This is a genomic window from Streptomyces sp. NPDC059010, from assembly GCF_042740355.1.
Lineage (GTDB): Bacteria > Actinomycetota > Actinomycetes > Streptomycetales > Streptomycetaceae > Streptomyces.
The window spans coordinates 14,604-72,274 of record NZ_JBHYJA010000048.1; the positions used below are offsets into that span (position 1 = coordinate 14,604).

Annotated in this window: 48 protein-coding genes (1 of these 48 only partly in view); 20 read left to right on the forward strand and 28 right to left on the reverse strand. The window is 70.6% G+C overall.

Annotated features, from left to right (window positions below):
* Positions 1–161: 161 nt before the first annotated feature.
* From ACFWYS_RS37390 to ACFWYS_RS37405, 4 genes are read right to left on the reverse strand one after another with little or no spacing between them, the layout of a single operon-like run.
* Complete coding sequence (locus ACFWYS_RS37390; RefSeq protein ID WP_384778995.1) at positions 162–1,139, reverse strand: ABC transporter substrate-binding protein; 978 nt, start codon at positions 1,137–1,139, stop codon at positions 162–164.
* Between the two features lie 13 nt (positions 1,140–1,152).
* The gene (locus ACFWYS_RS37395) at positions 1,153–3,153 is read right to left on the reverse strand and encodes an ABC transporter permease (RefSeq protein ID WP_384778998.1); all 2,001 of its coding nucleotides are present in this window, start codon (positions 3,151–3,153) and stop codon (positions 1,153–1,155) included.
* Positions 3,153–4,238 carry a glycine betaine/L-proline ABC transporter ATP-binding protein gene (locus ACFWYS_RS37400; protein ID WP_384779001.1) on the reverse strand — a complete coding sequence of 362 codons (1,086 nt, stop codon included), beginning with the start codon at positions 4,236–4,238 and terminating at the stop codon, positions 3,153–3,155. The genes ACFWYS_RS37395 and ACFWYS_RS37400 overlap by 1 nt, the downstream gene beginning before the upstream one ends.
* 20 nt (positions 4,239–4,258) lie before the next feature.
* A complete protein-coding gene (locus ACFWYS_RS37405; RefSeq protein ID WP_384779004.1) occupies positions 4,259–5,728 on the reverse strand; it encodes an aldehyde dehydrogenase family protein in 1,470 nt (489 codons plus the stop codon).
* A 217-nt stretch (positions 5,729–5,945) separates the two neighbouring features.
* Between ACFWYS_RS37405 and purU the strand changes: the two genes are divergently transcribed.
* Positions 5,946–6,818: a formyltetrahydrofolate deformylase gene (purU, locus tag ACFWYS_RS37410; RefSeq protein WP_384779007.1), complete on the forward strand. Its 873-nt coding sequence runs from the start codon at positions 5,946–5,948 to the stop codon at positions 6,816–6,818.
* A 63-nt stretch (positions 6,819–6,881) separates the two neighbouring features.
* Here the strand turns inward: purU and ACFWYS_RS37415 are convergent, their stop codons facing one another.
* Positions 6,882–7,718 carry a 5,10-methylenetetrahydrofolate reductase gene (locus ACFWYS_RS37415; protein WP_384779010.1) on the reverse strand — a complete coding sequence of 279 codons (837 nt, stop codon included), beginning with the start codon at positions 7,716–7,718 and terminating at the stop codon, positions 6,882–6,884.
* Positions 7,719–7,721: 3 nt separating this feature from the next.
* The gene (gene betA / locus ACFWYS_RS37420; RefSeq protein WP_384779012.1) at positions 7,722–9,392 is read right to left on the reverse strand and encodes a choline dehydrogenase; all 1,671 of its coding nucleotides are present in this window, start codon (positions 9,390–9,392) and stop codon (positions 7,722–7,724) included.
* Positions 9,393–9,542: 150 nt separating this feature from the next.
* Here betA and ACFWYS_RS37425 point away from each other — a divergent pair, with 150 nt between their 5' ends.
* A complete protein-coding gene (locus ACFWYS_RS37425) occupies positions 9,543–10,340 on the forward strand; it encodes an IclR family transcriptional regulator (RefSeq protein ID WP_384779015.1) in 798 nt (265 codons plus the stop codon).
* A 1-nt stretch (position 10,341) separates the two neighbouring features.
* On the opposite strand, the gene ACFWYS_RS37430 is transcribed toward ACFWYS_RS37425, so the two are convergent.
* The 12 genes from ACFWYS_RS37430 to ACFWYS_RS37485 form a co-directional block, all read right to left on the reverse strand.
* The gene (locus ACFWYS_RS37430) at positions 10,342–11,472 is read right to left on the reverse strand and encodes an aromatic ring-hydroxylating dioxygenase subunit alpha (protein ID WP_384779018.1); all 1,131 of its coding nucleotides are present in this window, start codon (positions 11,470–11,472) and stop codon (positions 10,342–10,344) included.
* A gap of 165 nt (positions 11,473–11,637) precedes the next feature.
* Positions 11,638–12,798 carry an NAD(P)/FAD-dependent oxidoreductase gene (locus tag ACFWYS_RS37435; protein WP_384779021.1) on the reverse strand — a complete coding sequence of 387 codons (1,161 nt, stop codon included), beginning with the start codon at positions 12,796–12,798 and terminating at the stop codon, positions 11,638–11,640.
* The gene (locus ACFWYS_RS37440) at positions 12,795–13,157 is read right to left on the reverse strand and encodes a bifunctional 3-phenylpropionate/cinnamic acid dioxygenase ferredoxin subunit (RefSeq protein ID WP_384779024.1); all 363 of its coding nucleotides are present in this window, start codon (positions 13,155–13,157) and stop codon (positions 12,795–12,797) included. Before ACFWYS_RS37440 ends, ACFWYS_RS37435 begins: the two co-directional genes overlap by 4 nt.
* Before the next feature lie 196 nt (positions 13,158–13,353).
* Positions 13,354–13,983 carry an MBL fold metallo-hydrolase gene (locus tag ACFWYS_RS37445; RefSeq protein ID WP_384779027.1) on the reverse strand — a complete coding sequence of 210 codons (630 nt, stop codon included), beginning with the start codon at positions 13,981–13,983 and terminating at the stop codon, positions 13,354–13,356.
* Positions 13,983–15,068: an S-(hydroxymethyl)mycothiol dehydrogenase gene (locus ACFWYS_RS37450; protein WP_384779029.1), complete on the reverse strand. Its 1,086-nt coding sequence runs from the start codon at positions 15,066–15,068 to the stop codon at positions 13,983–13,985. Before ACFWYS_RS37450 ends, ACFWYS_RS37445 begins: the two co-directional genes overlap by 1 nt.
* Positions 15,069–15,304: 236 nt before the next feature.
* Positions 15,305–17,077 (reverse strand): BCCT family transporter, encoded by a 1,773-nt coding sequence (locus ACFWYS_RS37455; RefSeq protein WP_384779033.1) that lies wholly within the window; start codon positions 17,075–17,077, stop codon positions 15,305–15,307.
* A 147-nt stretch (positions 17,078–17,224) separates the two neighbouring features.
* Positions 17,225–19,516, reverse strand: coding sequence for an FdhF/YdeP family oxidoreductase (locus tag ACFWYS_RS37460; protein ID WP_384779036.1), 2,292 nt, complete (start codon positions 19,514–19,516; stop codon positions 17,225–17,227).
* 116 nt (positions 19,517–19,632) lie between these two features.
* Positions 19,633–21,369: an amylo-alpha-1,6-glucosidase gene (locus ACFWYS_RS37465; RefSeq protein ID WP_384779039.1), complete on the reverse strand. Its 1,737-nt coding sequence runs from the start codon at positions 21,367–21,369 to the stop codon at positions 19,633–19,635.
* Positions 21,370–21,451: 82 nt separating this feature from the next.
* On the reverse strand, positions 21,452–22,276 hold the full coding sequence (locus ACFWYS_RS37470) for a carbohydrate ABC transporter permease (RefSeq protein ID WP_384779045.1): 825 nt from the start codon (positions 22,274–22,276) through the stop codon (positions 21,452–21,454).
* Positions 22,273–23,193: a carbohydrate ABC transporter permease gene (locus ACFWYS_RS37475; protein WP_384779163.1), complete on the reverse strand. Its 921-nt coding sequence runs from the start codon at positions 23,191–23,193 to the stop codon at positions 22,273–22,275. Before ACFWYS_RS37475 ends, ACFWYS_RS37470 begins: the two co-directional genes overlap by 4 nt.
* Positions 23,194–23,195: 2 nt before the next feature.
* Positions 23,196–24,443, reverse strand: coding sequence for an extracellular solute-binding protein (locus ACFWYS_RS37480; protein WP_384779048.1), 1,248 nt, complete (start codon positions 24,441–24,443; stop codon positions 23,196–23,198).
* Between the two features lie 166 nt (positions 24,444–24,609).
* Positions 24,610–25,632: a LacI family DNA-binding transcriptional regulator gene (locus tag ACFWYS_RS37485; protein WP_384779051.1), complete on the reverse strand. Its 1,023-nt coding sequence runs from the start codon at positions 25,630–25,632 to the stop codon at positions 24,610–24,612.
* A 378-nt stretch (positions 25,633–26,010) separates the two neighbouring features.
* Between ACFWYS_RS37485 and ACFWYS_RS37490 the strand changes: the two genes are divergently transcribed.
* The 7 genes from ACFWYS_RS37490 (at position 26,011) to ACFWYS_RS37520 (ending at position 34,145) form a co-directional block, all read left to right on the forward strand.
* Positions 26,011–29,664: a LamG-like jellyroll fold domain-containing protein gene (locus tag ACFWYS_RS37490; RefSeq protein WP_384779054.1), complete on the forward strand. Its 3,654-nt coding sequence runs from the start codon at positions 26,011–26,013 to the stop codon at positions 29,662–29,664.
* A 91-nt stretch (positions 29,665–29,755) separates the two neighbouring features.
* The gene (locus ACFWYS_RS37495) at positions 29,756–30,250 is read left to right on the forward strand and encodes a MarR family winged helix-turn-helix transcriptional regulator (RefSeq protein ID WP_384779166.1); all 495 of its coding nucleotides are present in this window, start codon (positions 29,756–29,758) and stop codon (positions 30,248–30,250) included.
* A gap of 122 nt (positions 30,251–30,372) precedes the next feature.
* Entirely contained in the window at positions 30,373–30,990 is a 618-nt protein-coding gene (locus tag ACFWYS_RS37500) for a DsbA family protein (protein ID WP_384779169.1), read from the forward strand.
* A gap of 45 nt (positions 30,991–31,035) precedes the next feature.
* Positions 31,036–31,842, forward strand: coding sequence for an MBL fold metallo-hydrolase (locus ACFWYS_RS37505; RefSeq protein WP_384779057.1), 807 nt, complete (start codon positions 31,036–31,038; stop codon positions 31,840–31,842).
* Between the two features lie 5 nt (positions 31,843–31,847).
* Positions 31,848–32,270, forward strand: a complete 423-nt coding sequence (locus ACFWYS_RS37510; RefSeq protein WP_384779060.1) for a nuclear transport factor 2 family protein — start codon at positions 31,848–31,850, stop codon at positions 32,268–32,270.
* A gap of 182 nt (positions 32,271–32,452) precedes the next feature.
* Positions 32,453–32,860, forward strand: a complete 408-nt coding sequence (locus ACFWYS_RS37515; RefSeq protein WP_384779063.1) for a CoA-binding protein — start codon at positions 32,453–32,455, stop codon at positions 32,858–32,860.
* 61 nt (positions 32,861–32,921) lie between these two features.
* The gene (locus ACFWYS_RS37520) at positions 32,922–34,145 is read left to right on the forward strand and encodes a 4-hydroxybenzoate 3-monooxygenase (RefSeq protein WP_384779066.1); all 1,224 of its coding nucleotides are present in this window, start codon (positions 32,922–32,924) and stop codon (positions 34,143–34,145) included.
* Position 34,146: 1 nt separating this feature from the next.
* Here ACFWYS_RS37520 and ACFWYS_RS37525 read toward each other — a convergent pair whose 3' ends face one another.
* The gene (locus ACFWYS_RS37525) at positions 34,147–34,506 is read right to left on the reverse strand and encodes an ArsR/SmtB family transcription factor (RefSeq protein WP_384779069.1); all 360 of its coding nucleotides are present in this window, start codon (positions 34,504–34,506) and stop codon (positions 34,147–34,149) included.
* Between the two features lie 61 nt (positions 34,507–34,567).
* Between ACFWYS_RS37525 and ACFWYS_RS37530 the strand changes: the two genes are divergently transcribed.
* A complete protein-coding gene (locus tag ACFWYS_RS37530) occupies positions 34,568–35,689 on the forward strand; it encodes a cation diffusion facilitator family transporter (RefSeq protein WP_384779072.1) in 1,122 nt (373 codons plus the stop codon).
* Positions 35,690–35,696: 7 nt separating this feature from the next.
* Here ACFWYS_RS37530 and ACFWYS_RS37535 read toward each other — a convergent pair whose 3' ends face one another.
* The gene (locus ACFWYS_RS37535) at positions 35,697–36,254 is read right to left on the reverse strand and encodes a YbaK/EbsC family protein (RefSeq protein WP_384779075.1); all 558 of its coding nucleotides are present in this window, start codon (positions 36,252–36,254) and stop codon (positions 35,697–35,699) included.
* 44 nt (positions 36,255–36,298) lie between these two features.
* Positions 36,299–36,871 carry a helix-turn-helix domain-containing protein gene (locus tag ACFWYS_RS37540; protein ID WP_384779078.1) on the reverse strand — a complete coding sequence of 191 codons (573 nt, stop codon included), beginning with the start codon at positions 36,869–36,871 and terminating at the stop codon, positions 36,299–36,301.
* 141 nt (positions 36,872–37,012) lie between these two features.
* Between ACFWYS_RS37540 and ACFWYS_RS37545 the strand changes: the two genes are divergently transcribed.
* A complete protein-coding gene (locus ACFWYS_RS37545) occupies positions 37,013–37,870 on the forward strand; it encodes an EamA family transporter (RefSeq protein ID WP_384779081.1) in 858 nt (285 codons plus the stop codon).
* A gap of 28 nt (positions 37,871–37,898) precedes the next feature.
* Here the strand turns inward: ACFWYS_RS37545 and ACFWYS_RS37550 are convergent, their stop codons facing one another.
* On the reverse strand, positions 37,899–38,696 hold the full coding sequence (locus ACFWYS_RS37550; RefSeq protein ID WP_384779084.1) for an acyltransferase: 798 nt from the start codon (positions 38,694–38,696) through the stop codon (positions 37,899–37,901).
* Between the two features lie 139 nt (positions 38,697–38,835).
* Here ACFWYS_RS37550 and ACFWYS_RS37555 point away from each other — a divergent pair, with 139 nt between their 5' ends.
* Positions 38,836–39,462, forward strand: a complete 627-nt coding sequence (locus tag ACFWYS_RS37555) for a hypothetical protein (RefSeq protein ID WP_384779087.1) — start codon at positions 38,836–38,838, stop codon at positions 39,460–39,462.
* Between the two features lie 4 nt (positions 39,463–39,466).
* Positions 39,467–39,916, forward strand: coding sequence for an RDD family protein (locus ACFWYS_RS37560; protein WP_384779090.1), 450 nt, complete (start codon positions 39,467–39,469; stop codon positions 39,914–39,916).
* Between the two features lie 20 nt (positions 39,917–39,936).
* On the opposite strand, the gene ACFWYS_RS37565 is transcribed toward ACFWYS_RS37560, so the two are convergent.
* Positions 39,937–41,355 (reverse strand): MFS transporter, encoded by a 1,419-nt coding sequence (locus ACFWYS_RS37565; RefSeq protein ID WP_384779093.1) that lies wholly within the window; start codon positions 41,353–41,355, stop codon positions 39,937–39,939.
* A 192-nt stretch (positions 41,356–41,547) separates the two neighbouring features.
* Between ACFWYS_RS37565 and ACFWYS_RS37570 the strand changes: the two genes are divergently transcribed.
* The 4 genes from ACFWYS_RS37570 to ACFWYS_RS37585 are packed head-to-tail and all read left to right on the forward strand — an operon-like array spanning position 41,548 to position 47,421.
* Complete coding sequence (locus tag ACFWYS_RS37570) at positions 41,548–41,967, forward strand: hypothetical protein (protein ID WP_384779096.1); 420 nt, start codon at positions 41,548–41,550, stop codon at positions 41,965–41,967.
* Positions 41,968–41,985: 18 nt separating this feature from the next.
* A complete protein-coding gene (locus tag ACFWYS_RS37575) occupies positions 41,986–42,954 on the forward strand; it encodes a polyphosphate kinase 2 family protein (RefSeq protein WP_384779099.1) in 969 nt (322 codons plus the stop codon).
* The gene (locus tag ACFWYS_RS37580) at positions 42,951–45,662 is read left to right on the forward strand and encodes a cation-translocating P-type ATPase (protein WP_384779104.1); all 2,712 of its coding nucleotides are present in this window, start codon (positions 42,951–42,953) and stop codon (positions 45,660–45,662) included. The genes ACFWYS_RS37575 and ACFWYS_RS37580 overlap by 4 nt, the downstream gene beginning before the upstream one ends.
* Before the next feature lie 46 nt (positions 45,663–45,708).
* Entirely contained in the window at positions 45,709–47,421 is a 1,713-nt protein-coding gene (locus ACFWYS_RS37585; protein WP_384779107.1) for a SulP family inorganic anion transporter, read from the forward strand.
* A 22-nt stretch (positions 47,422–47,443) separates the two neighbouring features.
* On the opposite strand, the gene ACFWYS_RS37590 is transcribed toward ACFWYS_RS37585, so the two are convergent.
* The 3 genes from ACFWYS_RS37590 to ACFWYS_RS37600 are packed head-to-tail and all read right to left on the reverse strand — an operon-like array spanning position 47,444 to position 53,094.
* Positions 47,444–48,934 carry an alpha-amylase gene (locus ACFWYS_RS37590; protein WP_384779110.1) on the reverse strand — a complete coding sequence of 497 codons (1,491 nt, stop codon included), beginning with the start codon at positions 48,932–48,934 and terminating at the stop codon, positions 47,444–47,446.
* The gene (locus tag ACFWYS_RS37595) at positions 48,931–51,630 is read right to left on the reverse strand and encodes a glucosidase (protein WP_384779113.1); all 2,700 of its coding nucleotides are present in this window, start codon (positions 51,628–51,630) and stop codon (positions 48,931–48,933) included. The genes ACFWYS_RS37590 and ACFWYS_RS37595 overlap by 4 nt, the downstream gene beginning before the upstream one ends.
* A gap of 21 nt (positions 51,631–51,651) precedes the next feature.
* Positions 51,652–53,094, reverse strand: coding sequence for a hypothetical protein (locus tag ACFWYS_RS37600; protein WP_384779116.1), 1,443 nt, complete (start codon positions 53,092–53,094; stop codon positions 51,652–51,654).
* Positions 53,095–53,226: 132 nt separating this feature from the next.
* Between ACFWYS_RS37600 and ACFWYS_RS37605 the strand changes: the two genes are divergently transcribed.
* From ACFWYS_RS37605 to ACFWYS_RS37615, 3 genes are all read left to right on the forward strand, one after another.
* Complete coding sequence (locus ACFWYS_RS37605) at positions 53,227–53,784, forward strand: DUF1269 domain-containing protein (RefSeq protein WP_384779119.1); 558 nt, start codon at positions 53,227–53,229, stop codon at positions 53,782–53,784.
* Complete coding sequence (locus ACFWYS_RS37610) at positions 53,781–54,263, forward strand: DUF1269 domain-containing protein (RefSeq protein WP_384779122.1); 483 nt, start codon at positions 53,781–53,783, stop codon at positions 54,261–54,263. The genes ACFWYS_RS37605 and ACFWYS_RS37610 overlap by 4 nt, the downstream gene beginning before the upstream one ends.
* A gap of 152 nt (positions 54,264–54,415) precedes the next feature.
* Positions 54,416–56,842 carry a LuxR C-terminal-related transcriptional regulator gene (locus ACFWYS_RS37615; RefSeq protein ID WP_384779125.1) on the forward strand — a complete coding sequence of 809 codons (2,427 nt, stop codon included), beginning with the start codon at positions 54,416–54,418 and terminating at the stop codon, positions 56,840–56,842.
* A 28-nt stretch (positions 56,843–56,870) separates the two neighbouring features.
* Here the strand turns inward: ACFWYS_RS37615 and ACFWYS_RS37620 are convergent, their stop codons facing one another.
* Entirely contained in the window at positions 56,871–57,353 is a 483-nt protein-coding gene (locus tag ACFWYS_RS37620; protein WP_384779128.1) for a LuxR C-terminal-related transcriptional regulator, read from the reverse strand.
* A 127-nt stretch (positions 57,354–57,480) separates the two neighbouring features.
* Positions 57,481–57,671, reverse strand: partial view of a hypothetical protein gene (locus ACFWYS_RS37625; RefSeq protein ID WP_384779131.1) — the 3' portion only. 97 nt of this gene lie beyond the right edge of the window; the window shows 191 of its 288 coding nt (coding positions 98–288); its start codon lies off the right edge, out of view; the stop codon is at positions 57,481–57,483.

The window sequence follows — 57,671 nt, forward strand, 5'->3', positions numbered from 1 at the left end:
GAGCAGGACCGGCGGCCTCCCCGTCGTAACCGAAAGGGGCCCCCGGGGTGTGATGTGAGACGGGGGCCCGGCCGGCCCGGTGGGCGCGGGGGGGGGTCGGCGCGCGGGGGGTGGGGGGGTGGGGGGGCGCGCGCACCGTCCACCGGGCATCGGCGAGGGGCCTACTTGATCCAGGCCTCCACCTTGTCGCGGTTGGCCTCGACCCACTTCTTGGCCGCGGCCTCGGGGGTCATCTTGTCCACCGCGATGTACTTGGCCACGGCGTTCTGGTCGTCGTTGGTCCAGGTGAAGTTCTTCACCAGGTCATAGGCGGGGCTGCCCGACTTGGCGAACTTCGCGCTGACGATCTTGTCCAGCTCGTACACGGGGTAGTCGCAGTTGACCTTCTCCGTGTCGGCGTCACAGCCGTCCTTGTACTCGGGCAGCTTGACCTTGACGAGCGGCACCTCGGACATGAACCACTGCGGCTCGTAGAAGTAGCCGATCACCCATTCCTTGTCCTTCTCCGCCTTGCGGAAGGCCTGGATGAGCGCGGTCTCACTGCCCGCGTACACCACCTTGTAGTCCAGCTTCAGGTTCTTCACCAGCGCCTCGTCGTTGGTGACGAACGACGGGTCGCCGTCGAGGAGCTGGCCCTTGCCTCCGGACTCGGACGTCTTGAACTCGGCCGCGTACTTGTCGAGGTTGTTCCAGTCGGTGATCTCCGGGTGCGCCTTGGCCAGCCACGGCGGCACATACCAGCCGATGAGGCCCTTGTTGCCGGTCGGACCGGCGTCGACGGCGGTCTTCTGGCCGGTGATGTACTTCTTCTTCAGGTCGTCGTGACCCCAGTTCTCCACGACGGCGTCGACCTCGCCCGTCCCGAAGCCCTGCCAGGCGATCTCCTCCTTCAGGTCCTTCTTGGTGACCTTGCAGCCGAGGTCCTGCTCCGCGACGTACGCGATGACGGCCGCGTTGGCCTCGTAGCCCACCCACGGGTTGACCGCGAGGTTGAAGGTGCCGCACTTGCCGGAGCCGCCCGAGCCGCCGGCGTCCGAGGAGCTGTCACCGACCTTCGCACCGCCGCAGGCGGTGAGGGTGAGGCCGAGGACCGCTATGCCGGCCGCGCCGACTCTCCAGTGTCTTGCTTGCCTTGCCATGGTCAGTTGCTCCTTACGCGCTGGTACGCCGCGCCGCTGCCTGAGTGATCCGGTCGAACATGACTCCGAGAAGGACGATGGCGAGCCCTGCGGCGAGCCCCTTCCCGAACAGTTGTCCCTGCGAGAAGCCGGCCACGACGTCGTAGCCGAGGGCGCCCGCTCCCACGAGGCCGCCCACCACAACCATCGACAGCACATAGATCAGGCCCTGGTTGGTCGCGAGAGTCAGGGCGCCGCGTGCCATCGGCAGCTGAACCTTGGTGATGATCTGCCAGGTGTTGCACCCGGCGGAGGTGGCCGCCTCCACGGTCGTCGCGGGCACGTTCCGCACCCCGTCCGCGATGATCTTCATGGCGACGGGGGCCGCGTAGACGATGGCCGCGACGATCGCCGTGAACCGGGTCGCGCCGAACAGCGCGAGGAACGGCACCAGATAGACGAACGGCGGCATGACCTGGGCCGCGTCCAGAGTGGGCCGGATCAGCCGGTCGACCATCATGCTGCGCCCCATCCACACCCCGAAGACGATGCCGAGCAGCATCACCAGCACCGTGGCGACGAGCGTCGAGGCCAGCGTCGTCATGGCGTCCGACCAGACGCCGGTGCCGACCAGCAGACCCACGCAGACAGTCGTGGTGACACCGGCGCGCCAGCCGCCGAGGACGACGGCGAGCGCGATCAGTGCCGCACCGACGAGCCACCACGGGGAGTCCGTGAGCAGCGCCTGGAACGGGTTGAGCAGACTGTTGGTGATGGCGTCCCGGAAGGCGTTGGTGACGCCCGAGAGGTTGTCCTGCACCCAGGTGGTCACGCTGTCCGCCGTGCTCCTGATGGTGCTGCCGGTGCTCCCCTCGCCGGGGAACTCCGCGGCCCACTGATAGGTGTGGGACAGATAGACCAGAACCGCCGTGACCGCCCCACCGGCCGCCAGCAGCGGGCGTCGCCAGGTGATGAAGCGGTTCTTCGAAAGGCGGGCGGCCTCCTCGCGTGCGCTCGCCGCGGTGGTGACCCGGTCCAGCACGATGGCCATGACGACGATGGCCAGGCCCGCGTTGAAGGCCGTGCCGACATCGAGCGTCTGCAGGGCCTGGACGACGGTCTTGCCGAGGCCGGGCGCGTCGATCAGGGCGGCGATGGTCACCATGGCCAGGGCGGCCATGATGGTCTGGTTGACGCCCATCACCACGGTCCGCTTGGACATCGGCAGCAGGACCTTCATGAGGGACTGCCGTCGCGTGGCACCCAGCGAGTCCGCCGCCTCCACCGTCGTCTCCGGCACGGAGCGGATGGCGTGCGCGGTGATGCGGATCGTCGGCGGCGCCGCGTAGATCAGCGTGGCGATCGTGGCGGAGGCCGGGCCGATCTGGAAGAACAGCGTCAGCGGGGCCAGGTAGACGAAGGTCGGCATGGTCTGCATGAGGTCCAGGAAGGGCGTCACGAACCCGTTGAACCGGTCGGACAGCCCCGCCCACACACCCAGCGGGATCGCGAACACCAGTGCCACGAAGACGGCGGAGACGGTGAGCGCCAGGGTGTCCATGCTCTCCTGCCACAGGCCCTGCAGGCCCATGAAGGTGAAACCGGCCACGGCCAGCAGCGCGACCCGCCAGTTGCCCACGGCCCAGGAGATGTACCCGGCGATTCCGACGACACCCAGCCAGCCGATCTCCGGGACCGGGCGGACGCCGGACGGCTGGGAGACGAGCTGCTGGATGAAGGTCACCAGGTTGTCGATGACCAGCCGGATCTCGTTGAAGAAGTACAGGAAGAGCGGGTTGGAGTTGCGGTTGGCCCCGATGGAGTCGTTGAGGTCGTTGATCCACCGGTGCAGATCGGTGAGGTCGGCCGCCGCCAGGGAGAGCGTGTGCTTTCCGCGCAGTACGGCGAAGAGCACCAGCCAGACGACCAGGATGGCGCCGACCACCATGGACCGGCTGACCTTGCGCGCCTCCTTGGCGGGGGCGGCCGGTTCGGCCGTCCCGGTCTTCTCGGGTTTCTCGATGGCGACGGTCATCACGCGCCGCCTTCCTGCCCGGCGACCACCGCGAGGATCTCCTCGTCGCCGACGATGCCGAGCAGCTTGCCGTTCTCGACGACCTTGACCGGCTTGTCGGCGGCGAGCACCGCCCGGGTGGCCTCCTTCACCACGACGTCCGGGCCCAGCTCGGGACCGTCCAGGGCGTCGCCGTCCTCCGGTGCCCGCATGATCCAGCGCAGGGTGAGCACATCGCCGCGGGGCACGTCCTTGACGAACTCGCGGACGTAGTCGTCCGCCGGGGCTCCCACGAGTTCGTCGCCGGTGCCGCACTGGACCATCTTGCCGTCGCGCATGATCAGGATGCGGTCGCCCAGCTTGAGGGCCTCGGAGAGGTCGTGGGTGATGAACACCATGGTCTTGCCGACCTCGTGGTGCAGCCGGATGACCTCGTTCTGCATGTCGCGGCGGATCAGCGGGTCGAGCGCGGAGAACGGCTCGTCGAAGAAGAGCACGTCGGGGTCGCCGGCCAGCGCACGGGCGAGGCCGACGCGCTGCTGCATACCGCCGGACAGCTGGTCGGGGTAGGAGTTCTCGTAGCCCGCGAGGCCGACCAGCTCGACGACCTCCTGGGCCCGCTTGACGCGCGCGGAGCGGCCCATGCCGCGGATCTCCAGCCCGAACGCCACGTTGTCGACGACGCGACGGTGGGGCAGCAGACCGAAGTGCTGGAAGACCATGGAGAACTTGCGGCGCCGCAGATCGCGCAACCGCTTGTCGTCGGCCTGGCGGATGTCCTCGCCCTCGAAGACGATCTCACCGGCGGTCGGTTCGATCAGCCGGGTCAGACATCGCACCAGCGTGGACTTGCCGGAACCGGACAGGCCCATGACGACGAAGACCTCGCCGGGCGAGACGTCGAAGTGGACATCGCGTACGGCGGCGGTGCATCCGGTGCGGTCCATGAGCTCGCGGCGGGTGAGCCCGCACAGCTCCTCGGAGTCCGGCACCTGGTCGGCCTTCGGCCCGAACACCTTCCACAGCCTGCGCACGGAGATGACCGGGGTGGAGCCCGAGTCCTGGGGCGTGCCGCGCCGCTGCGGCACCTCGGTCTGTGTGGTCACGTTCGACCTTCTTTCGGCGTTCAGCCGCTGAACCAGCGCTGCGGCCGGGGTTGGATGTTCTGCCAGATGTGTTTGGGCTCTCGGTACTCGTTCAGACCAGTCGGTCCCAGCTCCCGGCCCACGCCCGAGTGCCCGAAGCCACCCCATTCCGCTTGCGGCACATAGGGGTGGTAGTCGTTGATCCACACCGTGCCGTGCCGCAGCCGCCGGGCGACCCGCTGGGCCTTGCCGCCGTCCTGCGTCCAGACGGCTCCGGCGAGTCCGTACTCGGTGTCGTTGGCGATGCGTACGGCGTCGTCCTCGTCGGTGAAGCGCTCCACGGTGAGCACGGGCCCGAAGGACTCCTCGTGCACCACGCGCATGGCCTGTGTGCACTCGTCGAGCACGGTCGGCGGGTAGTAGTGGCCGTCGGCGAGCGCGGGGTCGTCGGGCCGCTGCCCGCCGCAGCGCAGTACGGCGCCCTCGTCCAGCCCCGCCGCGACGTAGGCCTCGACCTTCGCCAGGTGCTGGGCGGAGATCAGCGCGCCGGTCTCGGCATCGGCGTCGAAGGGGCCGCCGAGGCGGATCTGCCGGGCGCGGCGGACGACCTCGTCCACGAAGCGGTCGTGCAAGGAGTCCTCGACGATCAGCCGGGCGCCGGCCGAGCAGACCTGTCCTGAGTGCAGGAAGACGGCGGTCAGGGCGAAGTCGACGGCGGCCTCGAAGTCGGCGTCGGCGAAGACGACGTTGGGGTTCTTGCCGCCGAGCTCCAGCGCGACCTTCTTCACGGTCGCGGCGGCGGTGGCCATGATCCGCTTGCCGGTCTCCAGGCCGCCGGTGAAGGAGACCATGTCGACGGCCGGGTCCTCGGAGAGCGGTGCGCCGACCTCGGGCCCGGTGCCCAGGACCAGGTTGGCGACGCCGGGCGGGAGCCCCGCCTCCTCCAGCGCCTTCATCAGCAGGATCGAGCTGGAGGGGGTGAGCTCGCTGGGCTTGAGGACGATCGTGTTGCCGGCGAGGAGCGCCGGGGCGACCTTCCAACTGGCTTGCAGCAGCGGGTAGTTCCAGGGGGTGATGAGCCCGCAGACACCGACCGGCTCGTACACGACCCGGCTCACGGCGTCGTCGCGGCCGGTGTCGATCACGCGGCCGGCGTCGGTGCCCGCGAGGCCGCCGTAGTAGCGGAAACAAGCCACGACATCGGCGATGTCGTACTCGCTCTCCACCAGCCGCTTGCCGGTGTCCAGGGACTCGGCACGGGCGAACGCCTTGGCGTCGCGTTCCATGATGTCGGCGGTGCGCAGCAGCAGCGCGCCGCGCTCCCGCTCGGGGGTGTTCGGCCAGTGCCCCGCGTCGAAGGCCCGGCGGGCCGCCGCGATCGCGGCCTCGGTGTCGGGGCGCGTCCCTTCCGATACGGTCGCCGTGAGCGTGCCGTCAGCGGGACATCGGATGTCCCGGTGCCCGCCGGCGACGGGATCCCGCCATTCGCCATCCACGTACAGGTCTGCCACGCGCCGAGCCTTTCCATGGAATTCGTTGCGCATCGTGCACCCGATTGCTTGTGGTGGAACACAGTGGCGAATGGGCAGACGGGCGTCAAGGGGTTGGCAGATGACGATTTCGCCATGCGGCCGATTACCCACCCACCCTTGACCACGGGCGACGCCGGGCCGACCATGTTGCGTATCGCTCACCATGTTGTGCAATACGCACCGACGGAGGCCGCACATGTCCCCTCGCCCACAACCTGGCCGTGAGTACGTCCTGACCCTCTCCTGTCCGGACAGCGCCGGGCTGGTCCACGCCGTGAGCGGCTTTCTCGTCAGGAACTCCGGCAACATCCTGGAAAGCCAGCAGTTCGACGACCGACTCAAGAACCGCTTCTTCATGCGGGTCCACTTCGACGTCGCCGATCCGGAGGTCCGGCTGGAGACCCTGCGCTACCGGTTCGGCCCCGTGGCCGAGGCCCACGGCATCTCCTGGGCCCTGACGGAGGCGGCCACGCCCACCCGGACGCTGATCATGGTGTCGAAGTTCGGCCACTGCCTGAACGACCTGCTGTTCCGCCGGCGCACCGGCGCCCTGAACATCGAGATCCCGGCGATCGTCTCCAACCACCGGGACTTCGAGGGGCTCGCCGAGACGTACGGCATCCCCTTCCACCATGTCCCGGTGACCAAGGACACCAAGCCCGAGGCCGAGGCACGGCTGCTGGAGCTGATGCGCGATCTGGACATCGACCTGGTGGTGCTGGCCCGCTACATGCAGATCCTCTCCGACGACCTGTGCAAGGAGCTGGAGGGCCGCGCCATCAACATCCACCACTCCTTCCTCCCGAGCTTCAAGGGCGCCCGGCCCTACGACCAGGCCTACCAGCGCGGGGTGAAGCTGGTCGGCGCGACGGCGCACTACGTCACGTCCGACCTGGACGAGGGGCAGATCATCGAGCAGGACGTGGTCCGCGTGGACCACTCGCTCGACCCCGGCGACCTGGTCACGGTCGGGCGGGACGTGGAGGCGCAGGTGCTCGCGCACGCGGTGAAGTGGCACAGCGAGAGCCGCGTCATGGTGGACGGCAACCGCACGGTCGTCTTCCGCTGAGCCGCACCGACAAGGGCGGGACCGGGTTCCGGTCCCGCCCTTGTCGTATACGGCCCCGTGCGGTCAGCCGCCCAGCCGGTCCAGCAGGGCGCGGCGCCACCGCTCCGTCTCGGCGATCTGGTTGAACGTGAACAGGTGCAGACCGGCCACGCCCGCCGAGGGTGCGGTGAGTGCCTCCTGTGCGCGGGTCAGCAGCCGCTCGGGGGCGTAGCCGCCGGGGGCCGCGAAACGCACGAACCACGAGGCGTGTTTCGTCAGGAAGCGCGTCGACTCCCCCACGCCTATCTTCGTGGCCATGGCCAGCAGCTTCGCCCGCTGCACGGGGCCCGCGACACCCACCTGGACCGGCAGGGTGACGCCCCGGCGCCGTATACGAGCGACCCACTCCCCCAGCACCCGCGGGTCGAAGCACAGGTTGCTCACGATGTACGTGGCGTGCTCGCGCTTGTCCCACATCGCCTGGATGGTGACGTCGTCGTGGATGAGGGGATGGCTCTCGGGGTAGCCGGTGACGCCGACGTGGGCGAAGGGGCCGCCCAGCTCGTCGAGCCTGCGCAGCACCGGCAGGGCGCCGTCGTAGACCCCGGCCGGCGGGTCGGAGTCGCCGGCCGGGACGAAGACGTCGTCCACGCCCGCCTCGCCGAGCCGGTCCGTGACCTCCTTCAGATGCAGGTCGTCCCGCAGCAGCCGGGCCGGCACATGCGGGACGACCCGGTAGCCGTGTGCCGCGAGCCGTTCGGTGAGGCCGAGGGTCGGTTCCAGGCCCTTGACCGGCGACGCCGTCACGGTGACGACGACGTCGTGCGGGACATGGGCGAGGACCTTGTCCTCGGTCGCCTTCGCGGGCAGCACCTCGTAGCGGACGCTGTTCAGCAGTGCCCTGAGTCCTGTGGCGGCCAACCCCTACTCCGCCTGCTTCTGGGCGTCACGGTGCCGGTAGTACGCGGCCTTCGACGGGGCCTGCGGTTCCTTGCCGAGGATCAGGTCGGCGGCCTTTTCGGCGATCATCATCACGGGAGCATAGATGTTGCCGTTGGTGACGTAGGGCATCACCGACGCGTCCACCACCCGCAGGCCCTCCACGCCGTGCACCCGCATGCTGCCGGGGTCGACGACCGCCATCTCGTCGGTGCCCATCTTGCAGGTGCAGGACGGGTGCAGTGCGGTCTCGCCGTCCTTGGCGACCCAGTCGAGGATCTCCTCGTCCGTCTCCACGGACGGGCCGGGCGAGACCTCACCGTTGTTGTAGGCGGCGAGCGCGGGCTGGTTGAGGAGCTTGCGCGCGACACGGATGGCCTCGACCCACTCACGGCGGTCCTGCTCGGTGGAGAGGTAGTTGAAGCGCAGCGCGGGGTGCTCGCGCGGGTCCTTGCTCTTGATCTTCACCGAGCCGATGGCATCGGAGTACATGGGCCCCACGTGCACCTGGTAGCCGTGGCCGCCGGCCGGGACGGACCCGTCGTAGCGGACCGCGATGGGCAGGAAGTGGAACATCAGGTTGGGGTAGTCGACGTCGTCGTTGCTGCGGGCGAAGCCGCCGGCCTCGAAGTGGTTGGTCGCGGCCGGACCCTTCCTGAACAGCCACTGGAGGCCGATGAAGGGGGCCCGCCACTTCGCCAGGTACGGCTGCATGGAGACGGGCTGCTTGCAGGCGTACTGGATGTACACCTCCAGGTGGTCCTGCATGTTCTCGCCGACGCCGGGGAGGTCGTGCACGACGTCGATGCCGAGCGCGCGCAGTTCCCCGGCGTTGCCGACGCCCGAGAGCTGAAGCAGCTGCGGTGAGTTGATGGCGCCGCCGCAGAGGATGACTTCCCTGGCGCGGACCTGCTGGAGGGCGCCTCTGCCGCGCTGGAACTCGACGCCGACGGCGCGCTTGCCCTCGAAGAGGACGCGGGTGACGAGGGCACGGGTCTTCACGGTGAGGTTCGGGCGCTTCATCGCGGGCTTGAGGTACGCCTTCGAGGCCGACAGCCGGCGGCCGCGGTGGACGTTGCGGTCGAACTGGGCGAAGCCTTCCTGCCGGTAGCCGTTGACGTCGTCGGTGGGTGCGTAACCCGCCTCCTCGGTGGCCTTGAGGAAGGCGCCGAAGAGTGGATTGGTCGCCGGACCGCGTTCCAGCACGAGGGGGCCGTCATGGCCGCGGAACTCGTCGTCCGGGTCGGCCGCCAGACAGTTCTCCATGCGCCGGAAGTACGGCAGACAGTGGGCGTAGTCCCAGGTCTCCATGCCCGGGTCGGCCGCCCAGCGCTCGTAGTCCATGGGGTTGCCGCGCTGGAAGATCATGCCGTTGATGCTGCTGGAGCCGCCGAGCACCTTGCCGCGGGCGTGGTAGACGCGCCGACCGCCCATGTGGGGCTCGGGCTCGGACTCGTACTTCCAGTCGTAGAACCGGCTGCCGATGGGGTAGGTCAGCGCCGCGGGCATGTGGATGAAGACATCCCACGGGTAGTCCGACCGTCCCGCCTCCAGGACCAGCACCCGGTTGGCCGGGTCCGCCGAGAGCCGGTTCGCCAGTGCACTGCCGGCCGAACCGCCGCCGACGATGACGAAGTCGTACTGCACAGGAGCCATGGTGCCTCGTCTCGCTCGCGCCGTAGATATGCGAGGCATGCTAGACCGGTCGCGCTATACGCACCAGGTTGCGAACAACGCAACTTAGGGATTCGTGATTTCGAACGCGTTACTTGCAGGGGCGTTGTTTACTACGCGTATAGTTTCACTGTGAGCAACTACAGCCCTGACTCAGAAGCGTCGAATTCGCACTCCGGCGGCGTACAGTCCGTGGACCGCGCCATCAGCGTCCTGGAGATCCTCGCTCAGCGTGGCGAAGCAGGCGTCAGCGAGGTGGCGGGCGAGATCGATGTCCACAAGTCCACCGCCTTCCGCCTGCTCGGCGCCCTGGAGGCGCGCGGCCTGGTGGAGCAGGCCGGGGAGCGCGGCAAGTACCGGCTCGGCTTCGGCATCGTGCGTCTGGCCGGCGCGGTCACGGGCCGTATCGACATCACCCAGCAGGGCCGTCCGGTCTGCGAACGGCTCGCCGAGGAACTCGGCGAGACCGTCAACATCGCGGTCATGCAGGAGCACTACGCGATCAACCTGTACCAGGTGCGCGGTCCGGGTGCCATCACCGCGCACAACTGGGTCGGCCAGCTGACCCCCCTGCACGCCACCTCCAGCGGCAAGATCCTGCTGGCGTACATGCCCTCCAAGGAGCGCACCACGCTGCTGTCCGAGGCCGGCATGAAGAAGGTCACCCCGCGCACCATCACCGCGAAGACCAAGCTGGAGAAGAACCTCGCCGAGGCACGGGAGCGGGGCTACTCCTTCACCCTGGAGGAGCTGGAGGTGGGTCTGCACGCGATGGCCGCCCCGGTGCGCAACCGGGACGGCGAGGTCATCGCGGCACTCAGCGCCTCCGGGCCCGGGTACCGCCTGACCGAGGAGCGCCTGCACGAGCTCTCCCCGGTGCTGCTCAAGGGCGCCCAGGAGATCAGCCACCGGATGGGCTACCTGGGCTGAGTCACGCCTGAGGGGTGCCCAGGCGCTCGTTCACCCAGTCGTGGAACGCGCCGATGTGGTGCTCGCTCGGCACCAGCACGCCTCCCTTGGCGTACATACGGGAGCTCATTCCGGGCTGCGTGCGTTCACAGGCGTCGAAGTCCTGCTGGTTGACGCGGTGGAAGAGTTCCACGGACCGGCTGACGTCCTTGCCGCTCTCGACGACGTGCGGGAGATAGAGCCAGTCGCATTCGACGATCGTGCGGTCCACGGACACCGGGTACATCCGGTGGAAGATCACATGGTCGGGCACGAGGTTGATGAAGACCTGCGGCCGGACGGTGATCGCGTAGTAGCGGCGGTCCTGGTCCTCCGCCACCCCCGGTATACGGTCCAGCCCCTCGGAGCCGTCCACCGTGAACCCCTCGACCTCCTCACCGAACTCGGCGCCGTGACCGACGTAGTACTGAGCCGCGTAGCCGTCCGCGAACTCCGGCAGCACCTCGGTGAGTTCGGGATGGATGGTGGCGCAGTGGTAGCACTCCATGAAGTTCTCGATGATGAGCTTCCAGTTGGCCCGCACGTCGTAGACGATCCGCTTGCCGACGGAGAGATCCTCGATGCCGTAGCGCTCGATCGACTCGACGTCGCCGAGGCGGTCGACGATCTCGCCCATGACCTGCTCCTCGAAGGAGGGCGGGTGCTCCGCGAGGCAGACCCAGACATAGCCGAGCCATTCCCGCACGGCCACGCTCACCAGGCCGTATTCGGTACGGCCCACGTCGGGCATCTTGGTGAGGTTGGGGGCGGCGACCAGCTTGCCGTCGAGGCCGTAGGTCCAGGCGTGGTACGGGCACTGGAAGGCCCGCTTGACCTCACCGGTCTCCTCCGTGCACAGCTTGGCGCCGCGATGCCGGCACACATTGAAGTACGCGCGGACGGAGTTGTCCCGGGCCCGGGTGACGAGGATGCTCTCGCGGCCCACGTCGACGGTGCGGAAGGCACCGGGCTTCGCCAGCTCGGAGGCGCGGGCGACGCAGAACCACATGGTCTCGAATATGCGCTCCTGCTCCTGGGCGAAGATCCCCGGGTCCGTGTAGGAGGAGCCGGGGAGAGTGGCGATCAGACTGTCCGGCAGGCTGGTCGAGGTCACGGTGCACTCCTCGGGAGAACGTCGTGGAGAGGGCATTCACGCGCCGGGAAGAGCGACTCCGGACGGCGTTGTGTATGGAGCAACGCTGCGTGCGATATGCAACCGCAGCATGGGATGCCGCTGGGGCGGTGTCAAGATGCGGGCGCCGCCGGGATGCGGGCGGCGTCAGGATGCGGATGCGGCGAGCTGCTTGCGCCAGCGCGTGAACAACCGCGGCTGGTTCATCCCCAGGACGGCGACCGGGTTCCCGGCCCGCCGGTAGACGGCTAGGACGTCGCGGTCGGCCGCGGCACCCGCCTCGATGGTGACGCTGTCCGCGCCGGCCGCATGACCGGCGAACTGGATCTTCACGCCGTACTGGTCTGACCAGAAGTACGGCGGCCGGGGTAGGCCCGGTTCCACCGCGCCGCCCGCCAGCAGGGTGGCGACCGCGGCGTCGGGGCGCTCGCGTGCCCCGGTCCAGTGCTCGACACGGCGGTGGAGACCCGCGCGCGGGTCGTACCAGTTGGCGCAGTCGCCGACCGCGACCACGCCGGCCAGGCTGGTGCGGCCGTCGGCGCCGCACTTGACGCCGTCGTCCAGGGCGATGCCGGAGCCTTCCAGCCACTCGACGCACGGGCGGGCGCCCACACCGACGACGACGATGTCGGCGGGGAGGGTCCGGCCGTCCTCCAGCAGGACGGCGTCGACGCGGGTCTCCCCGCTCAGGCCCTTGACGCCCACACCGCACTCCAGCCGTACGCCGTGGTCGGCGTGGAGGGCGGAGACGATGGCGCCCATGCTCTCGCCGAGTGGTCCGGCGAGCGGGGTCGGGGCCGCCTCCACGACGGTCACGTCGAGCCCGAGCGCGTACGCGGTGGAGGCGACCTCGGCTCCGATGAAGCCTCCGCCGATCACCACCAGCCGTCCACCGCGGGCCAGTTCGTCCCGTAGGGCACGGGCGTCGTCCAGGGTGCGCAGGGTATGCACTCCGGCGAGCCCTTCGGAGCCGGGGAGGGTACGTGCCACGGCGCCGGTCGCGATGACGACGCCGTCCGCCCGCACCTCGCCGTCGGCGAGCCGGACCACCCGCCTCGCGTGGTCGAGGCCGGTGGCCCGGACGCCGAGCAGCCACTCGGCCCCGAGGTCCTCGTCGTCGGCCTCCAGGGCGAGTTCGGCCTCGCCGAGCGTGCCGGCCAGGAACTCCTTGGACAGCGGGGGCCTGTCGTACGGGCGGTGGAGCTCGTCCCCGATGACGACCAGCCGGCCGTCGTAGCCCTGCTTGCGCAGTGAGCGCGCCGCCGACAGACCGGCCAGCGAGGCGCCGACGACGGCGACCGACCTCACGCGGGACCCCCGGCGAGCCGGGCTGCGATGCAGGGCGGCAGGTTGGGCGCGTCCGTGGACAGCCGGACGTAGATCATGTCGTCCTCGACGACGACCTCGTGCGTCCGGACCGGAAGCTTGGCCGGCGGGGCGTCGACCGCGCCGGTCCTCAGGTCGAACTTGGAAGCATGCAGCGGGCATTCCACCTCGCGACCCTCCAGCCAGCCGTCGGCGAGCGACGCGTCCTGGTGGGTGCAGGTGTCGTCGAGGGCGAAGAGCTCGCCGTCGTCTGTGTGGAACACCGAAACCGGCGGATCGACGTCGAGCCGGTGGGCCTCGCCTCGCGGAAGGTCCGAGAGACGGCACGCGGGAATCATCATGACACCTCGGTGCGTATAGCGAAACGGATTGCGGTAAGCGCAACGTCAGTTTGGGGGCCGCTCAGAAGCGTTGTCAAGCCGTCAAAAGGCCCCGTTCGGACACACCGCGCGCCCCTGCCTCCGGGCAGCCCGAAGCGCCCGAACCACCTGCGGAAACAGGCGGCGCGGGCGCCCCGGGAAGCTCTCGGGGGGAGCGTCAGAAGCCGCGGTCGAGCCACTCCTGGAGGTGCGGGGCCTCGGCGGCGACGGTGGTCGTGTCCCCGTGTCCGGTGTGCACGACGGTGTCTGCGGGCAGCGTCAGCAGCCGGTCCCGGATCGACTCGACGATGGTCGGGAAATGGCTGTACGACCGCCCTGTCGCCCCGGGTCCGCCCGCGAACAGGGTGTCGCCGCTGAAGAGGGCCGTCAGGGCCGGGGCGTACAGGCAGACCGCGCCCGGGGCGTGGCCGGGTGTGTGCAGCACGGTCAGCTCGACACCGGCCACCGAGAGGGCCTGGCCGTCGGTCAGTTCGGCGTCCGGGGCCCGGTCGGGGTGGGTCTGCTTCCACAGCGGCAGGTCGTCCGGGTGGAGAAGGACCGGGGCGCCGGTGCGCTCGGCGAGTTCGGGCGCGGCGTCGATGTGGTCGTTGTGCGCGTGGGTGCACACGATGGCCCGCAGGGTGCGTCCGCCGACGGCCGCGGCGATGGCGTCGGCGTCGTGCGCGGCGTCGATGACGATCGCCTCGGTGTCGTCGCCGACGATCCAGACGTTGTTGTCGACCTCCCAGGTGCCGCCGTCCAGCGAGAAGGTCCCCGAGGTGACGAGGTGTTCGATGCGGGCGGCCATCAGAGGACCACCACCGAGCGCAGCACGTCGCCGTGGTGCATCCGCTCGAAGGCCTTCTCGACCTGGTCCAGCGCGATGGTCTCGGTGACGAAGGCGTCCAGGTCCAGGCGGCCCTGGAGGTAGAGGTCGATGAGCATCGGGAAGTCGCGGCTCGGCAGGCAGTCGCCGTACCACGAGGACTTCAGGGCGCCGCCCCGGCCGAAGACGTCCAGCAGCGGCAGCTCCAGCTTCATCTCCGGGGTCGGCACGCCGACCAGGACGACCGTGCCGGCGAGGTCGCGGGCGTAGAAGGCCTGCTGGTACGTCTCCGGGCGGCCGACGGCCTCGATGACGACGTCGGCGCCGAAGCCACCGGTCAGCTCGCGGATCGCCTCGACCGCGTCGGCGTCCTTGGAGTTGACGGTGTGGGTCGCGCCCAGCTTCCTGGCCGTGTCCAGTTTGCGGTCGTCGATGTCGACCGCGATGACCTTCGCCGCGCCCGCCAGGTTCGCCCCGGCGATCGCCGCGGCCCCGACACCGCCGCAGCCGATGACGGCGACCGAGTCGCCGCGGCCGACGTTCCCGGTGTTGATGGCCGCGCCGATGCCCGCCATCACGCCGCAGCCCAGCAGACCGGCGGCCGCCGCCGACGCGGTCGGGTCGACCTTGGTGCACTGACCGGCCGCGACCAGCGTCTTCTCCGCGAACGCGCCGATGCCGAGCGCCGGCGAGAGTTCGGTGCCGTCGAGCAAGGTCATCTTCTGCTTGGCGTTGTGGGTGTTGAAGCAGTACCACGACTCACCGCGCTGACAGGCCCGGCACTGACCGCACACCGCACGCCAGTTGAGGATCACGAAGTCACCGGGGGCGACGTCGGTGACGCCCTCACCCACCGACTCCACGATGCCCGCGGCCTCGTGGCCCAGCAGGAACGGGAAGTCGTCGTTGATGCCGCCCTCGCGATAGTGCAGATCGGTGTGGCAGACCCCGCAGGCCTCGATCTTCACCAGCGCCTCACCCGGACCCGGGTCGGGCACGATGATCGTTTCCAGGCTGACGGGGGCGCCCTTGCCCCGCGCGACGACAGCACGGACCTGGTGCGTCATGGCCACTCCTCGGCTGGTTCGAGACTTTGATCAGATGTTGCTTATTACGGGACACATCTCATGTGTCGCAACACAGCATCCTTGAGCGCCGACCAGGGGTCAAGGAGCGCGACGAGGGTTCCCAGGGGCGGTCCCGGTCGGGGCGAGACCGGCGGCGTGGCAGCGCGAAACGCCCGGCGGGGCCGTGGCCGCACAGGGCGATGCCACGGGCCCGCCGGGCGCGGGTCCTGCCGTTCTCAGCGAGCGGACGGGGATGGTGACTGCGAGGACTGCGGGGACGGGGACTGCCGGGACGGGGACTGCGGGGGCTCCACATCGTCGGTGCACGCGGCGGGGCCGATGCGGAGTTCGAAGTCGCCGTCGTACATCTCGTGCCCGGCGATGACGGCCGTCTCGATGGCCTCCTTGCCCTTGCGGCCGCGGATGATGAGCGGGTCCTGGCTCAGATCGCGGGTGAGCGCGATGCACAGGCCGACCATCACCAGGGTGAAGGGGGCGGCGGCGAGAATGGTGAGGTTCTGCAGGCCGGTGAGCGCATCGCCCTTGCCGCCGCCGATGAGCAGCATGATCGCGGCGACCGCGCCGGTCAGCACGCCCCAGAACACCACGACGCCCCGGGTCGGTTCGAGGGATCCGCGCTGCGAGAGCGTGCCCATCACGATCGAGGCGGCGTCGGCGCCGGAGACGAAGAAGATCCCGACGAGGATCATCACGACGACGCTGGTCACCGTGGCGATCGGGTACTGCTGGAGCACGTCGAAGAGCTGCCCCTGGGCGGTGGCGGCGTCACTGAGACGCTTCTCGTCCTGCAGGTGCATCGCCGAGCCGCCGAAGATCGCGAACCACAGCAGGCTCACGCTGCTGGGGACCAGGATGACGCCGCCCACGAACTGCCGGATGGTCCGGCCCCGGCTGATGCGCGCGATGAACATGCCGACGAAGGGCGTCCAGGAGATCCACCAGGCCCAGTAGAAGACCGTCCAGCCGGCCAGCCAGTCGCCGACGCCCTCACCGCTGGACGCCTCGGTGCGTCCGGCCATCTGGGTCAGGTCACCGAGGAAGGCACCGATGGAGGTGGGCAGCAGGTCGAGGATGAAGATGCTCGGCCCGACGAGGAACACGAAGACCGCCAGGCTCACCGCCAGCACCATGTTGATGTTGGACAGCCACTGGATGCCCTTGGCGATGCCGGACACCGCCGAGGCGACGAACGCCACGGTCAGCACCGCGATCACGGCGACCAGCAGACCGGTGCCGACGGATCCCATCCAGCCAAGCCCGGTGAAGCCGCTGCCGATCTGCAGGGCGCCGAGCCCCAGGGAGGCGGCGGAGCCGAAGAGGGTGGCGAAGATGGCGAGGATGTCGATGACCCGGCCGCCCCAGCCGTTCGCCCGTTTCTCACCGATCAGCGGGGTGAACACGGCACTGATCAGCTGCCGGCGTCCGCGCCGGAAGGTGCTGTAGGCGATGGCCAGACCCACCACCGCGTACATCGCCCACGGGTGGAGCGTCCAGTGGAAGAGGGTGGTGGCCATGGCGGTCTCCATGGCCTCGTTGGCGTCGGCCGGGTCGGTGCCCGGCGGCGGCGTGACGAAGTGCGACAGCGGTTCGCTCACGCCGTAGAACATCAGGCCGATGCCCATGCCCGCGCTGAACATCATCGCGATCCATGAGACGGTACGGAACTCGGGCTGCTCGCCCTCCTCGCCCAGGGTGATCCGCCCGTAACGGCTCATCGCCAGCCACAGGGCGAAGACCACGAAGCCCGAGGCGGCGAGGACGAACGCCCAGCCGCCGTTGCGGATCGTCCCGTCAAGGAGCTTGCCGGACACGCTCTCCAGCGTGTCGGTCGCCGTCGCCCCCCACACGACGAAGGCGAGGGTGAGGGCCGCGGCGACGCCGAAGACGACGAGGTCGGTCCGGGGACCGACGCGGGCCGCCGGGCCTTCGGACCGATCGGTCCCGACGGGATGACTTCGACTCCCGTTCCTTTCGCGGGTTTGGTTCACACGCTTGTCCTTTCCGCAGGTGGGGAACTCGTCGGCGACTTCAACGCGGTTGCGGATAATGCACTCCCCTTCACCATGAGCAACAACCATGTGGAGCCCGGTAAGGGCTGTCAAGGGGGCGTGCAGGGGGAGTTGCCCGGGCCGGGGTCAGGCCTGTTCCAGCCGGACGACGACGGACTTCGACGTCGGTGTGTTGCTGACGGCGGCCGTGGAGTCCAGCGGCACGAGGACGTTGGTCTCGGGGAAGTAGGCGGCGCAGCAGCCCCTCGGCGTCGGATACGGCACGACCCGGAAGGCCGGTGCCCGGCGCTCCACGCCGTCCTCGTACTCGCTGACGATGTCGACCATGTCCCCGTCGGCGAGGCCGTGCTCGACCAGGTCGTCGGGGTGCAGGAAGAGGACCCGGCGGCCCTGGCGGATGCCGCGGTAGCGGTCGTCCAGGCCGTAGACGGTGGTGTTGTACTGGTCGTGGGAGCGCAGCGTCTGCAGCAGCAGCCGGCCCGGCGGGACCTTGGGGCTCTCCAGCGGGTTGGCGGTGAAGTTGGCCAGTCCGGTGGCGGTGGTGAACCGGCGTTCGTCGCGGGGCGGATGGAGCAGCGCGAAGCCGCCCGGCTGCCGTACGCGGGCGTTGAAGTCCTCGAAGCCGGGGATGACGCGTTCGATACGGTCGCGGACCCGGTCGTAGTCCGACTCGAACTCCTCCCACGGCACCCGGGGGCCCGTCTCCCCGAGGGTGGCCCGTGCCGTCCGGCAGATGATCGCGGGCTCGCTCAGCAGGTGCTCGGACGCGGGCGCGAGGCGCCCTCGCGAGAGGTGCACCATGCCCATGGAGTCCTCCACGGTGACCAGTTGGGGCCCGCTCGGCCGCAGGTCGGCCTCGGTGCGGCCGAGGCACGGGAGGATCAGGGCCTGCTCGCCGGCGATGACGTGCGAGCGGTTGAGCTTGGTCGAGATCTGCACGGTGAGCCGGCACCTGCGCAACGCCTGCTCGGTCAGCTCGGTGTCGGGGGCCGCGGCGACGAAGTTGCCGCCCAGCGCGACGAAGACCCGTACGTCGCCGTCGCGCATGGCGCGGATGCTGTCGACGGCGTCGTGGCCGTGGTGGCGCGGCGGTGTGAAGGCGAACTCGGCGCCGAGCCGGTCCAGGAACGCGTCGTCGGGCTTCTCGTAGATGCCCATCGTGCGGTCGCCCTGCACGTTGGAGTGACCGCGCACCGGGCAGAGACCGGCGCCGGGGCGGCCGATGTTGCCGCGCAGCAGAAGGAAGTTGACGACGTCCCGGATGGTGGGCACGGAGTGCTTGTGCTGGGTGAGTCCCATCGCCCAGCAGACGACGATCTTCTCGGCGCCCAGCACCTGGCCGAACGCTTCCCGGATCTCCCCCTCGGGCAGTCCGGTGGCCTGGAGGATCTCGTCCCACGACGCCTTGCGGGCGTGCTCGGCGAACTCCTCGAAGCCATGGGTGTACCGCTCGATGAAGGCGGTGTCCAGACAGGTTCCGGGAGCCTCGTCCTCCGCCTCCAGCAGCATCCGGTTGAAGGCCTGGAACAGCGCCTGGTCCCCGCCCAGCCTGATCTGCAGGAACTGGTCCGCCAGCCGGGTGCCGCCGCCGATGACCCCGGAGGGCTTCTGCGGGTTCTTGAACCGGAGCAGCCCCGCCTCGGGCAGCGGGTTGACCGCGATGACACGCGCCCCCCGCCGCTTGGCCGTCTCCAGCGCGGAGAGCATCCGGGGGTGGTTGGTGCCGGGGTTCTGGCCGACCACGAGGATGAGGTCGGCCTCGTGGAGGTCCTCCAGGCTGACGCTGCCCTTGCCGATCCCGATGGTCTCCACCAGGGCCGAGCCGCTGGACTCGTGGCACATGTTGGAGCAGTCGGGAAGGTTGTTGGTGCCGAAGGCGCGGACGAAGAGCTGGTAGAGGAACGCGGCCTCGTTGCTCGCCCGCCCGGAGGTGTAGAAGGCGGCCTGGTCCGGATGGTCCAGGGCGCCCAGCTCCCGGGCGATCACGGCGAACGCGTCGTCCCAGGAGATCGGCCGGTAGCGGTCGGCACCGGCCGGACGGTACATGGGGTGGGTGAGACGCCCCTGCTGCCCGAGCCAGTAGTCGCTGCGCGGGAGCAGATCCTCAAGGGAGTGCTCGGCGAAGAAGTCCGGGGTGACCCTTCGTACGGTGGCCTCCTCGGCCACGGCCTTGGCGCCGTTCTCGCAGAACTCCGCCTTGTGCCGGTGGTCGGGCTCGGGCCAGGCGCAGCCCGGACAGTCGAAGCCCTCCTTCTGATTGACCCGCAGCAGCGTGAGCAGGCTGCGGCGGGCCCCCATCTGTTCGCCGGCGTGGCGCAGCGAGGAGGTGACCGCGGGAAGGCCGGCGGCGTACTCCTTCGGCGGGCCGACCCGCAGCCGGGCGTCGCCGGGGTCTTCAGCAGGTGGCTTGCGAGTCATCGGTAGCGCTACTCCGCGATGTAGAGGAACCAGAGCCGTGCCATCATGGGTTGCGCATTAATAAACTGTACCGTGATGCGCAACGCGCTTAGGGAAGCTCGGCTACCGGCCCCCTGTCAAGACCCGCAGCGCCTCGCGTGTGCCTCGGCGAGCAGCAGGTAGCTCGCGGCGGTCCAGGTGTAGGCGCGGTCGCGCAGGCCTCTTCCGGTCAGGGCGTCGAAGTTCTCGGCGAAACCGTGGGTCTCGCACAGGCCGCGGAAGCGGGCGCTGATCTCGTCCGCCGACCGGTGGTGTCCGGCGCGGCGCAGACCGTCCTCGACGAGGACCGTGGCGGGTGCCCAGATGGGGCCGCGCCAGTAGCCGTCGGAGAGGTAGTGCGGCGAGGTGGTCCGTTCGGTGGCCAGTCCGTACGGGGTCAGATGGGCCTCGACGCGGGCGGCCAGCACGCCGCTGATCTCGTCCGGCAGCAGCTCGCCCAGCACGATGGGCATCAGGTCGAGGAGGCCGGCGCTGTGCCAGGTGTCGCCGCTGTCGACGCCGCGGGCGACGAACCGGTCGCCGGTCCAGAGCTCGTCGAGCATCGCCGCCTGGGTGTCCTCGGCGGCCCGCGTCCACCGGTCGGCGTCCTCCGGTCTGCCCAACCGCGTTGCCAGACCGGCGAGTTCATGGAGCTGGAGGACGAGGAAGGCGGCCAGGTCCGCGGTGACGACGACGCGTTCGGGGTCGAAGGTGGTGGCGTTGTCCCAGCCGCTGTCGTTGCCGTGCTGGTAGTGCGGCAGCGCGGCACCGGGGGCGCGCCGTGCGGTGAGCCAGAAGTCCGTCCAGCGCTCCAGCCTGTCGTAGCTCTCGGCCAGTTCCGCCCGGCCCGGCGGTGTGGCCAGGCGACGGCGCAGATGGCTGAACGCCCAGCCGTGGATGGGCGGTTTGACGAAGTTGCGCAGGACCTCGGAGTGGGTGACCGAGTCGGGCAGCGCCCCGGTCTCGTCCTGGTGGTCGAAGGGCAGATGGAACTGGTCCCAGGCCAGTTCGGGGCAGCCGGGGGCCAGGGCCAGGGCGTTGAAGCAGTGGTCCCAGCTCCACACCTTGTCCATCCAGTGCTTGGACATGAGGACGGCGGACCGGGTGACCAGCCCGGCGGGACGTACGGTCGCGGACCACACGACGTAGGCGGCGAGTTCGGCGGCCGGGGTGGCGGACGACCGCCAGGGGGCCACGGTGTCCACGAAGTCCGCGAAGGCGTGCCGCGCGACCTCGACGACCTTGCCGAAGACGGCCGCCGCCGCGTAGGGCGGGCGGGCGGTGTCGATCTCCTCGACCGCGATCTCCCAGGCACCGTCCGCGTCGCCGCCGAGGGTGAGGCCGCGGTCGGCGCCGCCGAGGGCCTGGCTGCCGAACACGCCGGTCACCGTGCCGGAGAGCACCGTGACGCGGTAGCGGCGTCCGGTCTCGTACGACGTGAACACGTACGCGTCGGCGGCCGCGTCGCGGAAGAAGTAGGTGCCGCTGAACGGGGTCAGTGTCCGCGCCGCCGCGCCGACTCGCATCGGCATGCCGGTGCCGTGCAGGCGTACGGTGTCCGGCGACTCGTAGGCGAGATCGATACGGCCGGCCGCGCCGATCCAGCTCAGCAGGCCCGGCGTCGCCGTCACACGGGTCTCGGCCCGCTCGCCCGTAGCGGCGTCGAGCGGCACCAGGCGCAGCACGGCGTGCATACCGTTCTGGTGCGAGACCAGGTGGAGGTCCTCGGCATGGGTCTGCTCCGCCACCACGGGGGAGATGTCGAACCAGGATCCGTACGCGCTGAACGGGATGTCGTGGACGGAGAAGGCCGGGCCGGGTCGGTCGGCGGTCATGAGGCGTCTCGTTTCTCGGGCAGGGGTGGCCGGCCGTCCGCCGGAGAACGGACGGTGGGGCGTGGCGAGGCGGAGGGGTCGGTCAGTCCTTGACCGCGCCGGCGGTCACACCGGCGGCGACATAGCGCTGGGCGAGGACCAGGATGATCGCGGCGGGCAGCGAGGCGACGACTGCGGTGGCCATGATCGCGTTCCACTCCTGGTTGTTGTTGCCGATGTAGTGGTAGATGCCGAGGGTGATCGGCTCATGGGCGCCGCCGTTGACCAGGGTCCCGGCGAAGACGAAGTCGGACCAGGACCACAGGAACGCGAACAGGGACACCGTGACGACGGCGTTCCGGCTCATCGGCAGGACGATCGACCAGAAGGTACGCAGCGGTCCGGCGCCGTCCGTCCGCGCCGCCTGGAGCAGTTCGCCGGGGATGCCGGACATGAACGCGGTGAAGATCAGGACCGCGAAGGGGACGGCCAGGGTGGAGTCGGCGACGATCAGGCCGGGGACGGACTGGAGCAGGCCGAACTGGAGGTAGATGGCGTAGAAGCCCATCGCCATGATGATGCCGGGGATCATCTGGGCCGCCAGCAGGACGAAGTGGAGCACACCGCCGCCGCGGGGGCGCAGCTTGGCCAGGGCGTAACCGGCCGGGGCGGACAGGGCCACGGTCAGTACGACCGTGCCCAGGCCGATGACGAGGCTGGTGCCGAGATAGGGCAACTGCTCGTCGAGGACGGTGCGGTAGCCGGCGAGGGTGCCGTGGACGGGGAACAGGTCGGGCGGGCTCTTGCGCATGTCCTGGTCGCGGGTGAAGGACACGTTCAGCATCCAGTAGACCGGGAAGAGCATGATCCCGGTGAGCAGCACACCGAGGGCCGTCTTGCCCCACGTCCGTTTGCCGCTTCGGCTCATGACAGGGCCTGCTTTCTCTGCACCCGGACGTACACCAGGCCGAAGACCAGGGCGGCGACCACGAGCAGGTTGCCGACGGCGGCACCCGGACCGAAGGCGGGCACGAGGTTGCCGAAGCCGAGTTGGTAGGACCAGGTGGCGAAGGTCGTGGACGAGTCCGCCGGGCCGCCCTTGGTCATGATCCAGATGATGTCGAAGACCTTGAGCGTGTAGACGAGGCCCAGCAGCAGGGTGATCGCGGACACCGGGCGCAGCAGCGGGAAGGTGATGCTCCAGAACCGCCGCCAGGCACCCGCCCCGTCGAGGGCGGCGGCCTCGTACAGACCGGCCGGGACGGACTGGAGGCCGCTGTAGAGCACGACCAGGTTGAAGGGGACGCCGATCCAGATGTTCGCGGTGATCACCGAGGTCAGCGACCAGGACGGCGAGGTCAGCCAGTTGACCTGGTCGACCCCGACGGCGCCCGACAGGGCGTTCACCACACCGGATTCGCTGTTGAACATCCACGACCAGGTGGAGGCCGACACGATCAACGGCAGCAGCCAGGGCACCAGGAACAGTGCGCGCAGGGTCACCGACAGCCGGAAGTGCTGGTTGAAGAAGACGGCCAGGGCCAGCCCGATGACGTACTGGAAGAGCAGGCACACGGCGGTGAACACCACGGTGTGCAGCAGGGCCGGGGCGAACGTCGGGTCGTCGAAGACGGTCCGGTAGTTGTCCGCGCCCGTGAACGGGGCGTCGCCCTGGACGAAGGAACGGACGGTGTAGTTGCGCAGGCTCAGGTCGATGTTGCGGTAGAGCGGATAGGCGTAGAAGAGGGCGAGGTAGAGGGTCACCGGGGCGAGGAAGGCCCAGGCGGCCCACTGCCCGCGGCGTGGCGCTTTGGTCGTGTGGCTCGTCGACGGGCCCTGGGACACGGTCACTTGACTGCGGACCGAGCGGCGGTCAGCGCGTCCTTCGGGGAGGTCGAGCCGCTGAGGGCGGACTGGACGGCCTTCCACATCTGCTCGGAGATCCTGGGGTACTCGGTGCCCAGGTCGTCGCTGGTGCGTCCCTTGGCCGCCTTGACCGCGTCGACCCACGCCTTCAGCCCGGCGTTCGCCGCGACCTGCTTGTCCTGGACCTCACCGGTGGGGGCCACGTAGGACAGGGTGGTGTCGGTGTCGTAGAGGTTCTCGGTGCTGGTCAGACAGGTGACCAGCTTCTGCGAGGTGGCGTAGCGGCCGGTGTCGCCCTGGGCGGGGAGGGTGACGAACTCGCCGCCGGTCGGAGCGGCGGCGTTGCCTCCGTCGGCGCCGGGGATGGGCAGGACGCCGTAGTCGAAGCCCGCCTTGGCGGCGTTCGCGAGCTGCCAGGTGCCGTTCTCGGCGAAGGCGTAGTCGCCGCTCGCGAACTCCTGCCAGCTGGTGGTCTGGGTGTTGTTGATGACCGAGTTGGGCGCGTAGCCCTGGTCGAGCCAGTCCTTCCACAGCGACAGCGCGGAGACGGCCTGGGGAGAGTCGAGTTCGGTGAGCTTCGCGCCGGATCCCCAGAACCACGGCAGGAACTGGAAGCTGCCCTCCTCGGTGCCGGTCGCGGAGAACGTGATGCCCTTCTTGCCGGCCTTCTTCACCTTCTCCAGCGCCGCCGTCAGCGACTTCCAGTCCTTGACGGACGCTATCTCCACGCCGGCTTCCTTCAGCACCTCCTTGTTGTAGTAGAGGGCGAGGGTGTTGGCGCCGATCGGCGTGCCGTAGGTCTTGCCGTCCGACTGGCCGGCCGCGAGCAGGTTGGGGTCCACCTTCGAGGTGTCCAGCTTGTTGTCGTCGGTCGTGGTGAGCACGCCCGCCTCGGCCAGCGTCGACACCACCGGGTTGTCGACGATGAGGACGTCCGCGGAGTTGTCCTGCTGCGCGGCAAGGAGCGCCTTGTTGGACAGGTCGCTGGTGTCGAAGGCGGTCCGCTTGATCTTGACACCGGCCTCGGTGCCACAGGCGTCCAGCAGCTTCGCCCAGGCCGAGCTCTTGTCGAACTGCGGGTACGGGTCCCAGACGGTGTACGTGCCGCTGTCCGCCGCGTTCGAGCCGGTGCCGCCCGAGCCGGAACCGCAGGCGGTGGCGCTCGCGGCGACGGCCAGGACGGTGAGGGCCGCGGCGGTCAGACGGCGCTGTCTGGAGGAACTGTTCATGGCGAGGGTTCCTTTGCTTCGGGCATGCGGGTGCCGAGGGCACGGGGTGGTGAGGGCATGGGGTGGTGAGGGAGGAAGGGCACGGCGAACGGCGCTCTTGAGCGCTTCGAACGTCCGGTGAAGTGAAGTGGACTGAACTGAGTCGAGGAGGACTACGCGGGTGCGGTCAGGGTGCGGTACCGGTCCCGGCGGGCCCGGTACTGGCCCGCAGGGAGATCGGCGGTGCGAGGAGATGGTGCCGGGGCGGTCCGGCGGGCTGGTCGAGCCGTTCCACCAGCAGGTCGACGGCGCGACGGCCCATCTCCTCGGCCGGTACGTCCGCCGCGGTGAGCCTCGGAGTCACGGTCTCCGCCCAGCGGCTCGCGACGACCCCGGTCACGGAGAAGTCGCGCGGTACATGGCGGTCCGCCTGGGCGAGCCCCCGGTAGAGGCCGCCGAGAGCGGCCTCGTTCAGCGTGACGAGGGCGGTGGTGGCCGGATCGTCGTGCAGGATCCGTTCGACGCAGGTCTGGCCCGAGGCGGCGTCGTCCCCGCAGCAGTACGTCCGCACCGTCAGCCCGCGCTCGGCCGCGGCCTTCGTGAAGCCGTCCAGGCCGCGGTGCGCCGACTCGTACCCGGCGCGCAGCAGCGGCTCGGGCCGGTTCACGAAGGCCACCCGGCTGTGGCCGAGGTCGGCCAGGTGGTGGACGCACGCCTCCACCAGCGCGGTGTGGTCCAGGCCGACCCACCACTCACCGTCGGGATGCCCGGTACGGCCGATGGCGACGAAGGGGAAGTCCAGAGCGGTCAGGTGTTCCGCCCTGTCGTCCTGAAGCCTGATCTCCATCAGGATGGCGCCGTCGACCCGCCGCTCCCCCAGCAGTCGCTGGAACGAGCGGTCGCTGTCCACGCCGCTGGGCGACAGCAGCACGTCGTAGTCGTGGGCCGCGGCGGCCTCCACGACGCTTCCGATGAAGTCCAGCTGCATCCCGGTGTAGTGGTTGCCGGCCGGTGGGAAGACCAGGCCGATGGTGCTGGTCCGGCCGTTGGCCAGGGCGCGTGCGCTCGCGTTCGGGCGGTAGCCCAGTTCGTCGATGACCTGCTGGATCTTCCTGCGGGTGTCGTCCGAGACCGGTCGCTTGCCGCTCAGCGCGTAGGACACGGTGCTGCGTGAGACACCGGCCCGCCGGGCGATCTCACCGATGTTCACGGCGACTCCTTGCTCGAACCGGTTCGACGCTGCGGACCGGTCATCGAACCGGTTCGCGTGAAGTGAAGGTAGAAACCGCCCGGGCACCTGTCAACACCCTTGACCCCACTTGCGGGACCGGGCGAGCGCGCCGCAGAAACCCTGTGCCGGAGGGATTGCTGGTCGGATGCACCGGTGCTAGCTTCGCGAACCGGTTCGATGAAGTGGTCCTTCCGACGACCGCGGTCCTGCTCCGCGCCCGCGCTGGGCTGCCCGGGCCGCCATCCCCGCCACCCGAAGTACTGCCATGCCGCCGCACCCCTCGACATCGAACCGGTTCGACACCCGCTCGACGATTTTCGACCCGTACTCGACGATTGACGATTGAGGACGCCATCCATGCCATCCGCTGACAGATCCGCCCGACGCCGGGCCCCGGCCGCCGTGGCCGTCGCTCTCGGCGCGGGCCTGCTGACCGCACCCGCAGTCCCGGCGCAGGCGGCCGACGCGCCCCGGCCGGCCGCGCGCTACACCTTCGACCAGGACGACCTCGCCTCCGGCAGGATCACCGACAGCTCCGGCAACGGTCTGACGGCGACCCTGGTGAACGGCTCCACCGCCCGGTTCGTGACGGGCACGGACGGCGGCAGGGCCCTGGCCCTGCCCGGCGGGGCGCCCACCTCGGACGGCGCGTACGTCCGTCTGCCCCGTGAAGTCGTCGGCGACTCGACCGACCTGACGGTCTCCGCCCGGGTGAAGTGGAGCGGCGACAAGGCGCCCTGGCAGCGGATCTTCGATCTGGGCACCAACACCACCAAGTACCTCTTCAGCACCCCGTACAGCGGCGGCGGCCTGTTCCAGACCTCCGTGACCACCGGCGGGGGCGGCGCGGAGGCCCAGGTCCGCGGCTATGCGGCGCTCCCCGCGAACGAGTGGCGGACGGTCACCGTCAGCCTCGACAGCACCGCGGGCAAGCTCACCACCTACCTCGACGGCGTGCCGGTCTCCTCCGCGGCGACCGGCATCAAGGCCGGGGAACTGCTGGAGGGTTCGGCCACGGCGGCCGGCTACATCGGCAAGTCCTTCTGGCCGGACCCGCTGCTCAAGGGCGCGATCGACGACTTCACCGTGTGGCACGCGGCGCTGAGCGCCGAGCAGGTGGCGGGCACGGTCGGCGCCGTGCCGACGGTCCAGGACCCCTCGAAGACGTCCTTCGAGGTGCGTACGACGACCGGGACCGCCCCGGCCCTCCCCGCCGCCGTCCGCTCCACGTTCTCCGACGGCTACGACCGCGACGTGCCGATCGGCTGGGACGCCGTACCGTCCGAGAAGTACGCCCGGCCGGGGACGTTCACGGTGGCGGGCACGGCGGCCGGACGTTCCGTGCGGGCGACGGTCACCGTGGTCCGCGAGGGCCAGCTCACCGTCGACCTCGGCTCGGACACCGGCGCCTTCCACGGCGGCGCCTCCGGCACGCTCTACGGCCTGTACGGACCGGACGTCCCCACCAACAGCCTCATCGAGGGCATGGGTCTGCGCACGGTCTCCACGAAGGCGCAGGACGGCCCGCAGCACCCCGGTGCCGACGCCCTTGAGGTGGTGAAGCCGCTGGCCGACTCCACCGACGGTGATGTGTACATCTACATGACCGACATCCACCGCGGCTTCCCGTACCAGTGGCCGGGCGACACACCCGACGAGAAGCTCAAGCTCTACAAGGAGAAGCTGGCCACGCAGGTCGACCAGGTCCTGCGCCTGCCGGAGCGGTACCAGGACAACATCGTCTTCGTGCCGTTCAACGAGCCCGAGGGCAACATGTTCGGCACCGGAGAGTGGAGCTACGACAAGGTCAGCTGGCTCGACGATCCCGACGCCTTCTTCGCCGCCTGGGACGACGCATACAAGCTCATCAAGGGCAGGATGCCGGACGCCCGTATCGCCGGCCCCAACACCAGCGTCCTCTACGACCAGGTGAAGGGCTTCCTCGCCCACACCCTGGCGGCCGGCACCGTCCCCCAGGTGATCACCTGGCACGAGCTGAGCCACCCGGAGGCGGTGCGCGAGAGCGTCGCCAAGTACCGGGGCTGGGAGAAGGAGCTGTTCAAGGGCACCGACCGTGAGGGCGCCCGACTCCCCGTCAACATCAACGAGTACGCCTTCAACTACCACACCTCCGTCCCCGGCCAGATGATCCAGTGGGTGTCCGCGATCGAGGAGTCCAAGGTGGACGCCGACATCGCCTACTGGAACATCGACGGCAACCTCTCCGACTCGGCGGTGCAGTCGGGCCGCGGCAACGGCCAGTGGTGGCTGCTCAACTCGTACGCCTCGATGAGCGGGCACACCGTGACGGTGACCCCGCCGTTCCCCGGCGAGAACTACACCATGCAGGGCGTCGGCACGCTGGACGAGAAGAAGCGGCAGGCGCGGCTGGTCTTCGGCGGGTCCGACGGCAAGGGACACATCACCTTCGCGGGCGTCCCGAAGGACGTCTTCGGCGACAGCGTGCACGCCTGGGTGCGTGAGATCGAGTGGAGCGGACAACTCGGCGACAGCTCCGGCCCGAAGCTGCTCACGGAGACGAACCTGGAGGTCGGGGACGACGGCACGGTCGTCGTCGACTTCGGTGACGGCGCGCTGCCGAAGCTGAAGGAGTCCTCGGCGTACGAGATCGTCCTCAGCCCGGCCGGAAAGGCGAAGGCCACCCAGTCCTCCCCCGTGCGCTGGCAGGGCTCGTACGAGGCGGAGGACGCCGCCCACACCGGGTCCGGCTACACGAGGAACGGCCCGGAGGGCTCGCCGCGTGACGTGTCGAAGTTCTACACCTCCGGCGGCCACGACGTCGGCGGCCTGCGCACCGGCTCGGACGTCACGCTCGACTTCACCGTCGACGTACCCGAGGACGGCACCTACGACCTGAGCGTCTTCGCCAACTCCCTCAACACCTTCGACAAGGTGAAGGAACAGGGCCCCACCAACGTCTTCCTGCGCGTGGACGGCAAGGCCGACAGCGAGCAGGAACTGCACCTGCCGCTCGGCTACAAGTGGGTGGTGTGGGACCACACCGACACCGAGGTCCGGCTGACCAAGGGCAGGCACACTCTGACGCTCGCCGCGCAGAGCCTCGACGGCAAGGGCGCCACCAAGGGCGACGCGATCGTCGACCGCCTCACCCTGTCCCTGCCGGAGGCTTCGGCCGGCACCCAGGTGTACGAGGGCGAGCTGGCCTGGCTGGGCGGCGGGGCACGGCCCGTCTACGAGGTGCCCGAGCGGCCGGCCACGGGGTCGGGCGCGGTCCGGCTCGCCAAGGGCCAGACGGCCACGTTCTGGGTCTACTCCCCCGCCGACCGCGAGGCCACCGTCAAGGTCGACACCCTCGGCGGCACGGGCGCCCGGCTCGCCGTCAACGGACACGACGTCCTGAGCCTGTCGCAGGGCAGGCGCAGTGTGGCCGTCTCCCTCTCCGGTGGCGTCAACAAGGTGACACTGACCGGGGGTTCGTCCGCGACCCTCGTCGACCGCCTCACGGTCACGCCGACCGAGAGCGCGCTGCCGACACGCACCTACGAGGCGCGGGACGCCGAGCTCGCGGGCTCGGCCACCCTCACCCCGCTGTCCCTGGCCACCGACGGCACGGCGATCACGGGCATCGGTGGCGTCCCGGGCAACGACAACACGGCGACGTTCACCGTCACCGCCGACCGCGCCGGCCTGTACGCGCTGCGCATCCGCTACTCCAACCCCGAGCAGTCCGAGGCCACCCACTACAACCCGGACCCGCTCGACCGGCACGCCGACATCACGGTCAACAGCGGTGAGGTCCGGCGGGTCGGCTTCCCGCACAGCTTCCACCAGAACAACTTCTGGGAGCTGACCGTCCCGGTCCGGCTGAAGAAGGGGCGCAACACGATCGCCTTCCGCTCCGAGGAACTGCCGAACTTCGACGGCACCACCTACGCCTCGGACACCTTCCCCGGCGTACTGCTCCGCTCCCGCTACGCACCGCTGATCGACCGGATCACCCTCGCGCCCTACGCGCGGGAGCTGCGATGACCTGACGTGAAGGGCAACCGCCTCGTCCGGTCCGGAAACGCGGCATGATCATGGGGCGATGACCGTGGTGGACCGGACAGGCGGTGGGGACGTGGACGAGCAAGCGGAGATCGGGTCGCCGATGGAGGCGGCGAACAACGAGCTGGTGCTGGCCTTCGGGCGGCTGCAGGGGGCCGCGAACCGACTGGAGTACATCCTGGGGCGGGCCCTGGAGCGGGAGTGCGGCATCAGCCATCTGATGTTCGAGGTGCTGCTGATCCTCGGGCGGACCGGTGAACCGGGGATGTCGATGCGGGCCATCGCCCAGGAGCAGGTGCTGACCACGGGCGGTGTGACACGTCTGGTGGACCGGATGGAGGCGGCCGGGCTGGTCGAGCGCACCGAGGACCCCGGCGACCGGCGCGGCCGGCTGGTGCGTCTGACCCCGTCGGGTGCGGAGACCACCGTGCGCGCGTCCCGGCTGCACGTGGAGAACATCCGCCGCTACTTCCTGGCGCCCCTGCCGCCCGAGGACCGCGAGCGGTTCGCCGAGAACCTGCGCCTGCTCAGCCACTCGGCCCGGGACGAACTGCCTCGCCTGCCCTGAGGCGTTCCTCGGGCCAGAGGTGTGTGGCCACCGTCACACGAGCGAGGAAATATCTGACTCCTCAGTTACTGTTCTGTCAGATGAACCGCTCGCATCCGGCGGGCGCCGTGCCGAGGATCTCCATGCAGCTCGTCTACGTCTTCGATGCCTACTGCGGCTGGTCGCACGGGTTCTCCGGCACCCTGCGCGAGGCCGCCTCCCGCCACCCGGAACTGCCGGTGGTGGTGGTCTCCGGCGGACTGTTCACCGGCCCGCGGCGAGTGCCGATCCGCGAGTTCGGCTACGTCCAGGGCGCCAACGCCAAGATCGCCGAGCAGACCGGCGCCGAGTTCAGCGACGCGTACGACCGGCTGATCGCCGACGGCTCGTTCGTCATGGACTCCGAGGCCGCCGCACGGGGAGTCGCCGCTCTGCGGCAGCTCGCCCCCGACCGCGCGGCAGAGCTGGCCACGGCCGTGCAGCGGGCCTTCTACGTCGACGGCCTGAGCCTCTCCGAGCCCGCGACCTACCGGAAGCTCGCCGAGGAGGCCGGGCTGGACGCCGACGCCGTGGTCGCCGCCTTCGAGGCCCCCGAGACGCGGGCCGCGGCCGAGGCCGACTTCCATCTCGCGGCCGAACTGGGCGTCACCGGCTTCCCCACCCTCCTCGCCGTCGACGGCGACCGGGTCATTCCGCTGGCCTACGGCCACGCCACCGCCGACGAGGTCGACACGCGGCTCGCCGCCGTGAGCACCCGCTGAACCCCTCCCCGTCCCCACCCACCACGCCCCGTCAAGGAGCCACCGATGAGCACCCTGTCCTTCAAGGTCCTGGACCTGGACTTCCCGGCCGGCAGCAAGAACAAGACCGCCACCCTCGTCACCGGCGAGAACGAGGCGCTGCTCGTGGACGCCGCCTTCACCCGCGCCGACGGCCACCGCCTGGCCGCCGAGGTCCTCGACTCCGGCAAGACGCTGACCACGGTCTTCATCAGCCACGGCGACCCCGACTTCTACTTCGGCGCCGAAGTCATCGCCGACGCCTTCCCCGACGCGCGCTTCGTCGCCACCCCGCAGACCATCGAGCACATCCAGCACTCCTACGAGGGCAAGCTCAAGGCATGGGCGGCCCTGGGCCCGAACCTGCCCACCCGGCTGGTCGACCTCCAGCCGCTGACCGGCGACCTCACTCTCGAAGGCCATGTCTTCGAGCTCCGGGGCGGTCCGGCCGCGCTGCCCGACCGCCACTACCTGTGGCAGGCCGAGGAGCGCGCGATCCTCGGTGGCGTCCTGCTCTTCCAGCAGGAGCACGTCTGGGTCGCCGACACCCCCACCCCGGGCGACCGCGCCGCCTGGATCGACCTGCTCGACGAGATGGCCGCGCTCCGGCCGGAACTGGTCGTCCCCGGCCACCGGCTGCCGGACACCGCCGCCGACGTCTCCGCCATCACCGCCACCCGCGACTACCTCGTCGCCTTCGAGGAGGAGCTCGGCAAGGCCGCCGACGGCGCCGCCCTGACGGAGGCCCTCGTCAAGCGCCACCCGGACAACGGCATGCTGATCGCCTCCCAGATCGGCGCGAAGGTCGCCAAGGGCGAGATGAAGTGGGGCTGACCTCGATGGCCCACGACAGCACCGGCTTCGCGACCTCCAGCGCACCCGCCGACGTCGTACGCCGCCAGTACCTGGCCTCGGCCAACCGCGATCTGGCGGCGCTGCGCGCCACTCTCGCCCCCGACGTGGAGTGGACCGAGATGGCCGGCTTCCCCCTCGCCGGCACTTACCGCACCCCTGACGGTGTCACCGGCAACGTCATGGAGAAGCTCGGCCAGGACTGGGACGACTGGACCGCCCACGACGACACCTATGTCATCGACGGCGAGAACGTCGTCGTCCTCGCCCGGTACACCGCGACCAACAAGGCCACCGGCAAAGCGATCAACGTCCGGGTCGCCCACCACTTCACGGTCCGTGGCGGACTGATCGTCCGCTTCGAGCAGTTCGTCGACACCGCCCTCGTCCGCGAGGCGATGACCGGCTGACTCAACTCCCGTCCGGTGAAAGGCAGTTCATCGCCGGACAGCTCGGCGCAGGGTGGTTGATCGCAGGTCCCGCCGGCCGGGAGGGCTCGTACGAACAGTCGGCAGGGGCGGCGGGAATCCCCGCGCCCTGCCCGCTGTTGTCGGGAGCGGCAGCCCCGGCACCAACCCCAAGGAGGCCGAGCGTGTACGGCGACCCGGCGACAGTCCGCAAGATCCTCACCGAGCTCGGCGACACCTGGGCGGTCGTGGGGCTCTCCACGAACCAGCGGCGAGCGGCCTACGGGGTCGCCGACGTCCTCCAGCGCTACGGCAAGCGGATCGTGCCGGTCCATCCGAAGGCCGAGACGGTCCACGGCGAGCCGGGCTATGCCTCCCTGGCGGACATCCCGTTCGACGTGGACGTGGTCGACGTGTTCGTGAACAGCGACCTCGCGGGGCCGGTCGCCGACGAGGCGGTGGCCAAGGGGGCCAAGGCGGTCTGGTTCCAGCTGGACGTCATCGACGAGGCCGCCTACGACCGCACCCGCGCCGCCGGCCTCGACATGGTCATGGACCGCTGCCCGGCGATCGAGATCCCGCGCCTGGGCTAGCCGCCCGCCGAGCCACCCCGGAGTCCTCCCCTCCCCCGTCGGCCGCCCCCATAATGCTCGGGTGACCTCCACCTCCCCGCACCCCAACTCCGGTGTCCCGCAACGTTTCCCGGTCGTGATCGTGGGTGCCGGACCGGCCGGCCTCACCGTCGGCAACATCCTGCGGGCCGCGTCCGTCGACTGTCTGGTCCTGGAGACCGAGACACGTCAGTTCATAGAGCAGCGGCCGCGGGCCGGGGTCATCGAGGAGTGGGCCGTACGCGGACTTGAACGGCGGGGCCTGGCGGACACGCTGCTGCGGCGGGCGCAGCGGCACGGCGAGTGCGAGTTCCGGTTCGCCGGGGAGCGCTACCGGTTCGAGTACGCGCAGCTGACGGGGGTTCACCACTGGATCTATCCCCAGCAGTTCCTGGTCACGGACCTGGTGCGCGAGTACGCGGACGTGCGCGGCGGGGCCATACGCTTCGGCGTGCGGGACGTGGAACTGCACGACCTCGACACCGATCACCCCTCGGTGTCCTACACCGACCCGGAGACCGGCCGGCGCGAGAGCGTGCGGTGCGACTTCGTCGCCGGCTGTGACGGGGCACGCGGGGTGACACGCGACGCCGTGCCGGCCGGCCGTGCCCACATCTCCCGCAGCGACTACGGCATCGGCTGGCTGGCGCTGCTCGCGGAGGCGCCGCCGTCCGCCGACTGCGTCGTGTTCGGCATGCATCCGCGCGGGTTCGCCGGGCACATGCAGCGCAGCCCCGAGGTGACCCGCTACTACCTTCAGTGCCCGCCCGGCGACGACCCAGGGAACTGGTCCCACGACAGGGTCTGGACCGAGCTTCGGCAACGGCTCGGTGCGAACGGCGCGCCGCCGCTCACCGAGGGACGGCTGATCGAGAAACGCGTCCTCGACATGCACAACTACGTGGTCGAACCCATGGTGTTCGGCCGCCTCTTCCTGGCCGGAGACGCCGCGCATCTCACCGCCCCCATCGCCGCCAAGGGCATGAACCTCGCCCTGCACGACGCGTTCCTGCTGGCCGACGCCCTCATCGCCCACCTCACGAAGGCCGACGCCACAGGCCTGGACGGCTATTCAGCGGCCTGCCTCGGCCGGGTCTGGGACTACCAGGAGTTCTCCCACTGGCTCTCCGAGGTCTACCACGGCACCTCCTCCGGCGACCCCTACCGAGCGGGCACCACCCTCGCCCGTCTCCGCCGCATCTTCGGCTCCCCGACGGCGGCACTGGCGTTCGCGGAGCAGTATCTGGGCAAGAACGCCGAGTACTGAGTCAGTCGTGCGGTGGCCGGTCGCTGAGCCGGTGGTCCGCCACGTTCAGCGCCTCGTCGACGAGGCGGCGCAGATGGCCGTCGCGCAGGGAGTAGATCACCCGGCGGCCCTCCTTGCGCGTGTCCACCAGGCCCGCGAGCCGCAAGCGGGCCAGGTGCTGGCTGACGGCGGGGCGGGCCGCGCCGCACGCCTCGGTGAGCGTGGTCACGTCGGCCTCCCCCGTCGTCAGGGCGTGCAGCAGCGTGAGGCGGGTGCGGTCGCCGAGCAGGGCCAGGAGTTCGGCGGCGAGCGTGAAGTGTTCCTCGCCCGGGGTGCGCGGATGCGCATCGTGTGCAGGTGATAGGTGCATGCGTGCGCTCATACGCACATAATGGCCTCGTGGGCTGCTTCGCGTCCACTCCCGCGCACCGGAAGGGGAAGCCGTGAGCGACCGGCACGACCACCAGCACCATGGGCACGAGCACGGGCACGCCCACGGACATGCCCACGGGCGCGGCGAGCAACGGCACGAGCACCCCCACCCGCATCCTCACCCCCACCCGCGCGCCCACTCCCCCACCGGTCTCCGCCATCGCCTCGCCCACCTCCTCACACCCCACTCCCACGAATCCGCCGACAAGATCGACTCCGCCCTGGAGTCCTCCGCGCGCGGCATGCGTGCGCTGTGGGTCTCGTTGGCCGTGCTCGGGGTGACGGCGCTGGCTCAGGCGGTCGTGGTGGTCGTGTCCGGGTCGGTGGCGTTGCTAGGGGACACGGTGCACAACACCGCGGACGCGCTGACGGCCGTACCGCTGGGGATCGCCTTCGTGCTGGGCCGGCGTGCGGCCACGCGGCGCTTCACCTACGGGTACGGGCGGGCCGAGGATCTCGCGGGCATGGTCATCGTGCTGACGATCGCGGCGTCCGCGGCGTTCGCGGCGTGGACGGCCGTCGACCGGCTTCTCGACCCGCGCCCGGTGGAGCAGATCCCGGCCGTCGCCGTGGCGGCGCTCGTCGGGTTCGCGGGCAATGAGTGGGTGGCCCGGTACCGGATCCGGGTCGGCCGGGACATCGGCTCGGCCGCGCTCGTCGCGGACGGGCTGCACGCCCGTACCGACGGATTCACCTCACTGGCCGTCCTGTTGAGTGCCGGGGGCGCGGCGCTGGGCTGGCAACTCGCCGACCCGATCGTGGGGTTGGCGATCACGGCCGCGATCACGCTGGTGCTGCGGGACGCCGCGCGCGAGGTGTTCCGGCGGGTGATGGACGCCGTGGACCCGGCCCTGGTGGACCGGGCGGAGCGGGCACTTCGGGAGGTGGCGGGCGTACGCGACGTCGGTGAGCTGCGGCTGCGCTGGATCGGGCACCGGCTGCGCGCCGAGGTGGCGGTCGTCGTGGACGGCGAGGTGTCGGTGCGTCAGGCGCACGCCATAGCCGTCGACGCCGAACACGCCCTGCTGCATGCCGTGCCCCGGCTCACCGCGGCCCTCGTGCACGCCGACCCGGCACCGGTGCCCGGTGAGGCGGACCCGCACCTGACCCTCGCCCACCACACGGCGGCCTGACCTCGGCTCAGGAGACGCCGAGCCCCTCCAGTACGACGGCCCCCGGCAGCTCCGCGAACGCCTTCCCCGGCACCAGCAGCTTGCCGCGCCGGCGCCCGCTGCCGACCAGCACGTACGGCAGGTCGACGACGGCCGAGTCCACCAGCACCGGCCAGCCCTCGGGCAGTCCGAGCGGGGTGATGCCGCCGTACTCCATGCCGGTCTCGCCGGTCGCCGTGTCCATCGAGGCGAACGACGCCTTGCGGGCGCCGAGTTGGCGGCGTACGACGCCGTTGACGTCGACCCGGGTGGTGGAGAGCACCACACACGCGGCCAGCGTGGTCTCACCGCCGCGCCTGCCCGCCACGACCACGCAGTTCGCCGACTGTTCGAGCAGTTCCCGGCCGTAGTGCTCCACGAAGACGGCGGTGTCGGCCCACTCCGGGTCGGTCTCGACGTAGACGATCTGGTCGGCGGGGACGCTGCCGTGCCAGTGGCGTACGGCGTCGGCGACCGGGACGGTGAGTTCGTCGAGGCAGTCGGGGGCGGGGGTGGCGCGGTCGAAGCGTCCGATGGGTGCGTCCATGGGCGCACGCTAACAGGCGTGCGGGGCGCCGTCGGAGCGGTGTCTCAGCGGGCGGGCGGGACCGAGACGGCCAGCATCCACTCGGTGGGGACGTCGCCCTGATTGCCGTAGGTGTGCGGGGCGTCGGCCTCGAAGGTGGCGCTCGCGCCGGCCGGGATCCGGTAGTCGGTACCGTCGACGGTGAGGGTCAGTTCGCCCGCGATGACATGGACGATCTCGACGGTGCCGACGGGGTGCGGGTCGGAGCTGCTGCTCTCGCCCGGCATCACCCGCCAGTGCCACATCTCCAGCGGGCCGGGCGCCTCGGTCCCGGCGAGAAGCCGGCTGTGGCTGCCCGCGTCGGTGTGCCACAGCCGCACGACCTGGTCGGCCGGGACGACCCGCACCTTCGGTCCCTGTTCGTAGTCGAGCAGGGTGGTGATGCTGACCCCGAGCGCGTCCCCGATCTTGACCACGGTGCCGAGACTGGGGTTGGTGCGCGCCTGCTCGATCTGGATGAGCATGCCGCGGCTGACGCCCGCCCGGGCGGCCAGCACGTCCAGCGTGAAGCCGCGCACCGCGCGCCAGTGCTTGACGTTGCGCGACAGGGACTGGGTCAGCAGGTCGAGGTCCGACACATTCCGTCCAATTCCATCCAGTTACATCCAATTGCACCCGACCCGAGTTCCGGAGTGCAATATTCTGAATGACAGAGTCCAGTGTGCTGCACTACGGTGGGGTGCACCCGATCGTGCACCGAACTGTACTGCGAGGCCCTCGTGACAGCACTCTTCGCCCTGGCCACCAGCCTGCTGTGGGGGCTGGCCGACTTCGGCGGCGGACTGCTCACCCGGCGCACCCCGGCGCTCACGGTGGTCGTCGTCTCGCAGGCGATCGCGGCCGCCGTGCTCGGTGTGATCGTGGTCGCCACCGGCGGCTGGAGCGAGGCCGGTCCCCAGCTGTGGTTCGCGGCCGCCGCGGGCCTGGTGGGCCCCGTCGCCCTGCTCTGCTTCTACAAGGCGCTCGCGCTGGGCCCGATGGGCGTGGTCTCCCCGCTCGGCACGGTGGGCGTGGCGGTCCCCGTCGGCGTGGGCCTCTTCCTCGGCGAGCGGCCGGGGCTGGTGCAGATCGCGGGGATCGCGGTCGCCGTGCTGGGCGTCGTCCTCGCGGGCGGTCCGCAACTGCGGGGCGCGGCCGTGCAGCGGCAGGCCATCCTGCTCACCCTGGTCGCGGCCTTCGGCTTCGGCACGGTGTTCGCGCTGATCGCGGAGGCGTCGAGCACCGTCACCGGTCTGTTCCTCGGGCTCTTCGTGCAGCGCGTGGTCAATGTCGTGGCGGGCGGCCTCGCGTTGTACGTCTCCGTGCGGCGAGGCGCGAGCGCCCTCCCGGAGGGCGGTATCCCGGTGCGCGCACTGCCCGCGTTCGCCTTCGTCGGCCTCGCCGATGTCGCGGCGAACGGCACCTATGTGATCGCCGCCCACCACGGCCCGGTCACCGTGGCGGCCGTACTGGCCTCGCTCTACCCGGTGGTGACGGCCCTGGCCGCGCGGGGCTTTCTGCGGGAGCGGTTGCTGGCGGTGCAGGCGGCCGGCGCGGGGCTCGCGCTGGTGGGCACGGTGCTGCTGGCGGCCGGCTGAGAGCCTTCACAGGCTCTGAGAGCCTGTGTCAGGACTCGGTGGCCGGTTCGGTGAGTTGGGCAGCCGTCCTCTCGTCCAGTTCCGCCAGCTTCGCCGCCGTCTCCTCGTCCAGCCCGGCCAGTGCCTGCAACTGCTCGGGCGTGATCCCGTCGGGTATCGGCACCGGCGCCGGGGTCCTGAGCGGCGGCTGCCAGCCCTCACCGGGCGTCCAGCGCCGTACGACACGGGCGGGCGCCCCCGCCACGACGGCGTGGTCGGGCACCGTGCCGCGGACCACCGCGCCGGCCGCCACCACGACGTTCCGCCCGATCCGGGCGCCCGGCAGGATCACCGCCCCGGTGCCGATCCAGCACCCGGGTCCGATCTCGACCGGCTCCATGCGCGGCCACTGCTTGCCGATGGGCTCGTGGGGATCGTCGTACGAGTGGTTCGTGGACGTGACGTAGACGTACGGCCCGAAGTAGCAGTCGCTGCCGATGGTGACCGTGGTGTCGGCGATGACATGGCTGCCGCGGCCCAGCACGACGCCGTCCCCGATGCGCAGGATGGGCTCCGGGCCGAGGTCGAGGTCGGGCATCAGACCGGCGGTCAGGGTGACCTGCTCGCCGACGATGCAGTGGGAGCCGAGGTGGATCCAGGGTTCGCCGAAGACCGTGCCCAGCGGGAAGGCCAGGCGGGTGGCTTCGCCGATCGAGCCGAAGCGGAAGCGGCCGGGGCTGTCGGCCGTCACCGAACCCGTGCGCTGCACCCAGGCCCAGCCCGCGTGGACCGCGCGCTGCGTCAGTCGGCGTCGCCAGGACGAGAACGTGTTCTTGCTCTTCGGCACCTGCTCACGGTACTCAGCGCGAGTGGCCCCATGAGGCCGTACGCCTGTGATCTTCGCCCCATGGAGGGGCCGGTCGGCGCCGGGTGGTTCACCCGCGGCGGGTGATCCGACCGGGTCGGCGCCGTGCTGCGCTGGTGAGATGACCTGGTCCGTCGTGAACCCCCTCGATGTCGCGGGGCGTGTGACGCGGTATGCGCTGGGAACCGCCGGCGCCGTCGCGGACCTGGTCATTCGCCGGCTTACGGCCGAGGTCGTGGACCGACTGGACCTGGACGGCCTGGCCGCCCGGATCGATGTCAACCAGATCGCCGACCGGGTCGACGTGATGCGCGTCGCCGGCCGTGTCGACGTCGACACGATCGCCGACCAGGTGGACGTGGACCGGATCGCCGACCGCGTGGACGTGGACCGCATCGCGGCCCGGGTGGACGTGGCCCAGGTCACGCAGCGCGTCGATGTGGACGCCGTCGCGGCACGCATCGACCTGGACGCGATCGCGGCGCGCATCGACGTCGACCGCATCGCCGCACGTCTGGACGTCGAGGCCGTGATCGCCCGGGTCGACCTGGTGACGCTCACCCGGGCCGTGCTGGAGGAGATCGACCTGGGCCGGATCGTGCGGGAGACGAGCGGCGGAATGGCCGAGGAGACGGTCGACGCGCTCCGGTCGCGGAGCATCCGGGCCGACCGGGTGGTGAACCGCGTCGCCGACCGGCTGCTGCACAGACCCGTCGCCGCCCCGGCGCGGACCGACGCCCCGGGCTGACGCCGTGCCACGCAAGGGCCGGGAACAGGACCCGGAGGGCGAAACCGCGGGAGTCGTGTCGCGGTGCCTCGCGGCGGTGATCGACGCCCTGGTGGTGTTCGGGATCGCGCTCGCCGTCCAGCTCACGATCAGCGGTCTGCGGCTGCTCATCGCCGGGCCGCCGTACCGGTTCCCCGATCCGCCCGGCTGGCTCGCGGGGGTCGGCGGCTGGGCCGTCGCCGTGCTGTATCTGGGCGTCTGCTGGACCGTGACCGGAGGCACCGTCGGCGACCGGCTGCTGGGCCTGCGGGTCACCCGGCTGGGCGGACGGCTCCTCGGCGTGCTGCGCGCGCTGCTGCGGGCCGTGCTGTGCGTGTCCTTTCCCGTCGGGCTGCTGTGGGTCCCGCTCAGCCGGCGCCGTGCCTCGCTGCAGGACCTGGTCGTCTCCAGCGCCGTCCGGTACCACCGGTTCTGACCTGCGGGCCGCCTCGGACGTCAGGGTTCGGTAGGGGCGGCCGACGCCGCCTTTCGCGGCAGCAGGGCCGCGGTGCCGAGGCCGCCGAGGCCGATGACGCCCAGCACGATCATCGCGGCGGCGTAGGCGCCGAAGGCGGGGTCGGCCACCAGGATCGTGCCGGCGACCGCCGTACCGACCGACGAGCCGAGGTTGGACACGCTGCGGGACAGCCCGGAGATCTCCCCCTGCTGCTCCTCCCCGAAGCTCGACTGCACGATGTTGACCGAGGGGGTGAGCATCACTCCGAGGCCGAGGCCGATCAACAGCAGCCCGGGTGTGTAGGCCCAGGCACTGGACGCGTCGCGGGACAGCACCACGAGTACGGCGATGCCGGCGACGGTCACGGCGAACCCGGTCATGACGAGGGTCCGTTGCTCCCGTCGGGCGGCGAAGCGTTCGGCGCCGAGCGAGGAGGCGAGCAGACCGAGCGTGGCCGCCGTGAAGATGAGCCCGGTGCGCACGGCGTCGTAGTCGCGCACCACCTGGAGGTAGGCGGCCACCACGAACGACACGCCCATCAGCAGCATCCACTGGAGGTGCTGGGTGACCAGGCCCAGGTTGGACGTGCGGTTGTGGAACAGGCCGAGGGACAGCAGCGGCTCGCGGCCGGTCCGCTCCATGACCTGGGACCGGCGGAAGAACCAGGCCAGGACGAGCGTGCCGAGCAGCAGCAGGCCGACCGCCAGCCAGCCGTTGTCGTCGGTGGCCAGGATCCCCGTCACCACCAGCAGCAGACCGGCCGCCGACAGGACCGCGCCGCCCGTGTCGAAGTCCCGCGTGGGATCCGCCGGCAGCGGGTCCTCGACCCGGCGGCTGAGTACGATGATCAGCGCGACCACCAGCGCCTGGAAGACGAAGGCCGCCCGCCAGCTCAGCGCCGAGGTGATCAGCCCGCCGATCAGCGGTCCGGCGGCGGCGCCGATGCCGCCGGCCGCCATGATGGCGCCGAACGCGCGGGCCCGGGAGGTCACTTCGGTGAACAGCAGCGTGGTGAGGATGTAGACGGGCGGGATGAGCAGGGCGGTGCCGACGCCTTCGAGGATCGAGTTGCCGAGGATGAGCACGCCCAGGCCCGGCGCCGCCGCGCTGAGCAGGGCGCCGGCGCCGTACACGACGAGGCCGGCCACCAGGCACCGCTTGCGGCCGTAGCGGTCGGTCAGCTTGCCGCCGGGGATCATCAGGGCCGCCATGACCAGCAGGAAGATCGTGATCGCGATCTGCACGCCCTGGACGGTGGTGTCCAGGTCCTCGCTGATGTCGGTGATCATCACGTTCATGTTGGAGCCGGCGAAGCTGCAGATGAACTGCGCCAGGGCGAGCGGGGCGAGGATCCGCCGGGCGGCGCCCGGGGCCGGGTCGGGGCGGTCTGCGGAGGTGGGGACGGGCGGTACGGCCATGACGGCTCCCGGGACTCGGCTCCGAAGCGCAGGCGGGCGTCGGCTCCCGAGCGCTCGAACGCGCCCATCGTCGTGGGCCGTTGATCACCCGTCATCACCCATGCGAGGTGACGCCAGGGGCCCGGGGCCCGGAGTAGGACTCATGGGCGAACGGCCGCGACCGGCGGCCGTCCCGACGACGGAGGCCCAGCCATGGTCACCACGACCACGAAACACCAGCGCTCGGCAGGCGTCCTGGCGGCAGCCGGCGGGCTGACCGCCTTCGCCTCCGTGATGCTCGTCATGTGCGGCGTCCTCGACATCTTCCGCGGCATCATGGCGGTCCTGGACGACGAGGTCTTCCTCACCACCCGCAACTACGTGTTCAAGTTCGACCTGACGACCTGGGGCTGGATCCACCTGATCCTCGGCGCGGTCGCCGTGGCCGTCGGCATCGGCCTGGCCATGACGGCGACCTGGGCACGGGTCATGGGCATCCTCATCGCGACCCTGCTGATCATCGCCAACTTCCTGTCCATCCCCTACTACCCGTTCTGGTCGCTGACCCTGATCGCCCTGTACGGCTTCATCATCTGGGGCCTGTGCGTGGTGCGAGCGGACTCGAAGTACTGAGGTCCGGGGACGGCACTCATGGCGGACGAACGGGCCGAGCGGATCGGCGAGTTCATCGCACCCCTGCGAGTGCGGCCGGGATCGAAGGTGGACCTGTCCACCGACTTCGATCCCGGCAACAAGGCGGGCATCGCCGGCAAGAAGGACGGCCAGGAGCTGCTGCGCACCGGTGTCGCCCTGTTGGCCGACTACCAGCGGCGGCTGGCGGCCGAGAACAGATACGGCGTACTGCTGTGTCTGCAGGCCCTGGACGCCGGCGGCAAGGACGGCACCATCCGGCATGTGATGAGCGGGGTGAACCCGCAGGGCGTCCATGTGTCGAACTTCAGGGTGCCCTCCAGCGAGGAACTCGACCACGACTACCTCTGGCGCTACGCCCGCCGGCTCCCCCGGCGCGGCGAGATCGGCATCTTCAACCGCTCGCACTACGAGGAGGTCCTGGTGGTGCGGGTGCACCCCGAGCACCTCGACCGCCAGCGGCTGCCGGACGAGGCGAAGCGCAAGGGCGTGTGGCGCCGCCGCTACCGGGAGATCAACGACTGGGAGCGGTATCTGCACGACAACGGCTTCCGGCTGGTGAAGCTGTTCCTGAATCTGTCCAAGGAGGAGCAGCGCACCCGCTTCCTCAAACGGATCGACGTGCCCGAGCGCAACTGGAAGTTCTCGGCGGCGGACGCGCGTGAGCGCGCCTGGTGGGACGACTACCAGGAGGCGTTCTCCCACATGCTCTCCGCCACCAGCACCAAATGGGCGCCCTGGTACGTGATTCCCGCCGACCACAAGTGGTTCGCGCGGATCTGCGCGGCCGCGGTACTCGCGCACACCCTGATCGACATCGACCCGCAGTATCCCGAGGTGGACCGCAAGACGCGGCACGAACTGTTCGTGGCCAAGGAGGAGTTGGTGGCCGCGGCACCGCCCGGGGCCCCGGCCGACCCGTACGCGGCGTCCGTCGAGGCCGACGCGGAACGGAGGAACGGGAGATGACCTCCCCGGAACCGGAGCGGCCCTGGTACACGCGCCCGCCCGACGCGGTCGCGAAGGCGCTCGGGGTGGACCCGGCCGTCGGCCTCACCGGCGCGCAGGCCGCCGAGCGGCTGCGCCGGGACGGCCCCAACGCCCTCCCCGAGGAGCAACCGCCCCCGAAGTGGCGCCGGTTGCTCGACCAGTACCGCAGCTACATGCAGATCATCCTGGTCGCCGCCGCGATCGTGTCGCTGCTCATCCAGGAGTGGGCCACCGCGGTCCTCCTGCTCGTGCTGACCGTGATCAACGCCGTCATCGGCGTGCGGCAGGAGGGCAAGGCGGAGAGCGCCATGAACGCGCTCAAGTCGATGATGAAGGCGACCGCGCGGGTGCGGCGGGACGGGACGGAGCGCGAGATCCCCGCGGAGGAGGTCGTGGTCGGGGACGTCGTACTGATCACCGCCGGGGACGACGTGCCCGCCGACGGCCGGCTGGTCGTGGCGAGCGCCCTGCAGATCGACGAGTCGGCGCTGACCGGCGAGAGCACACCCGCCGCGAAGGACAACGGGACGCTGCGGGGCGAGCGGCCCAGCCCCGGCGAGCGGACGAACACGGCGTTCATGAACTCCCCGGTCACCCACGGCAGCGGCATCATGATCGTCACCGGCACCGGTTCCGGCACCGAACTGGGCAGGATCTCCGGGATGCTGTCGGCGACCGAGCGCGAGGCCTCGCCGCTGACCAGGGAGCTCGACCGGCTGACGCTGTGGATCGCGGGCGCGGCCGGGCTGACCATGGTCGTGATGTTCGTGCTGGGCCGTGGCCGGGGCGAGGCGTGGGACGCGCTGTTCGTGAGCGCCGTGTCCCTGGCGATCGCGGCCGTCCCCGAGGCCCTGCCCACGGTGACGCAGACGATCCTCTCGCTCGGCGGTCTCGACCTGGCCCGGCGCCACGCGATCGTGAAGGACCTGCCGTCGGTGGAGACCTTGGGCTTCACCTCGGCGATCAACTCCGACAAGACCGGCACGCTCACCCTGAACCAGATGACCGTCGTGGAGGTCGTGGACGCCTTCGACCAGTACACCGTCTCCGGTTCCGGTTACGGCCTGGAGGGCCGGGTCCACCATGCGGTGGGGCGTTCGTCCGGCATCGAGGACGCGATCCTGCCGTACCTGGTGGCGAGCGACGCCCGGCTGGTGGACGGCCAGGTGGTGGGCGACCCCACCGAGGGGGCCCTGCTCGTGCTCGGGCACAAGGCGGGCCTGGACGTCGAGGCGACCCGCGAACGGTTCCCGCGGCTGGCCACGCTGCCCTTCGACCCCTCGTACAAGCTGATGGCGACCTTCAACGCGGCGACCGACGCGCTCGGCCGGCCGGTCGTCCGCTGTTTCGTGAAGGGTGCGGCGCCCGCCGTGATGGGGCGTGCCGCCACGGCCCTGTCGGACGGTACATCGATCCCCTGGGACGCCGATCTCGACAAGCGGGCGCACGCCCGGATGGAGCGGATGGAGCGGGCGGGCCGACGGGTGATGGCCGCCGCCACCCGCGATCTGGACCCGGCCGGTTTCGCGGCCGACGGCGACCTGCTCGCGCTCGTCACCGAGCTGGAGATGACGAGCCTGGTCGCCATGGAGGACCCGCCGAGGAAGGAGTCCCGGGAGGCGGTGGCCGGCGCCCGGGCGGCCCGTATCCGGGTGCGGATGGTGACCGGCGACGACGTCATCACCGGTGCCGCGATCGCCGAGCAGATCGGCATCGAGGGAGAGGCGATCCTCGGCTCGGACTTCGCCGCCCTCCCGGAGCCGGAGCGGCTGGCGCGCATCGACGACATCGGGGTGATCGGCCGGGTCGCCCCCGAGCACAAGGTGCTGCTCGCCGATACCCTGAAGCAGAAGGGCGAGGTGGTGGCCATGACCGGCGACGGGGTCAACGACGCCCCCGCCATCAAGGCGGCCGACATCGGCATCGCCATGGGTTCCGGGACCGAAGTGGCCAAGAACGCCGGACGGTTGATCCTCTCCGACGACAACTTCGCCACGATCGTCTTCGCGGTCGAGCAGGGCCGCAAGATCTACGACAACCTCACCAAGTACATCCGGTTCGTCCTGGTGCTGCTCGTCGTGTTCGTGCTGACCTTCCTGGGCGCGGCCCTGTTCGACATCGCGGACGGCGAGCCCTTCACGCCGCCCCAGGTGCTGTGGATCCACTTCTTCGTCAACGCGGCCTTCGGCTTCGCCCTGGGCTTCGACCGGGTCAGTCCCGGGCTGATGACCCGTGCCCCGCGGCCTCGCGGTGAGCCGGTGATGACGACCCGGCTGATGGTGACGGTGGGGTCGGCCGGACTGGCGGTCACGATCGGCCTGCTGGCGATGATCGCGCTCGGCGAGGCACGCTTCGACAGCGCCGCCGTCGGCACCTCGATCGCCTTCACGTCGTTCGCGCTGTGCCTGATCGTGGCCGCCCTGGAGTGCCGCAGCGAGACCGAGACGGTGCTGACGACGTCGACGTTCGACAGCCGGCAGATGAACTGGGCCGTGTTCGGCGAGTTCGCCCTCGCCGTGCTGGCGACCCAGACCGACGTCTTCAACCGGCTGCTCGGCACCACCCCGCTCACCGTCGGTCAGTTCGGCTGGGCGCTGCTGCCGGCGCTGGCGCTGCTCGGGCTGTGGGAGGCCGGGAAGGCCGTCGCTCGTCGGCGTGGGCGGCAGCGCCTCGTCCCGCACGGCTGAGCTGCCCACCATCGCGCGGAGGATGCCGATGCCAGGTGACGGCGACGTGAGACACCGCCTGCTCCCGCCGGGGCTGCGCACGCTGTCGGTGTATCGGCGCGAGTGGCTCGTCAAGGACGTCGTCGCGGGGGTCGTGCTCACCACGCTGCTGGTGCCGCAGGGCATGGCCTACGCGGAGCTGGCCGGACTGCCCGCGATCACCGGCCTGTACACGTCCGTGCTCTGTCTGCTGGGCTACGCCGTGTTCGGGCCGTCCCGGATCCTGGTGCTCGGGCCGGACTCCTCGCTGGGCCCGATGATCGCGGCGACGGTCCTGCCGCTGGTCGCGGCCGGCGGCGACAGCGGGCGGGCGGTTGCGCTCGCCTCGATGCTGTCGCTGATGGTCGGGGCGATCACGATCCTGGCCGGGGTGTGCCGGCTGGGCTTCATCGCGGACCTCATCTCCAAGCCCACCATGATCGGCTATATGAACGGGCTGGCGCTGACCATCCTGATCGGGCAGTTGCCCAAGCTGTTCGGGTTCAAGACGGACGCCGACGGGCTCGTCGAGGAGTTCGACGCCTTCTTCCGGGGCCTGGCCGACGGGAAGACGGTGCCCGCCGCGGTGACGGTGGGGCTCGCGGGGATCGTGCTGATCCTGGTGCTCCAGCGCTGGCTGCCCAAGGTGCCCGCGGTGCTCGTCATGGTGGTGCTCGCGATCGCCGCGACGTCGGTCTTCGACCTGGGCCGGCACGGGGTGAGCCTGGTCGGCGAACTGCCGCAGGGGTTCCCGCCGCTGACGTTCCCCGACGTCGGGTGGGACGATCTCGCCCCGCTGTTCGGCGGTGCGCTGGGCATCGCGCTGGTCTCCCTCGCCGACACGATCTCCAACGCCTCGGCGTTCGCCTCCCGCACCGGCCAGGAGGTGCGCGGCAACGAGGAGATGACGGCGATCGGCGCGGCCAACGTGGCGGCCGGTCTCTTCCAGGGCTTCCCCGTCAGCACCAGCGGATCACGGACGGCGGTGGCCGAGCGGGCGGGCGCGCGCAGCCAGCTCACGGGGGTCGTCGGTGCGGGCCTGATCGTCCTCATGCTCGTCCTGCTGCCGGGGCTGTTCCGCAATCTGCCCCAGCCGGCACTCGCCGCGATCGTCATCACGGCCTCGCTGTCGCTGGCCGACCTCGCCGGGACGCGCAGGCTGTGGCAGCAGCGCAGGATGGAGTTCCTGCTGTCGATCGCCGCGTTCCTGGGTGTCGCGCTGCTCGGTGTGCTGCCGGGGATCGCGGTCGCCGTCGGGCTGTCGATCCTCAATGTGTTCCGCCGGGCGTGGTGGCCGTACAACACCGTGCTGGGCCGGGTGCCGGGCATGCCCGGCTACCACGACGTGCGCTCCTACCCCGGCGCCGAGCAGCTGCCCGGCCTGGTGATCCACCGCTTCGACGGACCGCTGTTCTTCGCCAACGCCAAGTCCTTCCGCAGGGAGGTCATGCGGCTGGCGCGCGCCGAGCCGCCGCCGAAGTGGGTGCTGCTCGCGGCCGAGCCCGTCACGGACGTGGACACCACGGCCGCCGACGAGCTGGAGGAACTGGACGAGGCGCTCAACGAGCGCGGGGTGAGCCTGGTGTTCGCCGAGCTCAAGGATCCGGTGCGGCGCAAGATCGAACGCTATGAGCTGACCCGGACCATCGACCCGGACCACTTCTTCCCGACGCTGGAGGCGGCCGTGGCCGCGTTCCGCGAGCGGACCGGCGCGCGCTGGACCACCGAGGAACGCGGCTAGAGCAGTTCAGTCCCGGAAGGGTTCAGTCGTTGCCGCCCGGGCCGATGGCGAGGACGTGGGTGCCCCACTCCGCCAGGTCGACGAACAGGCCGTGCCTGGTCAGTTCGTCGCCGTCACGCGCGTACCGGGTGCCGTCCAGCAGACCGGTCAGCGTCCAGGTGGTGGCGGCGAGTTCGGGCCACGGCAGCCGTACCCAGCCCTGGGCCGGGGCGTCGGAGAGGTTGACGACGGTGACGAAGCGCCCGGCCGGGCCCGCCCAGCCGGAGGCGACCAGGTTGCGGTGGGAGGCGTTGTCCGGCCAGCCGTCGCAGTCGAGGAGCTGCCAGTGCCCGCCGCGCATCCCACTGCGGTGGACGGCGGCGAGCAACCTCTCGTGGAACGCGCGCAGTTCGCCGTCGGCCGGTTCGTCCGGACGCCGGTCCAGGAAGACGGGCAGCCGGGTACGGCGGCCGGTGAACTGGCCCTCGTGCCAGAGCGTGGCCCCGGGCAGGGTGGCGATCAGCACGGCCGCCGCCCGTTCCTTGGCCGGGGCCATCGTGTGCGCCGCCCGTGGCTCGTCGTGGTTCTCCAGGAACCGTACGAGCCGGCGCTGGTAGTCCTCGGCCGCCAGCAGATGCTGCCGTACCGCTTCGGGGCTCTCGTTCAGCACCCGGTCGTAGAGCCGCTTGTCGTAGCAGAAGTCGAACCCCTGCTGCTGGAGGACCCATTCGAGGTCCCAGTACGCCTCGGCCACGAAGGTCATCCGGGGATGGCGGCGGCGCACGCCGGAGACGACCTCCGGCCAGAACTCCTCCTGGGGCCGCGGCCCCGCGAGGTCCGACCAGGTCCGTTCGAAGACGTCGTTGGTCAGCAGCATCGCCATGTCGCAGCGCACCCCGTCGCACATGTCCCCGATCCGGCGCAGCACATCCGCGGTGGCCGTGCGCAGCTTCGGCGCGAAGGCGTTCAGCTGGACCACGTCCGGCCAGGGCGGGAAGAAGGGGTCGCGGCCGCGGGCCAGGACGTTGCCCGCCACCGTCAGATAGGCGGCCGGGTCACGGCGGGCGTCGTCGTCGGTGCCCCGGACGAAGTACTCGGGGTGCTCCCAGGTCCAGGGGTTGTCGGGTGCGACATGGTTGGGCACGTAGTCGAGCAGCAGTCCGACTCCCCGGCGGTCGAGTTCGGCGCGCGCCGCGGCCAGGCCCTCCGCTCCGCCGAGGCTCGCGTCCACCTCGTAGCGGCGGACGCAGTACGGCGATCCGGCGATCTCCTCGTCGTGGAGGTCGGGCACGGCGCTGGTGAAGGCACCGCGCAGCACCCGGTCGCGCAGGGCGATGGCGCGCCCCTCGGGGCTGCGCTCCCACACGCCCATCAGCCAGACGGCGTCGACACCGTGCGGGGTGATCTCGTCCCAGGCGTCCTTCGGTACGTCGCGCAGCCCGGCGAAACGGCCGGAGCGGGCCGCGATCTCGCGCAGCCAGACCCGGGTGTTGACCTCGTGCACCACGGGCTGGGCGGGAAGCTCACCGGTCATCGCATCGTCCTCCTGTCGGGGGCGGCGAGGAAGTCGCCGGGGGTGAGGGTGCCGAAGACCGTCGTCAGGGTGGCGACCAGGCCGGTCCAGCCGGTCTGGTGGGCCGCCCCGATCCCGGCACCGTTGTCGCCGTGGAAGTACTCGTGGAAGGAGATCAGGTCCCGCCAGTGCGGGTCGTCCTGGAACTTGGCCTGGCCGCCGTGGACCGGCCTGCGCCCGTCCTCGCCGCGCAGGAAGATCCGGGTGAGCCGGCCGGAGATCTCCCGGGCCACCTCGAACAGGGTCATCCTGGTGCCGGACCCGGTCGGGCACTCGACGGTGAGATCGTCGCCGTAGAAGCCGTAGAGGTTGAGCAGGGCCCTGATGACCAGGGCGTTCATGGGGAACCACACGGGGCCGCGCCAGTTGGAGTTGCCGCCGAACATGCCGGTGTCCGACTCGGCGGGCAGATAGCCCACCCGGTACTCCTCGCCGTGCACCCAGAAGCTGTAGGGGTGGTCGGCGTGGTGGCGGGAGAGGGACCTGATGCCGTAGGGGCTGAGGAACTCGTCCTCGGACAGCAGATGCGCCAGCACCCTGAGCAGCTTCTTCTCGTCCACGACCGACAGCAGCCGGGGCCCGCCCGTGACGCCCGCCTGGGCGGACGCGAGCGTCACGGAGAGGGAGGGATGCCGGTTCGCGAACCGGCGCAGCCGCTCCCCCAGTCCGGCCACCCTCGCCAGTTGCCGCGAGTTGAAGACCGTGGCCGCGCACAGCGGCAGCAGGCCCACCATCGAACGGACCTTGAGCCGTACGGCCTGGCCGTCGGGCAGCCGCAGCACGTCGTAGAAGAAGCCGTCCTCCTCGTCCCAGAGTTCGTCGCCGAGGTCGCCGACGCGGTCCATGGAGGCGGCGATCCACAGGTAGTGCTCGACGAACTTGAGCACCAGATCCTCGTACGCGGGGTTGTGCTCGACGAGTTCGACGGCGATCTGCAGCATGGACTGGCAGTACAGCGCCATCCAGGCGGTGCCGTCGGCCTGTTCGAGGGTGCCGCCGGTGGGCAGCGGGGCGCTGCGGTCGAAGACGCCGATGTTGTCGAGGCCGAGGAAGCCGCCCTGGAAGACGTTGCGGCCGGTGGGGTCCTTGCGGTTGACCCACCAGGTGAAGTTGGTCAGCAGCTTCTGGAAGACGCGTTCGAGGAAGGCGCGGTCGGCGCGGCCGGTGGTGCGCTCCTCCATCATGTACACGAAGTACGCCGCCCACGCGTGCACGGGCGGGTTGACGTCCGCGAAGTTCCATTCGTACGCCGGGATCTGGCCGTTGGGGTGCAGATAGACGTCCTGCAGGAGCAGTTCGAGCTGTTCCTTGGCCAAGCGGGTGTCGACGGTCGACAGGGCCACGGTGTGAAAGGCCAGGTCCCAGGCGGCGAACCAGGGGTACTCCCACTTGTCGGGCATGGAGACGATGTCGTCGCTGACCATGTGGAACCACTCGCGGTTGCGTACGCCGGGGCGCGGCAGGCTCCAGGGATCCATGCCGTGCTCGTTCAGCCAGGTCTCCAGGTCGAAGAGGTAGTACTGCTTGGACCAGAGCATCCCGGCGAGTGCCTGGCGCAGCACCCGCGCCTCGTCCTCGCTCGCGTCCTTGGGGGTCAGCTCCCGGTAGAAGGCGTCGGCTTCGGCGATGCGGTCCTTGAACACGGTGTCGAAGCCGCGGGACAGGGTCAGCTGCGAGCCGGCCGGGCCGAGGCGCAGGCGCACCGTCTGGGAGCCGCCGGCGGGGAGGGTGAGGATGTGGAGGGCCGCGGCCTTGGTGCCCTCCCGGGCCGGGTTGACGGCACCGCTCTCCGCGTCGATCACCTGTCGGCCGATGCCGTCCTTGACGTACGGCGAGGCGTTGGACTTGCCGAAGAGCCGCTCGTTGTTCGTCTCGTTCTCGGTGAACAGCAGGGGCACCGATGCGTCGAACCGGCAGTCGTAGTTGCCGAGTTCGGGGTGCTCGGCCCGGATCGTGGAGGTGCCGCGCGGTCCGTCGAGGGCGCTCAGCCGCGGTTTGCCGGCCGCCTCGTGCCCCTCGTGCCATGACCACGTGTTGCGGAACCACAGGGTGGGCAGCACATGCACGGTCGCCTCGTCGGGGCCGCGGTTGGCGACGGTGATGCGGACCAGCACGTCGTCGAAGTCGGCCTTGGCGTACTCCACCGTCACGTCGAAGTAGCGGTCGTCGTCGAAGACGCCGGTGTCGAGCAGCTCGTATTCGAGGTCCTGCCTGGTCCGGTCCCGGTTGACGGATACGAGGTCGTTGTAGGGGAACTCCGCCTGCGGGTATTTGTAGAGGTACTTCAGGTACGAGTGGCTGGGCGTGCTGTCGAGGTAGAAGTAGTACTCCTTGACGTCCTCGCCGTGGTTGCCCTCGCTGTTGGTCAGGCCGAACGCGCGCTCCTTGAGGATCGGGTCGCGCCCGTTCCACAGGGCGAGCGCCAGGCACAGCCGCTGCTTGTCGTCGCAGATGCCGCCGAGGCCGTCCTCGCCCCAGCGGTAGGCACGCGAGCGCGCGTGGTCATGGGGGAAGTACGACCAGGCGTCACCGCCGTCGCTGTAGTCCTCGCGGACCGTGCCCCACTGACGCTCACTCAGATACGGCCCCCACAGCCGCCATCGTCCGCCGTCGTCGCCCTTCGGGCCGATCCGCTCACCGCTCGTGCGTGCGCTCATCCCCTCGCTCCTGTCGCAGGTCTACCGGGCGGCGTCAGTGTGCGGAGGGCCTTGGGCAGGTGCCTCACCTGCCGCGGGTGAAGCCGCGCCGCGGGCGAGCAGGGTGACCGTCACCTCGTACCCCGTGAGCACGAGCGCGACGACGAGCAGGCCCGTCCACGAGGACAGCAGGAGCGCGCAGAGGGCGGCAACCACGATGCCGGCGACGCGCAGGACGTCGGCGTGCTCGCCGATCCACCGCCGCACGTCGGTCTCCCGGGTGAGGCGCCGGCCGGTGTCGGCGGCGAACCGGCCCGTGGCCTGGGCGCCCTGGACTGCGTAGCGGCGCAGCCCGACCGGCAGCCGGCCGGGGCCGACGAGATACGCCACCACCGCTATGGCGATGCCCACCATCAGGAGCTGGTCGCCCCGTTCACGCAGGGTGGCGAACACCGTCCAAAGGACGGCGCGTACGCCGTCGCGGTAGACGCCGTCCGGCACCTGGCCGAGGATCTGGTCGCGCACCGCGCGCAGCACACTGGACAGCGCGACCGTGCACACGACGAGCCAGAGCCCGAGCTGCAGTACGCTGCGCCGGCGGTTCGGGGAGATCCACAGTGCGAGGGCCAGCAGCAGGACGGTGCCCGCCAGCAGGCCCACCAGACCCCGCTTGAACAGCAGGACGGCGTCCTGGACCTGCCCGAGCTCGTGCCCGTTGTACAGCTTGATCGTGGCGAAGTCGTCGGGCAGCGTGACGCCGAGGGCGTTCTCGATCCGGTCGTGCAGTCCGGGCGGGATCTCCCCCGAGGACAGCTGGGGCAGGTCCAGTTCCTTGCCGAACAGGCTGGGAAGGCGGTCCTCCAGGGCGTTCAGGGTGTTGTTGACCAGGGGCAGCAGGTTGAGGGTCACGGTGTCGTCGCCGACCCGCACGTTCTCGCTGCGGTTCTCCAGTACGGCGATGATGCGGGCGTGGGCGGTGCGATTGGTGGCCCGCCACAGGTCCTGGAACTGTTCGGTCCTGATCAGCTGGGAGACCTTGTCCTTCAGGTAGTCGTGGACGGCGCCCGTGACGGGTGCGGCGAGGAAGGACGCCCGTTCCGGAAGTGCCTCCGACAGCCGCTGCTCCACGTCCAGTTGGTCGAAGATCTGGTCGGTCAGATAGGTGGAGACGGCCGCGTTCACGGCCGGGTTCTCGGGCAGCGGGCCGGTCGTCGCCACCCAACGGCCGGTGTTCAGGGTCGTGCGCGCGCCCCACACCCCGACGACCGAGGTGACCGCCAGGACCGCGACGAGTGCGACGAGCAGTGCGGCGACGACACGCCGGACGACCAGCAGCCGGGCCCGGCGTCGCTGTTCGCCGCCGATCCGGGCCCGCAGCTCGGCGAGTTCGGCACGCAGCCGCTGTACTTCGCTCTCGTCCGTCCGCCGGGCCTGCGTAGGCCGGAGGGACGTCTTGTCCTGCTGTGCTGCCCGGTCCTGGTCCATGGCGTCCTACCTCCGCGCCCACCGTCCCGCCGGCCGCACGCCGGGCCCTCACCTGCGGCGGGTGACGCGGAACGGGGCGGGGCGCGGCTGGATGGAGTGCCATCACGTCGCCATCACGTGAAGGGAGCTGCCATGGCCGGGATCGGGCCGGTACAACTGCTGACGGTCGAGTTCGGGCCCGACGCGAAGTTCGAGGGAAGGATCGTCGACGAGCTCTGGGCGCTGCAGCGCAGCGGTCAGGTCCGAGTGCTCGACCTGCTCTTCGTGCAGAAGGAGGCGAGCGGCGACCTCGTCACCGCCGACTACCAGGCGGAGGGCATGGGAGACACCGTGGCCGCGCTGCTCGGCATTCCGCGCCGGGCTCTGGCGCAGGCCCAGGCGTCGTTCCCGTCGCTGACCGAGGGCAACGCCTTCGGTCTCACCCTGGAGGAGATCCGGGAACTGGCACGGGAGTTGGAACCGGGCACCGCCGCCGGGTTCGTCCTGTTGGAGCACATCTGGGCCAGGGACCTGCGCCAGGCGATCCGGGACGCGGGCGGAGTGCCCGTCGCGGAGGGCTTCCTCACGGAGGAGTCCCTTGAGGTCGTGGTGGCGGAGCTCGCGCTCGCCATGGAGCGGCTCGACGCCGCCGCGGAGGAACACAGCCAGGAAGGCCGGGGAGCCGGCCGCAACCCCAGGAGGTCTCGATGACCGATCTCGTCGTGCTCGGCTTCACCGACAAGGAGAAGGCCGAGGCGGTGCTGCGCCTGTCGAAGGAGCTGTCCAAGCAGGAGCTTCTCGACCTGGACGACGCGGCCCTCGCCTGGCGCACCCCGGACGGCAAGGTCCATGTGCGCCAGTCCTTCAGTCCCACCGGCAGTGCGGCCGCGGGCGGTGCCCTGTGGGGGACGCTGTTCGGCCTGATCTTCCTGATGCCGGTGTTCGGGGCCGCCGTGGGTGCGGCCACCGGGGCGGTCGCGGGCAAGCTCACGGACATCGGCATCAACGACGCGTTCATCAAGGAGATCGCCGGCACGCTGGAACCGGGCCGGGCCGCGGTCTTCGCGCTCGTACGGCGCTCCACACCGGACCGGGTCCGGGAGGCGCTGCGTCCCTTCCAGCCCACCGTGCTGCGCACGTCGCTGACCAAGGACCGGGAGGAGGAACTGGTCGCCGCCCTCCAGAGCTGAACCGCCGCTTCGAGGGTTGAACTACTGACCGTTCTACCAACCTCACCCGGGTGAGATGGGGCGTTCGACATGGGCGCCCCATGCCGGTCGGGCCACACTCGTCTGTCGTGCACCAGCCAGCGCTGAGAACCTCTGAGAGCGAGGTGCCGGTGATGGGCGAGTGGGGGAAGGGGCAGGGTTCTGCGGAGGCGGACGACGGCTCTTCGACGACCGCTCTTCCCGCCCGGGTCGGGGTGCCTCCGCTGCCGACCTGGCTCGTGCCCCGGCCCCGGCTGACGGACCGTCTCGCCCGCGGGGCGCTCGGGCCGTTGACCGTGGTGGTGGGGCCCGTGGGCGCCGGGAAGTCGGCGCTCACGGTGGAGTGGGCCTGCACCCGTGGCACCCCCGGCCCGGTCGCCTGGGTCGCCTGTGACGGTGCGGAGGAGCAGCCCGACGTCTTCTGGGCCCGGGTGACGACCGCGCTGCGCGAGGCGGGCGTCGACCTCCCGCGGTTCCCGGATGTGCTGCACCCCGATGCCGAGCCGGCCGGGGCGGCCGTACGGGATGAACTCGCCGCCGAGGAAGGGAGCAGCAGGCCTGCCGGGGCGCCCGAGAGCCCGCTGCTGATCGCCGCGCTCGCCGCCGCGCTGGCCAGGCGGACGGAGCCCGTCGTTCTCGTGCTGGACGACTTCCAGCCGGACGCCGGCTCGCCGGTCGCCCGCGGAACGGCCTGTCTGCTCCGGCACGCGGGCCCGATGCTGCGGCTGGTGGTGACCTCGCGCCGGGATCCGCCGCTGCATCTGCACCGCTACCGGCTGGCCGGCGAACTCACCGAACTGCGCACCGCCGACCTCGCGTTCGACGACCGTGAGACGGCGGCCCTGCTGGCCCAGCACGGTGTGCACGTGCCCCGGCCGGTGGTCAGCACGCTGCGGAAGCGGGCCGACGGCTGGGCTGCGGGCCTGCGCCTGGCGGCCATGTCCATGCAGGAGCACCCCCACCCCGAGACCTTCGTGGCGCAGTTCGCGGGCGACGACGAAGCGGTCGTCAGTTACCTCGTCGAGGAGGTGCTGGACGGCCAGAGCCCGCAGATGCGCAGGCTCCTGGTGACCACGAGCATCCTGGAGCATCTCAACGCCGAGCTGGCCACCGAGCTGGCGGGCGGCGAGGCCGGGGCGCACTTCCCCGCGCTCGTCGGGCAGAACTCCTTCCTCCAGTACGCCGGGCACGGGTGGTACCGGTGTCACCGGATGTTCGCCGACGTACTGCGGGTGCGCCTGCGCCACGAGGCGCCGGACCAGGTGGCCGCGCTGCACCGCCGGGCCGCCGCGTGGCTCGGGGAGCACGGGCTCCTCGCCGAGGCGGTGCGCCATGCGCTGGCCGCGGGCGACTGGGGGCACGCCAGCCATCTCGTCGTCCATCAGCTGGCGATCGGACGGGTGCTCGCCCTGACCGGCGTCCGGCTGCCGGAGGAGCTGGTGCGCCGGCCGGCCGCCCATGTCCCGGAGCTGCCGCAGCGGTTGCCCGACCCCGAGTCCGCGCTGGTCACGGCGGCGACCGCGCTACGGCGCGGTGAGGAGTCCGCGTGCGCCGAGGCCCTGGATCTCGCCGATCACCTGCTCACGGAGGTGCCCTGGGACGACGCCCACCGGGTCGCACGCTGCCGGCTGACGCATGCCGTCATCCGTATGACGAGGGACCGGTGCCGCGATCCGGGGGCCGCGCGGGCGGCGGCGGACGACGCCGAGGAACTCTTCGCCCAGGTCCCGCGCGCGCTGCTGGCCGACCGTCCCGAGCTGCGGGCGCTGGTGCTGTCCGTGCGCGGTCGCGCCGAGCTCAGGGACGGCGGCCTGAAGACCGCCGAGGCCCTGCTGACCGCGGGGCTCAAGGCCGCGGGCGCGGCGGAGAACGACGTACTGCGCCGGGACTGCCTGGCCGAACTGGCGCTGCTGGAGGCGTTGCGCGGGCGTTTCCGGGCCGCGGACGAACTCGCCGGGCACGCCCAGCGGCCACCGCTGCCGGCTTGCACGCAGTCGCCGTCCCTGGCGGTGCTGCACGTGGTCCGGGCCTGGGTGGGCATGGCGCGACACGAGTCGGCGCGCGCACGCGCCGAACTCGCCCGGGCCCGGGCGGCCCTGGGCACGGTGCCCGATCCGTTCGTCGCGGGGGTGGGCACCCTGGTCGCCGCGCTCGTCTCCGCGACGGAGAGCGGGGTGCCGCCGTCCCCCGAGGTCGTGGCGGCCATCCCGGCATCGGCCGACTGGCTCACCGAGGGGCTGCGTCAGCCGGTGCGCCAGGCGTGTGCCGCCTCGGTCGGCGCGGCACACGCCTGCACGCTCCGGATACCGCGCGTCGGTGGCCGCGCCGCCCTGACGGAGCGGCAGGAGTGGCACGACGACGCACCGGTCGAGGCGCTCAGCGCGCGGGAGCACGACGTACTGCGGCGGCTGGCCCAGATGATGACGACGGAGGAGATCGCCGCCGACCTGTATCTGTCGGTGAACACGGTCAAGACGCATCTCAAGGGCGTCTACCGGAAGCTCGCCGTCACCCGGCGGTCGGCCGCGGTACGGCGAGCTCGTGAACTCGAACTGCTGTGAGGGGTCTCCTTCCCGGCTTCCCGGTACGTCACAGAAGCCGCAGCTGCCTCGCCCGGTCGAGGGCCTCGGTGCGTGAGCAGGCACCGAGTTTCCGGTACACCGCGCGCGCGTGTGTCTTCACCGTGTTGTGCGAGATGAAGAGGTCCAGCCCGATCTGCCGCAGCGGCACGTCCTCCTGGAGCCGTACCAGGACGCTCCGCTCACGTTCCGTCAGATGTTCGACCGGGATCACGGGGTCGAGGTGGTCCCGGCCGTGGTGAGGCACGACGGCCAGCACGTTCGTCGCCTCGTCCACCAGTACGCCCGCGCTGCGCGGATCACCCAGCGCGATCGCGATCTCCACGAGCGTGTCGGCGACCCACACCAGGCAGGTCGTCACCGCTGTGTCCGCTTCGGGCGCGTCCCGGCCGAGGGCACGCAACCGCCCCCGCAGCGCGGACACCCGACGGGCGTCCGCCTCCTGGGGGTTCGCATCCCTCCACCGCGGCTCACGGCCCGGCACCGCAGGCATGTCCCTCACCTCCTCGGCGATGTGCGGTACATACCGACGGTGCAGGCAGGACGCCGTCACGGAAAGGGGTCTTACGGCTCTTTCGGCCCTGTCTTACGGCTCTTTCGGCCCTACGGACGACGCGAGGCTACGCCGGACTGCCGAGGCCGGGTTCCGCCTCGCCGGCCCCGCCCGGCAGACGCCGTACCTCCACCAGTTCGAGTCCGAGGGCCTGGATGCGGTCCAGGATCCCGTACAGCGCCGCCTGATCGAGTCCGGCGCCGCGCAGCACCGTCTCCGGCGGGTTGACCGTGACCGTCAACTCGGCGAAGGCGGTCC

Excerpts from the sequence above, each read along its gene's own strand:
- ACFWYS_RS37390 (WP_384778995.1), bottom strand. The coding sequence starts at position 1,139 with ATGGCAAGGCAAGCAAGACACTGGAGAGTCGGCGCGGCCGGCATAGCG.
- ACFWYS_RS37395 (WP_384778998.1), bottom strand. The coding sequence starts at position 3,153 with ATGACCGTCGCCATCGAGAAACCCGAGAAGACCGGGACGGCCGAACCG.
- purU (WP_384779007.1), top strand. The coding sequence starts at position 5,946 with ATGTCCCCTCGCCCACAACCTGGCCGTGAGTACGTCCTGACCCTCTCC.
- betA (WP_384779012.1), bottom strand. The coding sequence starts at position 9,392 with ATGGCTCCTGTGCAGTACGACTTCGTCATCGTCGGCGGCGGTTCGGCC.
- ACFWYS_RS37440 (WP_384779024.1), bottom strand. The coding sequence starts at position 13,157 with ATGATGATTCCCGCGTGCCGTCTCTCGGACCTTCCGCGAGGCGAGGCC.
- ACFWYS_RS37445 (WP_384779027.1), bottom strand. The coding sequence starts at position 13,983 with ATGGCCGCCCGCATCGAACACCTCGTCACCTCGGGGACCTTCTCGCTG.
- ACFWYS_RS37450 (WP_384779029.1), bottom strand. The coding sequence starts at position 15,068 with ATGACGCACCAGGTCCGTGCTGTCGTCGCGCGGGGCAAGGGCGCCCCC.
- ACFWYS_RS37460 (WP_384779036.1), bottom strand. The coding sequence starts at position 19,516 with ATGACTCGCAAGCCACCTGCTGAAGACCCCGGCGACGCCCGGCTGCGG.
- ACFWYS_RS37465 (WP_384779039.1), bottom strand. The coding sequence starts at position 21,369 with ATGACCGCCGACCGACCCGGCCCGGCCTTCTCCGTCCACGACATCCCG.
- ACFWYS_RS37470 (WP_384779045.1), bottom strand. The coding sequence starts at position 22,276 with ATGAGCCGAAGCGGCAAACGGACGTGGGGCAAGACGGCCCTCGGTGTG.
- ACFWYS_RS37480 (WP_384779048.1), bottom strand. The coding sequence starts at position 24,443 with ATGAACAGTTCCTCCAGACAGCGCCGTCTGACCGCCGCGGCCCTCACC.
- ACFWYS_RS37490 (WP_384779054.1), top strand. The coding sequence starts at position 26,011 with ATGCCATCCGCTGACAGATCCGCCCGACGCCGGGCCCCGGCCGCCGTG.
- ACFWYS_RS37500 (WP_384779169.1), top strand. The coding sequence starts at position 30,373 with ATGCAGCTCGTCTACGTCTTCGATGCCTACTGCGGCTGGTCGCACGGG.
- ACFWYS_RS37505 (WP_384779057.1), top strand. The coding sequence starts at position 31,036 with ATGAGCACCCTGTCCTTCAAGGTCCTGGACCTGGACTTCCCGGCCGGC.
- ACFWYS_RS37510 (WP_384779060.1), top strand. The coding sequence starts at position 31,848 with ATGGCCCACGACAGCACCGGCTTCGCGACCTCCAGCGCACCCGCCGAC.
- ACFWYS_RS37525 (WP_384779069.1), bottom strand. The coding sequence starts at position 34,506 with ATGAGCGCACGCATGCACCTATCACCTGCACACGATGCGCATCCGCGC.
- ACFWYS_RS37535 (WP_384779075.1), bottom strand. The coding sequence starts at position 36,254 with ATGGACGCACCCATCGGACGCTTCGACCGCGCCACCCCCGCCCCCGAC.
- ACFWYS_RS37555 (WP_384779087.1), top strand. The coding sequence starts at position 38,836 with ATGACCTGGTCCGTCGTGAACCCCCTCGATGTCGCGGGGCGTGTGACG.
- ACFWYS_RS37565 (WP_384779093.1), bottom strand. The coding sequence starts at position 41,355 with ATGGCCGTACCGCCCGTCCCCACCTCCGCAGACCGCCCCGACCCGGCC.
- ACFWYS_RS37570 (WP_384779096.1), top strand. The coding sequence starts at position 41,548 with ATGGTCACCACGACCACGAAACACCAGCGCTCGGCAGGCGTCCTGGCG.
- ACFWYS_RS37575 (WP_384779099.1), top strand. The coding sequence starts at position 41,986 with ATGGCGGACGAACGGGCCGAGCGGATCGGCGAGTTCATCGCACCCCTG.
- ACFWYS_RS37580 (WP_384779104.1), top strand. The coding sequence starts at position 42,951 with ATGACCTCCCCGGAACCGGAGCGGCCCTGGTACACGCGCCCGCCCGAC.
- ACFWYS_RS37590 (WP_384779110.1), bottom strand. The coding sequence starts at position 48,934 with ATGACCGGTGAGCTTCCCGCCCAGCCCGTGGTGCACGAGGTCAACACC.
- ACFWYS_RS37595 (WP_384779113.1), bottom strand. The coding sequence starts at position 51,630 with ATGAGCGCACGCACGAGCGGTGAGCGGATCGGCCCGAAGGGCGACGAC.
- ACFWYS_RS37600 (WP_384779116.1), bottom strand. The coding sequence starts at position 53,094 with ATGGACCAGGACCGGGCAGCACAGCAGGACAAGACGTCCCTCCGGCCT.
- ACFWYS_RS37605 (WP_384779119.1), top strand. The coding sequence starts at position 53,227 with ATGGCCGGGATCGGGCCGGTACAACTGCTGACGGTCGAGTTCGGGCCC.
- ACFWYS_RS37610 (WP_384779122.1), top strand. The coding sequence starts at position 53,781 with ATGACCGATCTCGTCGTGCTCGGCTTCACCGACAAGGAGAAGGCCGAG.
- ACFWYS_RS37615 (WP_384779125.1), top strand. The coding sequence starts at position 54,416 with ATGGGCGAGTGGGGGAAGGGGCAGGGTTCTGCGGAGGCGGACGACGGC.
- ACFWYS_RS37620 (WP_384779128.1), bottom strand. The coding sequence starts at position 57,353 with ATGCCTGCGGTGCCGGGCCGTGAGCCGCGGTGGAGGGATGCGAACCCC.